This is a genomic window from Acinetobacter sp. YH12254 (genome assembly GCF_013417415.1).
Classification (GTDB): domain Bacteria; phylum Pseudomonadota; class Gammaproteobacteria; order Pseudomonadales; family Moraxellaceae; genus Acinetobacter; species Acinetobacter pseudolwoffii.
Window position 1 is genome coordinate 57,672 of the sequence record NZ_VPEB01000001.1, and the last position, 57,671, is coordinate 115,342.

54 protein-coding genes and 1 riboswitch (2 of these 55 cut by a window edge) are annotated in these 57,671 nt (G+C 45.2%); of the genes, 34 read left to right on the forward strand and 20 right to left on the reverse strand.

Translation table 11 applies throughout. The annotated features are described in order from the left end of the window. The 3 genes in view from FTV29_RS00290 to FTV29_RS00300 are tightly spaced (at most 52 nt apart) and all read right to left on the reverse strand, a layout consistent with a single transcriptional unit that may run on beyond the window. Nucleotides 1-718, reverse strand: the 5' portion of a protein-coding gene (locus FTV29_RS00290) for a DUF445 domain-containing protein (protein WP_180074931.1). It extends 584 nt beyond the left edge of the window; the window shows 718 of its 1,302 coding nt (coding positions 1-718); the start codon lies at nucleotides 716-718; its stop codon lies beyond the left edge, outside the window. An 11-nt stretch (nucleotides 719-729) separates the two neighbouring features. Beyond that, nucleotides 730-1,281, reverse strand: a complete 552-nt coding sequence (locus FTV29_RS00295; protein WP_180074932.1) for a hypothetical protein — start codon at nucleotides 1,279-1,281, stop codon at nucleotides 730-732. Nucleotides 1,282-1,333: 52 nt separating this feature from the next. Beyond that, nucleotides 1,334-1,873 (reverse strand): DUF924 family protein, encoded by a 540-nt coding sequence (locus FTV29_RS00300; protein WP_180001032.1) that lies wholly within the window; start codon nucleotides 1,871-1,873, stop codon nucleotides 1,334-1,336. 211 nt (nucleotides 1,874-2,084) lie between these two features. On the opposite strand from FTV29_RS00300, the gene gshA reads away from it, so the two are divergent. Together gshA and FTV29_RS00310 are read left to right on the forward strand one after the other, a co-directional pair. Continuing rightward, a complete protein-coding gene (gene gshA, locus FTV29_RS00305; protein WP_180074933.1) occupies nucleotides 2,085-3,662 on the forward strand; it encodes a glutamate--cysteine ligase in 1,578 nt (525 codons plus the stop codon). Between the two features lie 18 nt (nucleotides 3,663-3,680). Then, the gene (locus FTV29_RS00310) at nucleotides 3,681-4,208 is read left to right on the forward strand and encodes a disulfide bond formation protein B (protein ID WP_180072386.1); all 528 of its coding nucleotides are present in this window, start codon (nucleotides 3,681-3,683) and stop codon (nucleotides 4,206-4,208) included. 52 nt (nucleotides 4,209-4,260) lie between these two features. On the opposite strand, the gene FTV29_RS00315 is transcribed toward FTV29_RS00310, so the two are convergent. Continuing rightward, on the reverse strand, nucleotides 4,261-5,592 hold the full coding sequence (locus tag FTV29_RS00315; protein WP_180072388.1) for a hypothetical protein: 1,332 nt from the start codon (nucleotides 5,590-5,592) through the stop codon (nucleotides 4,261-4,263). A gap of 246 nt (nucleotides 5,593-5,838) precedes the next feature. Here FTV29_RS00315 and FTV29_RS00320 point away from each other — a divergent pair, with 246 nt between their 5' ends. Both FTV29_RS00320 and parE read left to right on the forward strand, forming a co-directional pair. Further along, nucleotides 5,839-6,432, forward strand: coding sequence for a YqiA/YcfP family alpha/beta fold hydrolase (locus FTV29_RS00320; RefSeq protein WP_180072390.1), 594 nt, complete (start codon nucleotides 5,839-5,841; stop codon nucleotides 6,430-6,432). Nucleotide 6,433: 1 nt separating this feature from the next. Continuing rightward, a complete protein-coding gene (gene parE / locus FTV29_RS00325) occupies nucleotides 6,434-8,314 on the forward strand; it encodes a DNA topoisomerase IV subunit B (protein ID WP_005094965.1) in 1,881 nt (626 codons plus the stop codon). 108 nt (nucleotides 8,315-8,422) lie between these two features. Here parE and FTV29_RS00330 read toward each other — a convergent pair whose 3' ends face one another. From FTV29_RS00330 to FTV29_RS00340, 3 genes are all read right to left on the reverse strand, one after another. Continuing rightward, a complete protein-coding gene (locus tag FTV29_RS00330) occupies nucleotides 8,423-9,151 on the reverse strand; it encodes a hypothetical protein (RefSeq protein WP_100356993.1) in 729 nt (242 codons plus the stop codon). 116 nt (nucleotides 9,152-9,267) lie between these two features. After that, complete coding sequence (locus tag FTV29_RS00335) at nucleotides 9,268-9,795, reverse strand: GNAT family N-acetyltransferase (RefSeq protein WP_180074934.1); 528 nt, start codon at nucleotides 9,793-9,795, stop codon at nucleotides 9,268-9,270. Nucleotides 9,796-9,869: 74 nt separating this feature from the next. Beyond that, a complete protein-coding gene (locus tag FTV29_RS00340) occupies nucleotides 9,870-10,613 on the reverse strand; it encodes an outer membrane protein OmpK (RefSeq protein ID WP_180074935.1) in 744 nt (247 codons plus the stop codon). 1,125 nt (nucleotides 10,614-11,738) lie between these two features. On the opposite strand from FTV29_RS00340, the gene FTV29_RS00345 reads away from it, so the two are divergent. The 4 genes from FTV29_RS00345 to dsbD all read left to right on the forward strand — a co-directional run bounded on the left by FTV29_RS00345 (nucleotide 11,739) and on the right by dsbD (nucleotide 15,417). Then, nucleotides 11,739-12,107, forward strand: a complete 369-nt coding sequence (locus FTV29_RS00345; protein WP_005094974.1) for an HPF/RaiA family ribosome-associated protein — start codon at nucleotides 11,739-11,741, stop codon at nucleotides 12,105-12,107. 128 nt (nucleotides 12,108-12,235) lie between these two features. Beyond that, a complete protein-coding gene (locus tag FTV29_RS00350) occupies nucleotides 12,236-12,778 on the forward strand; it encodes a hypothetical protein (RefSeq protein WP_005094976.1) in 543 nt (180 codons plus the stop codon). A gap of 21 nt (nucleotides 12,779-12,799) precedes the next feature. Further along, nucleotides 12,800-13,555: a transporter gene (locus FTV29_RS00355; RefSeq protein ID WP_180072396.1), complete on the forward strand. Its 756-nt coding sequence runs from the start codon at nucleotides 12,800-12,802 to the stop codon at nucleotides 13,553-13,555. A 17-nt stretch (nucleotides 13,556-13,572) separates the two neighbouring features. Next, a complete protein-coding gene (dsbD, locus tag FTV29_RS00360) occupies nucleotides 13,573-15,417 on the forward strand; it encodes a protein-disulfide reductase DsbD (protein WP_218945087.1) in 1,845 nt (614 codons plus the stop codon). Between the two features lie 31 nt (nucleotides 15,418-15,448). Here dsbD and FTV29_RS00365 read toward each other — a convergent pair whose 3' ends face one another. After that, nucleotides 15,449-16,645, reverse strand: a complete 1,197-nt coding sequence (locus FTV29_RS00365) for a GGDEF domain-containing protein (RefSeq protein ID WP_180072398.1) — start codon at nucleotides 16,643-16,645, stop codon at nucleotides 15,449-15,451. A 262-nt stretch (nucleotides 16,646-16,907) separates the two neighbouring features. On the opposite strand from FTV29_RS00365, the gene FTV29_RS00370 reads away from it, so the two are divergent. Beyond that, nucleotides 16,908-17,477: an FMN-dependent NADH-azoreductase gene (locus FTV29_RS00370; RefSeq protein ID WP_005094985.1), complete on the forward strand. Its 570-nt coding sequence runs from the start codon at nucleotides 16,908-16,910 to the stop codon at nucleotides 17,475-17,477. 62 nt (nucleotides 17,478-17,539) lie between these two features. Here FTV29_RS00370 and FTV29_RS00375 read toward each other — a convergent pair whose 3' ends face one another. Beyond that, complete coding sequence (locus FTV29_RS00375) at nucleotides 17,540-18,451, reverse strand: alpha/beta hydrolase (RefSeq protein ID WP_005173280.1); 912 nt, start codon at nucleotides 18,449-18,451, stop codon at nucleotides 17,540-17,542. Between the two features lie 156 nt (nucleotides 18,452-18,607). Here FTV29_RS00375 and FTV29_RS00380 point away from each other — a divergent pair, with 156 nt between their 5' ends. Next, nucleotides 18,608-19,045, forward strand: a complete 438-nt coding sequence (locus tag FTV29_RS00380) for a DUF2147 domain-containing protein (RefSeq protein WP_005173279.1) — start codon at nucleotides 18,608-18,610, stop codon at nucleotides 19,043-19,045. Nucleotides 19,046-19,115: 70 nt separating this feature from the next. Here the strand turns inward: FTV29_RS00380 and FTV29_RS00385 are convergent, their stop codons facing one another. Both FTV29_RS00385 and FTV29_RS00390 read right to left on the reverse strand, forming a co-directional pair. Beyond that, nucleotides 19,116-19,466, reverse strand: a complete 351-nt coding sequence (locus FTV29_RS00385) for a Spx/MgsR family RNA polymerase-binding regulatory protein (protein WP_034609159.1) — start codon at nucleotides 19,464-19,466, stop codon at nucleotides 19,116-19,118. Between the two features lie 463 nt (nucleotides 19,467-19,929). Next, on the reverse strand, nucleotides 19,930-20,748 hold the full coding sequence (locus tag FTV29_RS00390) for an exodeoxyribonuclease III (RefSeq protein WP_005094995.1): 819 nt from the start codon (nucleotides 20,746-20,748) through the stop codon (nucleotides 19,930-19,932). Between the two features lie 40 nt (nucleotides 20,749-20,788). Between FTV29_RS00390 and pyrE the strand changes: the two genes are divergently transcribed. Continuing rightward, nucleotides 20,789-21,439 (forward strand): orotate phosphoribosyltransferase, encoded by a 651-nt coding sequence (pyrE, locus tag FTV29_RS00395; RefSeq protein ID WP_005094997.1) that lies wholly within the window; start codon nucleotides 20,789-20,791, stop codon nucleotides 21,437-21,439. A 598-nt stretch (nucleotides 21,440-22,037) separates the two neighbouring features. Here the strand turns inward: pyrE and FTV29_RS00400 are convergent. Then, nucleotides 22,038-22,247: a cold-shock protein gene (locus FTV29_RS00400; protein WP_005094999.1), complete on the reverse strand. Its 210-nt coding sequence runs from the start codon at nucleotides 22,245-22,247 to the stop codon at nucleotides 22,038-22,040. 547 nt (nucleotides 22,248-22,794) lie between these two features. On the opposite strand from FTV29_RS00400, the gene FTV29_RS00405 reads away from it, so the two are divergent. Beyond that, nucleotides 22,795-23,121, forward strand: coding sequence for a hypothetical protein (locus FTV29_RS00405; protein WP_005095001.1), 327 nt, complete (start codon nucleotides 22,795-22,797; stop codon nucleotides 23,119-23,121). Nucleotides 23,122-23,270: 149 nt separating this feature from the next. On the opposite strand, the gene FTV29_RS00410 is transcribed toward FTV29_RS00405, so the two are convergent. From FTV29_RS00410 to FTV29_RS00425, 4 genes are all read right to left on the reverse strand, one after another. Next, nucleotides 23,271-24,179, reverse strand: coding sequence for a copper resistance protein B (locus FTV29_RS00410; protein ID WP_180074936.1), 909 nt, complete (start codon nucleotides 24,177-24,179; stop codon nucleotides 23,271-23,273). Then, a complete protein-coding gene (locus FTV29_RS00415; RefSeq protein ID WP_180072402.1) occupies nucleotides 24,166-25,923 on the reverse strand; it encodes a copper resistance system multicopper oxidase in 1,758 nt (585 codons plus the stop codon). Before FTV29_RS00415 ends, FTV29_RS00410 begins: the two co-directional genes overlap by 14 nt. 39 nt (nucleotides 25,924-25,962) lie before the next feature. After that, complete coding sequence (locus tag FTV29_RS00420) at nucleotides 25,963-26,343, reverse strand: hypothetical protein (RefSeq protein WP_257222401.1); 381 nt, start codon at nucleotides 26,341-26,343, stop codon at nucleotides 25,963-25,965. Nucleotides 26,344-26,501: 158 nt separating this feature from the next. After that, complete coding sequence (locus tag FTV29_RS00425; RefSeq protein WP_004281307.1) at nucleotides 26,502-26,702, reverse strand: DUF3565 domain-containing protein; 201 nt, start codon at nucleotides 26,700-26,702, stop codon at nucleotides 26,502-26,504. A gap of 144 nt (nucleotides 26,703-26,846) precedes the next feature. Between FTV29_RS00425 and gshB the strand changes: the two genes are divergently transcribed. Continuing rightward, nucleotides 26,847-27,797: a glutathione synthase gene (gene gshB, locus FTV29_RS00430; protein WP_180072406.1), complete on the forward strand. Its 951-nt coding sequence runs from the start codon at nucleotides 26,847-26,849 to the stop codon at nucleotides 27,795-27,797. A gap of 386 nt (nucleotides 27,798-28,183) precedes the next feature. Here the strand turns inward: gshB and FTV29_RS00435 are convergent, their stop codons facing one another. Beyond that, complete coding sequence (locus tag FTV29_RS00435; protein WP_180072408.1) at nucleotides 28,184-29,383, reverse strand: CynX/NimT family MFS transporter; 1,200 nt, start codon at nucleotides 29,381-29,383, stop codon at nucleotides 28,184-28,186. 420 nt (nucleotides 29,384-29,803) lie between these two features. On the opposite strand from FTV29_RS00435, the gene murG reads away from it, so the two are divergent. The 7 genes from murG (at nucleotide 29,804) to lpxC (ending at nucleotide 37,917) form a co-directional block, all read left to right on the forward strand. Next, the gene (gene murG / locus FTV29_RS00440) at nucleotides 29,804-30,910 is read left to right on the forward strand and encodes an undecaprenyldiphospho-muramoylpentapeptide beta-N-acetylglucosaminyltransferase (RefSeq protein ID WP_180072410.1); all 1,107 of its coding nucleotides are present in this window, start codon (nucleotides 29,804-29,806) and stop codon (nucleotides 30,908-30,910) included. A 3-nt stretch (nucleotides 30,911-30,913) separates the two neighbouring features. After that, nucleotides 30,914-32,362 carry a UDP-N-acetylmuramate--L-alanine ligase gene (gene murC, locus FTV29_RS00445; protein ID WP_100534532.1) on the forward strand — a complete coding sequence of 483 codons (1,449 nt, stop codon included), beginning with the start codon at nucleotides 30,914-30,916 and terminating at the stop codon, nucleotides 32,360-32,362. 57 nt (nucleotides 32,363-32,419) lie between these two features. Then, entirely contained in the window at nucleotides 32,420-33,349 is a 930-nt protein-coding gene (locus tag FTV29_RS00450) for a D-alanine--D-alanine ligase (protein ID WP_159138386.1), read from the forward strand. A 2-nt stretch (nucleotides 33,350-33,351) separates the two neighbouring features. Continuing rightward, nucleotides 33,352-34,206, forward strand: a complete 855-nt coding sequence (locus FTV29_RS00455; protein ID WP_100329511.1) for a cell division protein FtsQ/DivIB — start codon at nucleotides 33,352-33,354, stop codon at nucleotides 34,204-34,206. A 69-nt stretch (nucleotides 34,207-34,275) separates the two neighbouring features. Further along, entirely contained in the window at nucleotides 34,276-35,538 is a 1,263-nt protein-coding gene (gene ftsA, locus FTV29_RS00460; RefSeq protein ID WP_005173256.1) for a cell division protein FtsA, read from the forward strand. A 159-nt stretch (nucleotides 35,539-35,697) separates the two neighbouring features. Beyond that, entirely contained in the window at nucleotides 35,698-36,888 is a 1,191-nt protein-coding gene (gene ftsZ, locus FTV29_RS00465) for a cell division protein FtsZ (protein WP_005095029.1), read from the forward strand. 126 nt (nucleotides 36,889-37,014) lie between these two features. Continuing rightward, on the forward strand, nucleotides 37,015-37,917 hold the full coding sequence (gene lpxC / locus FTV29_RS00470; RefSeq protein WP_005095032.1) for a UDP-3-O-acyl-N-acetylglucosamine deacetylase: 903 nt from the start codon (nucleotides 37,015-37,017) through the stop codon (nucleotides 37,915-37,917). 99 nt (nucleotides 37,918-38,016) lie between these two features. On the opposite strand, the gene FTV29_RS00475 is transcribed toward lpxC, so the two are convergent. Further along, the gene (locus FTV29_RS00475) at nucleotides 38,017-38,457 is read right to left on the reverse strand and encodes a DciA family protein (protein WP_005095034.1); all 441 of its coding nucleotides are present in this window, start codon (nucleotides 38,455-38,457) and stop codon (nucleotides 38,017-38,019) included. Between the two features lie 107 nt (nucleotides 38,458-38,564). Between FTV29_RS00475 and FTV29_RS00480 the strand changes: the two genes are divergently transcribed. The 10 genes from FTV29_RS00480 (at nucleotide 38,565) to recJ (ending at nucleotide 52,158) form a co-directional block, all read left to right on the forward strand. Continuing rightward, nucleotides 38,565-39,248: a M23 family metallopeptidase gene (locus FTV29_RS00480; protein ID WP_005173245.1), complete on the forward strand. Its 684-nt coding sequence runs from the start codon at nucleotides 38,565-38,567 to the stop codon at nucleotides 39,246-39,248. Nucleotides 39,249-39,576: 328 nt separating this feature from the next. After that, nucleotides 39,577-42,279 carry a pyruvate dehydrogenase (acetyl-transferring), homodimeric type gene (gene aceE / locus FTV29_RS00485; RefSeq protein WP_100356978.1) on the forward strand — a complete coding sequence of 901 codons (2,703 nt, stop codon included), beginning with the start codon at nucleotides 39,577-39,579 and terminating at the stop codon, nucleotides 42,277-42,279. Between the two features lie 2 nt (nucleotides 42,280-42,281). Beyond that, nucleotides 42,282-44,294 carry a 2-oxo acid dehydrogenase subunit E2 gene (locus FTV29_RS00490; protein WP_180072412.1) on the forward strand — a complete coding sequence of 671 codons (2,013 nt, stop codon included), beginning with the start codon at nucleotides 42,282-42,284 and terminating at the stop codon, nucleotides 44,292-44,294. Between the two features lie 83 nt (nucleotides 44,295-44,377). Then, a riboswitch (yybP-ykoY riboswitch) is annotated at nucleotides 44,378-44,510 on the forward strand. Between the two features lie 88 nt (nucleotides 44,511-44,598). Beyond that, nucleotides 44,599-45,174, forward strand: a complete 576-nt coding sequence (locus tag FTV29_RS00495; RefSeq protein ID WP_180072414.1) for a TMEM165/GDT1 family protein — start codon at nucleotides 44,599-44,601, stop codon at nucleotides 45,172-45,174. Between the two features lie 184 nt (nucleotides 45,175-45,358). After that, nucleotides 45,359-46,156, forward strand: a complete 798-nt coding sequence (locus FTV29_RS00500; protein ID WP_074383865.1) for an MBL fold metallo-hydrolase — start codon at nucleotides 45,359-45,361, stop codon at nucleotides 46,154-46,156. 96 nt (nucleotides 46,157-46,252) lie between these two features. Next, on the forward strand, nucleotides 46,253-46,618 hold the full coding sequence (locus FTV29_RS00505) for a YkgJ family cysteine cluster protein (protein ID WP_074383866.1): 366 nt from the start codon (nucleotides 46,253-46,255) through the stop codon (nucleotides 46,616-46,618). Between the two features lie 236 nt (nucleotides 46,619-46,854). Continuing rightward, on the forward strand, nucleotides 46,855-48,321 hold the full coding sequence (gene guaB, locus FTV29_RS00510) for an IMP dehydrogenase (RefSeq protein WP_005095051.1): 1,467 nt from the start codon (nucleotides 46,855-46,857) through the stop codon (nucleotides 48,319-48,321). Between the two features lie 122 nt (nucleotides 48,322-48,443). Continuing rightward, complete coding sequence (gene glmM / locus FTV29_RS00515) at nucleotides 48,444-49,775, forward strand: phosphoglucosamine mutase (RefSeq protein ID WP_180074937.1); 1,332 nt, start codon at nucleotides 48,444-48,446, stop codon at nucleotides 49,773-49,775. Nucleotides 49,776-49,786: 11 nt separating this feature from the next. Further along, nucleotides 49,787-50,443: a pyridoxamine 5'-phosphate oxidase gene (gene pdxH, locus FTV29_RS00520; protein WP_005173224.1), complete on the forward strand. Its 657-nt coding sequence runs from the start codon at nucleotides 49,787-49,789 to the stop codon at nucleotides 50,441-50,443. A gap of 14 nt (nucleotides 50,444-50,457) precedes the next feature. After that, a complete protein-coding gene (gene recJ, locus FTV29_RS00525; protein WP_180074978.1) occupies nucleotides 50,458-52,158 on the forward strand; it encodes a single-stranded-DNA-specific exonuclease RecJ in 1,701 nt (566 codons plus the stop codon). Between the two features lie 50 nt (nucleotides 52,159-52,208). Here the strand turns inward: recJ and FTV29_RS00530 are convergent, their stop codons facing one another. Together FTV29_RS00530 and FTV29_RS00535 are read right to left on the reverse strand one after the other, a co-directional pair. Then, nucleotides 52,209-53,045, reverse strand: a complete 837-nt coding sequence (locus tag FTV29_RS00530) for a putative porin (protein ID WP_180074938.1) — start codon at nucleotides 53,043-53,045, stop codon at nucleotides 52,209-52,211. Between the two features lie 171 nt (nucleotides 53,046-53,216). Continuing rightward, the gene (locus tag FTV29_RS00535; RefSeq protein WP_180074939.1) at nucleotides 53,217-53,996 is read right to left on the reverse strand and encodes a putative porin; all 780 of its coding nucleotides are present in this window, start codon (nucleotides 53,994-53,996) and stop codon (nucleotides 53,217-53,219) included. A gap of 504 nt (nucleotides 53,997-54,500) precedes the next feature. Here FTV29_RS00535 and prfB point away from each other — a divergent pair. From prfB to FTV29_RS00555, 4 genes are all read left to right on the forward strand, one after another. Continuing rightward, nucleotides 54,501-55,596, forward strand: a protein-coding gene (gene prfB, locus FTV29_RS00540) for a peptide chain release factor 2 (protein ID WP_100329506.1) whose coding sequence is annotated in 2 segments (ribosomal slippage) — nucleotides 54,501-54,572 and nucleotides 54,574-55,596 — 1,095 coding nt in all. Because the reading frame shifts where the segments join, the coding sequence is not laid out codon by codon here. Between the two features lie 167 nt (nucleotides 55,597-55,763). After that, complete coding sequence (locus FTV29_RS00545; protein ID WP_005173210.1) at nucleotides 55,764-56,063, forward strand: helix-turn-helix transcriptional regulator; 300 nt, start codon at nucleotides 55,764-55,766, stop codon at nucleotides 56,061-56,063. A 20-nt stretch (nucleotides 56,064-56,083) separates the two neighbouring features. Then, a complete protein-coding gene (locus FTV29_RS00550) occupies nucleotides 56,084-57,169 on the forward strand; it encodes an alkene reductase (RefSeq protein ID WP_005173209.1) in 1,086 nt (361 codons plus the stop codon). 79 nt (nucleotides 57,170-57,248) lie between these two features. Then, nucleotides 57,249-57,671: the 5' portion of a 3-deoxy-D-manno-octulosonic acid transferase gene (locus FTV29_RS00555; protein WP_180074940.1), read on the forward strand. 858 nt of this gene lie beyond the right edge of the window; the window shows 423 of its 1,281 coding nt (coding positions 1-423); it begins with the start codon at nucleotides 57,249-57,251; its stop codon lies off the right edge, out of view.

Sequence of the window (57,671 nt, forward strand, 5' to 3'; positions counted from 1 at the left end):
TCCAGCTCGCGCCTTTGGCCAGTTTCCAGACTCCCATTTCCTTGAACAGGTTGCGGGTCAGTTCCCGGGTTTCTTCAGGATGTGAGCTCATCCAGGCATGTACCACGTCTAGGCCGCGTTGCAGTACATCCTGATGAAAATCATTTTCGAGTACGGCGCGCAGCATCTCGCTGGCCAGGGTATTGATCTGGGTGTTCTTGACCCATTGCACGCTATTATTCTGGATAAATCCGGCAATCTGTTCCTGCCCGACAAATTCGAAAACTTTAGGCACGGTTTGCTGAATGACCTGAGTCACTTGCACATTATTTTGCGGATTGGCCAGCCAGCGCCCCGCGGCCAGACTCAGGTCGGTACTGGCCAGACTGCGCTGTACAATTTGCGGAGAGAGAAAATTTTCCTGCACAAAACGGCCCATTGACTCTGCAATACGGGCCTTGTTGCGGGGAATGATTTCGGTATGGTCACGTAAAAATTTCGGGATCGGCAAGCGGCCAAAAGGATTACGGAACAGTACGGTAATCGCATACCAGTCAGCCAGACCACCGACCACACCGGCTTCTGCAGAGAGCATCAGGATATGAATCAGCCAGACATATTCGGGCAGCAGCTTGGCAGCAAGCATGAGTGCCAACCAGATCAGTACCGCGACCACCAGCGCGATGGTCGCAAAACGTTTACTGCGTTGTAAGTTCGGTGAGATACTCTCTGTCTGCATAGATCATCCTGTCAAGAGGGATTGGCCGGTTGCGGTTGCAGCACTGCGCCGGATGGACTTAGACCATATTTAGTCCCAAGTGACTGTAAAATCAAGCGCGCATCGAAAGCATCGCTAGGTGCCTGACCGGCTTTAAAGCATTCAATGGTATAGGCCACCTGAGCAGGATCCAGGGTGACAGTATAAGGACGGTCATAGAACGGGTCTGGCCAGAACCCCGGATAGCGACGGTAATAACCATATGGATAATAGCTCGGTGCCGGATAGACGATCGCCTGACGTGGCGGTTGCTGGGTACGATTACTTGGATCATTCAGCACTCTAAAGAACTGAAAGCCATTTTGCACAGTGGTCTGCGCGGCTTTGAGCAGGGTAATTTCCTCAGCCGTGCCAAAGCTCATATTGGGCCGGGCCTGAAACCCAATCCGATAGGTGTTGTTGTTGAGTGGCGTGGTACTGTATTGACCTAACTGATCAAAGCTTAAAGGCTTTGAGGGTGTCGTTGCACAGCCACTCAGACCCAGTACCGCAATGAGAGCCAGCCCGCAGAGGGTATATTTCATGTTCGATCTCCTGATGCAATGATCCAGTCCAGACAGCGGAGCTTAAAAACTCTTAAAAACTACTGTCTGGCTGGGTCAGGAAAGTTAATTCTTCCGCTGTCGATTCCCGGCCTAAAAGCTGGTTTCGATGCGGATAACGTCCGAAACGGTCAATAATCACTTTATGTCTTAGCTCATAGTCCAACACAGTTGGATTATCCAGCGCTTCAAACAGTTGCAATGCCACTTCATGGATACGTGCTGACTCACTGTGCATAAAGGGCATGTATAAAAAACGGCGGTAGACTGGATCAAGCGCTTGATCGAGTTTTAGCTGGATCATTTCCTGCGCCAGGACCAAAGCCATACCATCTTGAGCAAAAGCACGTGGATCATTGCGATATAAATTACGGGATAACTGATCCAGGATAATGATTTCGGCCACCCGGCCTGCTGGCGCTTCTCGCCAGGTCCATAATTCGCCTTGTGCAGCCTGCCGATGCAAGACGCTAAACTTTTCAGCCAGTAAGGCATCAAAGGCTGCGCTTTTAACAAACCAGTTCGGTTCTGCGGCCGGGGAAAACCAGAAGTCTAAAAAATCTTGATAATTCATATGCTTTATTGTTTGCCTCTGCTCATTTAATTATAAAATCACAAATTTCACATGTCTTATAGGGGAAGTTTGTGTTAAAAAATTGCCAAATTAAAAATCAATAGTTTGCCTGAAAACTAGACAGCCTATCATGTGCCGGCCAGAAATCACGTTATACTGATTAAACTGATGATTTTAATTTAATAGTTTAGCCCCTTTAAGCGAGATTGTAATGAGTCAACCTGAACCGACTTCCCCAAATGTGTTACCGACCTGGGTAGAGTCGTCACTCATCAAAGGCATGCTGCGTGGTATTGAGCGTGAAAGCTTACGTATGCAGAGTGATGGTTTCCTGTCACAGGCAGGGCATCCGCGTGCCTTGGGTTCAGCCTTGACTCATCCACATATCACCACAGACTATTCTGAAGCCTTAATGGAGTTCATTACGCCGCCGCAGGACACGATCAAAAAAGCCTTGGACTATCTCACTGATATTCACGCGATTGTGCATCGTCATCTGGAAAATGAGGAAAAACTCTGGCCGATGTCGATGCCCTGCATGCTGGATAGCCGCGATGAAAGTATTCCGTTGGCGCAGTATGGCAGCTCGAATATCGGCTTATTTAAAACCTTGTATCGTCATGGCTTGGGGGTGCGTTATGGTCGCCGTATGCAGACCATTTCAGGGGTGCATTATAACCTGTCTTTCCCGGATCATCTGTTCGAAGCCTTACAGCAGCAGGAGCAGGATGAAGCACTCAAGGACTTAAGCCTGCAGGATTATCGCAGCCACCGCTATATGGGGCTGATCCGTAACTTTATTCGTCTGACCCCACTGGTGATGTTCCTGGTCGGTGCCAGTCCGGCAGTCTGCCAGTGCTTTATGACCGGTCGTGATCATCATCTATTGCCCTTGGTAAAAGGCACCCTGTATACCCCTTATGCGACAGCATTGCGTATGGGACGATTTGGCTACCAGAACTCAGCCCAGAAACAGCTCGGCATTCACTATAATAACTTGCAAGACTATCTAGAAGGACTGCAAAAAGCAGTCAAAACGCCGTATAAACCCTTTAGTCGTCTTGGACTGAATGCAGCAGATGGCCAGCCGACTCAGATCAATGATCATGTGCTGCAAATCGAAAATGAATATTATAGTCTGGTACGTCCGAAGCAGGTGCCACAAGAGGGTGAAACCCCATCTCAAGCCCTGGAAAATCGCGGGATTGCCTATGTCGAGCTGCGGGCAGTCGATGTCAATCCATATAGCCCGATTGGCATCAATGAAGACACCGCCGGCTTCCTGGAAGTGGTGGCCTTGTATTGTTTATTGCAGGACAGTCCAGCACTTTTCGGTGAGGAGCAGGAGATCATTGAGCAGAATCAGACCGAAGTGGTAAATCGTGGCCGTGCGCCGAATGCTGCAATTCTGGCAGATGGTCAATGCTATCCGATTGAAGACTGGTGTGCCATGCATCTGCAACGCATGCAACCTCTGGCCGAGCTGCTCAATCAGACCTATGCAACCGATCTGTATAGCAATGCCATGAAGATGATGCAGATCCGGGTCGATGAAGTTGATGCGACTTTATCTGCCCTGGTGGTGGGCGATACACGCACTCAAGGCAGTATGTGGCACTTTGGCCAGCATCTCGCTCAGCAACATAGCAGTGTTTATGAAGCACATCAGCTTAGCCCGGAAACACTGGCTTATTTTGAAAAAATGTCACAAAAGTCATTGCAGCAACAACAGCAACTCGAGCAAGATAGCAGCGTCAGTTTTGCTGATTATTTAGCCCAATATCGATAAAAAATAAGAGGATTCACCATGCAATGGGGTTATCGCTTCGTGAGTGGTATGTTATTTTTGGCTGCTGTCATTGGAATGGCATTTGCCTTATATCTTGAGCATGTACAGGGCCTGGCGCCTTGTCCACTCTGTGTGTTTCAGCGTGTGGGATTAATTGGACTGGGGATCATCTCACTCATCGCATGTCTGCATAACCCTAAATCCAATATCATGAAGCGGCTCTATGCCTTGCTAGGTTCGCTGAGTATTTTATGGTCTGTGGGCGTTGCTGCCCGGCATGTCTGGTTACAGAATCTGCCACCGGATCAGGTGCCGAGCTGTGGTCCTGGCCTGGAATACTGGCTGGAAACCTTGCCAATGCAGTCAGTGTTGCAACAGGTACTCAATGGTTCTGGCGAGTGTGCCACCATTGACTGGACTTTCTTGGGGCAATCTTTGCCGGTCTGGTCTCTGATCTTCTTTAGTATTTTATTGCTGGTCAGTCTATGGCAACTGCTGCGTAAATATAAAACCGCACCTGTAAGACGACTGAGAGACAAATATTAATCAAGTTGCTATTAAAAGGCCCGCAATTGCGGGCTTTTTAATGTACTGAAAGTTAAGTCAGGGCAATACCTTCCAGACTGTCCAGATCCGTCATATATTCACGAATCTGGTCAAAGGCTGCATCTTCCAGACTTGGATAGAACCAGCGTGCCACCTGTTCCGCCACCAGCGGATGATATTGAATTTCAAAATGGTTCAGGCCATAGAAAATCGCCTTGTGTGCATCCGGCACTTTGAGCTGGAAACGCGGATTGGGATGCTCGCCCAGAGCACTCTTGATACTGACCAGATAGTCGCCAATCACATGCAAGGTCTTGTTCTTACGGTTTTCAAATTCGATCGTACCCGCAACCAGATAGGTATCGATATGCGAGGGAATCGGGGCCGGTTTACGGTTATCGTCCATGAAGCCGATCCGAAGCGGATTATGTTCCCAGTCATCATCACGGACGCTGCCATGGCGTAAATCCAGAATCCCGTTACTGCGAATATTGACCAGATGGCCAATCAGCCGGATCAGCGGGAAATGTCCAAGTTTGTCCTGCAAGCTAAAACCAAACCGTTCCAGTACTGCACCATGATGCGGTGAACCCAGACAAACCAGATTCTCTACCATATTGACCCAGTCATACACATTCTGCTTACCATAAAACAGCGCACTACGCGAGACCAGACCGCCCATGCTATGCCCGATCAGGTCAATACTGGTAATTCTCGGATTACGAGTGACCAGATCCTGCAAGGTATTGGCCAGGCTGCGACCATTGGCAGAAATCCGCCGTCCGGTGTTGTAGTTTAGATACAGCATGGTATTGCGGTCGCGCTGTGCCAGTAATTTTTCCCCGATTCCTTCATATTTGCGATTTGACCAGTCGAGATGGTTCATACATAAGCCATGCACGAATAGGGTAATCCGCCCGCTTAACTCGCCATTTTGCAATGAACCATAGTGGTCATAGATCACCATCGGCAGCGCCAAAGGGTTTTGATATTTCAGCAGATAATCCCCAATAATGCCATTTAAGGCACTGACCAGAAAATGCAAGGAAGGCGTCAGCGGCTTATTATGCAGTTTGGGAAAACGTTCAATAATCTGGCGTAGACCGGGTGCAATCAGGGTATTGCCATAATGAAACAGCATGTCATAGGACATTTGATAGAGCCGGGCAATCGATGGAATATTCTGAATTTTTTGTGAATTATTCTCACTTAAACCAAAAATACTCATTAAAATTTCACGCTGAATACTCTTGATCAGTTCCTGAATAACGTCGTTAAAGCGCGTCGTCACCAGCTGCGCCAGACCTTCCAGTACATCGGCCTGACTCGGTGGGGTTCGGTCCCAGCGACAATAGGTTTCATGTAACGGTGTCAAACTTGGCATCTGATGCTGTCCTTTCAATGAGCCGCATGATTTGTCATCTTTCTTTTTAAAGAACTTCGCGGTATAAATTCTTTTTCTTGTCGAGTTTCCAGATATTGAGGCCTTTATTCTAAAATAGCGAGAATTACAGAATACTTCTGGCTTTTTTGTCAGACAATTTAAGTAATTAACGGGTCTGATAATGTAGTGTACTTCACATTTTTTAAATTAAATTTTGATGATGAATGGGTTTTTTGTTGGTAGTTCATGAATATTATTTATTTGCATGGCTTTAAAAGTAATGCCCACTCGATCAAGGGGACATTGCTGCAACACTACTGTGCAAAATACTCCGGGGTTCAGGTGCATTTGCCTGATTTAAATATGTCGCCACTGGCTGCGATTCAGCAGCTTTCCGAGCGGATTCAGTCAATGCAAGATGTGGCGCTAGTGGGCAGCAGTCTCGGCGGATTCTATGCGACATATCTGGTCGCACAGCATGCTGTGCCTGCTATACTGATTAATCCGGCAATGCGACCATGGCAACTGTTTCGTGAACTGTTTGACGAGCAACTGCCTTTGCAGGTGCATCCGAACTGGTGTCTGGATGATGCAGATCTTCGACAACTGCAACAATTGGCCCTGCCAGTTGCACAAGATGCAGACAAAATACTGGTTCTACTGCAACAAGGCGATGAAGTTTTGGATTATCGTGAAGCACATCGTTATTATAGTGCTGCGCGTCCCCCTGCAATGCTGATGACCGAAGCGAATGGCAGTCACGGGATGGATGATTTTGCGGAGAAAATTCCGCTGCTCTTACAGTTTTTGTTGGACTGCATAAAAAAGGAAACCGAATAACGTGTCTCAATATACGGCTCAATCTCTTGAAGTTTTATCTGGTCTGGATCCGGTACGTCGTCGTCCGGGCATGTATACCGATACCTCTCGTCCGAACCATCTGGCGCAGGAAGTGATTGATAATGCTGTCGATGAGGCCTTAGCCGGACATGCCAACAAGATTACCGTCACGGTCTGTAAAGATGGTTCATTATCTGTCGAAGATAACGGTCGTGGTATGCCAGTCGATATTCATCCCGAATATGGTCAAAGTGGTATTGAAATCATCATGACCAAACTGCATGCCGGTGGTAAGTTCAGCACCGATAACTACCAGTTTTCCGGTGGTTTGCATGGCGTGGGGATTTCAGTCGTCAATGCGCTTTCGACCCGTGTAGAAGTTGAAGTTCAGCGTCAGGGCAACCTGTATAAAATGGCCTTTGAAAATGGTGAGCCGGTTGCACCCCTCGAAGTGCTGGCAGGCAAGGCACCTAAACGCGCCTCGGGAACTACGGTACATTTCTGGCCTGAAACCAAATACTTCGATTCACCCAAATTTGCCTTAAAAGCTTTAAAGCATAATCTCAAAGCCAAAGCGGTTTTGGCTGCGGGCTTACAGATCAATTATGTTGACCAGATCAATGACGAAAAGATCAGCTGGCAGTTTGAAAATGGTCTGGTCGACTATTTGATGGATGAGCTTGAGGATCGTGAAATCATTCCTGCACCGGCTTTTGTTGCAACAGGTGACGCTGAGCGTGCTAGTGCCGAGTTTGCGATTTGCTGGAATGTAGAAGGCGGCGATAGCATTCAGGAGTCCTATGTCAACCTGATTCCGACCGCGCAGGGCGGTACCCATGTCAATGGTTTACGTTCAGGCGTGACCGATGCCATGCGTGAATTCTGTGAGCTGCGTAATCTGTTGCCGCGTAATATGAAACTCTCTGCGGAAGATGTCTGGGATGGTGTCAACTATATTCTGTCGCTGAAATTCCAGGAGCCGCAGTTCTCGGGACAAACCAAAGAGCGTCTGTCGAGTCGTGAAGCCTCAGGTACGGTGCAAAATATTGCCAAAGATGCATTTGCACTCTGGCTAAACCAGAATTCTGATATCGCGATGCAACTGGCTGAAATGGCCATTTCTAAAGCGGGTCGCCGTTTAAAAGCCGCGAAAAAAGTAGAACGTAAAAAAATTGTGGCCGGTCCAACCTTGCCGGGTAAATTATCCGACTGTGTTGGACATGATCTGGATCAGTCGGAACTGTTTATTGTGGAAGGCGATTCTGCGGGTGGTTCTGCCAAACAGGCGCGTGATAAAAACTTCCAGGCGATCATGCCCATTCGCGGTAAAATTCTAAACACTTGGGAAGTCTCTTCGGATGAAGTTTTGGCATCGCAAGAAGTACATAACATCGCGATTGCGATCGGGGTCGATCCGGGTTCAGATGACCTGTCAGAACTACGTTATGGCAAAATCTGTATTCTGGCCGATGCCGATTCCGACGGTCTGCATATTGCAACTTTGCTCTGTGCCCTGTTCGTCAAGCATTTCCCAACCTTGGTGGAAGAAGGGCATTTATTCGTTGCCATGCCGCCCTTGTATCGGATTGATGACAACAAAGACGTGCACTATGCCCTGGATGATGACGAGCTCAATGGTATTTTGAAAAAATGCAAAAGCAAAAATCCGCAAATTACCCGATTCAAAGGTCTGGGCGAGATGAATGCCAGCCAGTTACGTGAAACGACCTTAGATCCAAATACACGCCGTTTGGTGCAGCTGGATTTGGATGATAGTCATTTTACCGCAGGTTTACTGGATAAGTTACTTGCGAAAAAACGTGCCAGTGACCGTAAGGAATGGTTAGAGCAAAAAGGCAATCTGGCAGATATTATTGTGTAATAGCACTCTTTTTTAGATCAAGAGCCCGCAACTGCGGGCTTTTTGCTGGCTTGAATCTAAGCCCTATTTTTTCGATCTGAGTGCTGATATTTTTATATCTGAAACCGATTAATTCTCTACTTTTAAGAAAACTCCTGCCGCTGAAACATTATGCCCAAAGCCACAACCTGAATCACCACTATTTTGCTTAAGCACTGCACGACTTCCGAGTTTGGCATCAAAGCCGAAAGAGATATCGATTTTGCAGTCTTCAGAGCGATATTGTGCCTGTGTTTTATTCAGTGGCATCGTGGTATTAAATCCACCTAGATTTGGTCCATAAATCAAACTGCGTAAGCCCATATAGAGACCTTCATATTCGATCGCATAATGTTGCTGCTGTTTGACAATTTTCAGCGTACTCCAGGCACCAAAACCGGCATGCTGTACATAAGTACCTGCAAGTTGAGTGTCCTTTTTAGGTGGAGGAAGCTGTTTTAAATTAAACTGACTACTTTTAGCATCGGGGTAAACGGAGAACCAGGCACGTGCCCATTGAGGCTTGCCAAGTTTGCTATAGCTTAAACCCACATTATTAAATGCTGTTGTAATGGCTTGTTCAGAGAAAGAGGTTTTAGCTTCATCCCGGTTCATTTCACAAAAAGATGACCAGGCAGCTTGTTGCTTAAATTGTGCTATGGCCTGTTGATAGTGTTTTTGATCATAGAATTTTTTGCCATTATTGGCGTAGCTCTTCACTTTGCTGCAGCTTGTACGAAGTTCTTTTTCAAAATCTGAATCGGCAAAAGTTAGTGTACTTAAAGTTAAAATACCAATACAACATAGAGATTTATACATTGTTTTACTCTGGACGGCTTTGATCTGAATAAAACATAGCCAGCTTTGGAAGTAAATAGAGTGTCTGTTTCGATACCAGTTTAATAAAAGAGAAGCCGGTCTAAATAACAGGAGATTTAAAGAGCCGTTACTTCGGCCTGCTCCAAATTCAGTTGTAATAGCACCAGATCGCGCCATTGACCAAACTTTTGTCCAACTTGCGGCATATAAGCACTTTGCACAAAGCCCAGTTTTTCATGCAGGCGAATCGACGAGATATTTTCTGAATCAATCGCTGCGACCATGATATGCAATTGCTGTGCTTGAGCCTCTTCAATTAAATGCTTTAATAAGCTAGAACCCAGACCTTGTCCTGCATAATCCGGATTTAGAAAAACTGAATGTTCTACCGTGTGTTGAAAGCCTTGAATACTACGAAACTGGTCATAGCAGGCATAGCCAGCAACACGCTGATCTCGTCTATCTTCAACCACAAAAACCGGGAAATTTTGATTCTTCAACTGCTTAAACCAGATTTTGAAATAGTTCAAATCAAAGGCTGTTCTGTTCCAGGTCGCAGTGCCATGTAGCACTTCTTGATTATAAATCTCGAGGATGGTTTCAAGATCATGCTCGGTGGCATGTCGAATTTGAAAATGATGCATATTTTTGTTCTAGTTTGGCTTGAATAAGGGATGAAAAAAGCAGAACCGAAGTTCTGCCTTTGATCATACCTCAATTAGAAGTGATACTTCACCAGTGCACTAACATCATGTTGGTCGATATTTGTACCGAACTTGTTATTCCAGACCGAATGCTCGATACCTAGATAAAGTTTAGTCTCGGGAGAAATGTGTTTACCCACATTCCATTTATATTGACTGGTCCAGTTGAGTTCACTTTTATGATCGGGACCTTCAGCAGTTGACCAATCTAGGAAAGCATCTGCCAGGAACTCTTCACTGCCAATTTTAAATGGTACCGCATAAGTGATGGTCATTTGATAATCATCTTTTTGCAGATCATTGTCGGCTTTATAGAAGTTGATGGTTGCATAGTTGGTATAAGGGATCGCTAAATTAAAACCAACACCATATAGGTAGTTGTTAAAATCACTACCCTTGGCACTGTTGCCTTCCCAAGTCGTTGCAATCAATATGTCTGTGATAGGGCCTAGTTCAAGTTTCTGGCCAGTTACCGCGCCAAGGCTTAAACGTGGTGCAACTTCAAAATAGGTTTCGTTACCATTTGGATCATTGTTGGTACGATCCGCGAAGGCAAAGAAATCGCCATATTTAAAACCGGCTGCATATTCAGCAGTAACTGTGCTTTGCTCAATTTTTTCATCTTGAGTTGGAAATGGTACTTTATAGTTTTCACCATAAAGGCCGGTCAGGCTAAAGTCTTGCCAGATTGGTTTTGCCTGGGTAAATGTTGCAGTGGTAGCCAATGCACAAAGTGCCGCGAGTTGTGTCAATTTCATTTAAATCTCTCCCCCAAGAAAGCAGAGTAAGCATACAGATTAATGCGTAAAAATAAAGTTAAAATTGATCGTTGACCTAAATATCTCCAAGTCTTCAGCATGAGGAAATATTTGATCTCATCGATAGACATTTCCGAAAATAAGAGATGAGTTTTTAAGTCATTATTATTAAAAAAAATTTAAATCAGGCAGTATAAAAACCAAGAAAGCTTTATTGAAATAATAAAGCTGAAACTCTCTTTAATCGAATTTAAATCTCACTGTTTTTTAAGTGTTTTGAGTTTGCAAGATTGCCATCTCATCATTCATCAAAAAGAGAAAGCACAATAGCAATGTATTTTTAGGGCGAATATTTTGCTAAAAAGCATGAAAATGTTTGGCTCGATGAAGCTATTTGGCCGGTATTTAAGCGACTATAGCTGCCAGAATCTTTAAATTCCTGTTCATTTTGTGTAATAAATTCAAGCTTTAATCAAAGTTTTTTGTTTATTTATTAAACTGTTTGGCTTGTGGAGAAATCATCCTGACCGGTCGTTTCCTGCATACAAAAAGCCATAAGAACATTGTGTTTAGGGGAAGATATAAGAATTTTTGAAAATCTTTAAGAAGAGTAGAAAACAATCACCAGCCTAGCAGAGGGAAGGATCATTGTAAGGCTTGTCACGCTTATATTTCCCAGAAAATCTACTTGATTATTGCTTCTGAGATTTTCAGATAAACTCTTCAGATTTTGCCATTATTTCAGCTCATGAATAGAGTGGTTTGGATGTTATTTGTACTTTTTTATAAGAATATTTCGCTATTAATTTTTGATGAAATCATATGAATGATAATGTAATTGAGAGAGGTCAATAACCCTATTTTAAGCTGAGTAAACAGTTGTCACAATCCATTATTCTTTTGCTAAAAAGCCAAAATAGGACTTGCATATTTTCAAGATAGGGCTGATATTCGAGATATAAGGACACGGTTCTGCAGACTCAAAAATGTGTTCATCATTCAAAGTGGAGGGTGTAATTCCAATCATTTGAAGAAGTGAAATGCGATGCGAAACAGCAAGCTACAAACGTGCCAAGATAAAAATTTTTGCACTCAAAAAGTTACAAAGATTGAGGATGGTAATTTATGAATATTGAACTTCGTACAGATAAACACATTCAGAATAGCGAGCGTTTAATTGATTATGTACGTGAAGAATTAAATCAAGAATTCCAGCGCCATAGTGAGCGTATTACTCATTTTTCAGTCCATCTCAGTGATGAAAATGGCGCCAAAGGCGGTGATGATGATATTCGCTGCATGATAGAAGCGCGTCCTGCAGGGTTAAAACCCGTGGTCGTCAATCATCGCGCTCACAATGTGGATACTGCCATTCGTGGTGCGATTGACCGGCTAAAACGCAGTCTGGAACATGTGATTGAGAAAAAAGACAATGTTCGTCCTGGTGCCTTAGCACTGGCAGATACAGATACTGCAGCAGAGATTGACGAGTAATGCTGACCGATTTTAAAAAGCCCTGCGGGGCTTTTTTTGTATGAAATAAAAATATAATAGTGAGAAGCGCAACAAAGCCGCACGTTATTCGGCATAATAGTCGAAAACGAATGAAAGTGAGCTCCATCATGTTAACTGCGCAACAACAGCTTTTTGTGCAAGCACTCGAAGAATTAAATCTGGATCAGGTAAAGCAGCTTTTGGCAGATGGACTCAATCCAAATTTTATTGATCATGACAAAGGCCCGGTAATTTCGGTCTGGTCAGATGGTTTATTTAAATGGTGGGAAGAGGTATGCGAGTTATATGAAGCCGGCACCCCACTTTCAGCTGAAGAAAAACAGGCAAGATTGGCTGTACATTTACAAATTCTGGAAGAATTGATCCAGGCCAAAGTGAATTTGCATCTCTGGGATGCAGAAGAAATTTATGGCCCATTATGGGATGCTGCAAGTGCCGCATGTGCACCTGCCGTGCAGCGTTTACTCGATGAAAAAGTTGATCCAAATAGCAAAGATGAAGATGGCATGACCATTTTATCTTCGATCAGTGACCTGTTCTTCGATTGTGATTTTGATGAAATTAACTGGTCAGAAGCCTTGGATGAAGAAAAACAGACGCTAGAACTCCTGCGTAGTCATGGCGCAAAAATGAGCAAAGAACTGGGTTAAATTTTAATAAAGAGCACCAAGATGACAATATTAAAAACTTTGGGTTTAATTGCACTGACTGGTTGCAGTGCATCACTTTTCGCAGCAGATTTTGAATTTGATCGACCAGGTGAAGGTCTGAGTACAGGCATTACCCCGGTCGGAAATGTTGCCTGGGAGCAAGGTTTGCCCACAGCCCGCTACAGCAAGTCGGGCGAGCAAACGGTAACGACACTGAATGCAGATATGTTGTTACGTACCGGACTTAGTGATGGTCTGGAGTTGCGTCTGGGCTGGGAAGGCCCTGTCTGGTCACAAGTCAAATCCAACGGCCAGACGAATGAAAATGATGGTCTGGGCGATGTCAGTATTGGTCTGAAAAAAGCCATTGATCTGGATGATGACAAACTGAGTCTGGCCTTGCTGGCCGAAGCAGTCATTGCGACAGGCAATGCCGGTTTCAGTAATGAAGAAGATATTTACAGCCTGGGTTCTGTCGTATCGTACCAATATAATGACTTGGTCAGTACCGCATTGACTATGCGTTATGAATGGCAGGACAGCAATTGGGCCATAGCTGCGATTCCATCGATCGGCTACCAGATCACCGATCGCTGGTCAGGCTATTCGGAACTGATTTACCGTAAAGCTGAAAGCATCGATAATGAATACGCGCTTGGCACTGGGGTAATGTATGCACTTAATGACCGGGTTCAGCTGGATGCCAGTGTGGGAGTTGATCTGGACGGTGCAGAGCGAAGCTACTTTTCAGGTTTAGGCGTATCCTTCTTATTCTAGGACACTCCAGTTTCGTGATGATCAGAAACCCGCAATTCCAGAGCTGGGGCAAAATACTTGCCCCGGTCATCTTGGGAAGCTTCGTGTTTAGCAGTCCAGCTCAGGCCGAAACAGCGCTCTTGTCTGCCGAGCAGGCTTTTCCTGTTCATGTGATTTCTACCAGTCAGCAACAGGCTGAACTGAGCTGGCAGATTCCGGATAACTATTATCTGTATCAGCATAAAATTGAAGTGCGGCAGGGCAATCAGCCTGTATTGCTTGAATTACCGCCTGCTAAAGATCTGTATGATGACAACTATGGGCATACCCAGGTGTATTATCAGCAGTTAAGGTTTCAGATTCCGACGCAGGCCAACCAGTCCTATCAGGTGAGCTGGCAGGGCTGTGCCAAAGACCGAATCTGTTATCCGCCGCAAAGTATTCAGTTCAAGACAGATCTGTCAGGTCTGGTGCAATTTGAAGCTGCCGGCCCAGGAAGCAAGCGCTTACTTGATCTAAACGGGTCATCACTGCAACAAAATACCCTGTTTAATACAGCGGCTTCCTCAGAATCTACAGCAGATGCATTTTCTGCAACCTCTAGCGGGCAACCCGCAGTCGGTGCGGCACAAGACCAAAAATGGTCAGCTCAATTGCTTGAACGCTCTTTGGGTTATGGACTGTTACTGTTCTTTGGCTTAGGAATCTTGCTGGCTTTTACCCCATGTTCCTTGCCGATGCTGCCGATCCTGACCTCGCTGATTGTACGGGACAGCAAAGGTGTCAAAGCCTGGATGATCGCCCTGACTTTTGTCAGCAGTATGGCCGCGGTCTATGCGGTGCTGGGTTTAATTGCGTCTTCGGCCGGCCTGAATTTCCAGCGTTGGTTGCAGCAACCCGGTACCCTGATTGCGTTTAGTGTGTTGTTTGTCCTGTTTGCCCTGAATCTGTTTGGACTGTTTGAAATCAAACTGCCACAACGTCTGGTTCAGCGTCTGGATCGGGCTCAGGCCATGCAGCAGGGTGGTAGTTTGGTCAGTGCTGGAGTCATGGGCATGATCTCGGCGCTGCTGGTCGGGCCATGCATGACCGCACCGTTGGCGGGTGCACTCTTGTTTATTTCCCAGACCCAAAGCCAGTGGCAGGGTGCCTTGCTGCTGTTTACCCTCGGTTTTGGCATGGGCACACCTTTACTGTTGGCCAGTATTTTGGGTGCACGGGTACTACCTAAAGCCGGGCACTGGATGAATCAGATCAAAGTGCTCTTTGCCTTTATCATGCTGGCGCTGGCACTGTATTTTATTCGCCCACTGATTTCAGAAGCGACTTTACAGTGGTTATCCTTAGGCTTGGGCATGGTCTTTGTGACCTATGTACTGTTCCGGATTTTCTGGCATCGTACCAGTCTGAGGTGGTTGTATATCCTGTGTCTGGTGATAGCGCTGCCTTATATCAGCTATAGTCAATATCAGCATAGTCAGCGGTTTTTTGTTGAGCAGTCCAGTACAGAAGCCCAGTGGCATGTGGCACGCAGCGCAGCAGAATTTCAGCAGATTTTGAATATAGCACCGCAAGGGCAAAAGATCGTGATTGATGTCTATGCCGACTGGTGTGTCGCTTGTCAGCCGATTGAACATCGTATTTTAAAATCTGCACAGGTACAGCAGGCTCTGGCATCTTATTTCCTGATCAAGCTGGATTTAAGCCAATACAATGCCTCGCATCAAATGCTGTTAAATCAATGGGAAATTCTGGGACCACCAACCTATTTATTTCTGAATGAGCAGCAGCAGGAAATTCGCGGTTTACGTTTGACCGGTGCTTTTAGCGAAGCAGAATTGCTGGCCCAGCTGCAACGTCTGGCTCAAAGCTCAACTCCATAATATTCATAATCATCGAAAAAGCTGAACCCGTTTAAGAAACCTGCATCTGTGCAGTCACCGGTTCAGCATAGGCTTTGACCCGATTACGTCCACCGGCTTTGGCCTGATAAAGCGCCTGATCGGCCTGACTGAGTAGCTGTTGTGGGCGTAACTCGGCTTTGGAAATAGCAATTCCGAAACTGGCAGTCACCGGAATCGGCTCACCTTCATCACTCATCATCTGTAATTGCTGAATCGCGCTGCGGCAGCGTTCTGCTACTTGTTTGGCTTTTTCCAGACTGGTATTTTTCAGCACCAAAATGAACTCTTCACCGCCAAAGCGGCCCACTACATCACTTTCGCGTAACTGTTGGCTTAATACAGCACTGACTTCAACCAAGGTTTCATCGCCCTTATGATGACCATACAGATCATTAATTTTCTTAAAGTGATCCAGATCTAAGAGAACCAGGGCGTAATGGGGTACAGCCGTAGCATTGAGCTGATCCAGACATTGATTGATACTGCGCCGGTTAAACAGGTTGGTGAGCGGATCAATCTGACTGAGCTGCTTGATGAGTTCTTCACGATGACGCCATTGGCTGAGTAAAATTTCAAATAACACCATGCATACAGCTAAAATTGGGACAATGAAATACAGCATTGAAAACAGCCAGAAAGCATTATAAAAATGCTTGTCCTGAATGTTGAATAAAGGAGAATAAGGCAATTGCTGACTGAAGCTCAAATAAGCGCAACCGCCTAAAAAGAGCGAGGCTGGAATCAGCATGCTATAAACCAGCCTGCGATGAAACAGCACCAGTCCCACCATAATTAAACAGACATAGGATGTGGTGGCCACAGGACTGATCACCCCCACGACATAGGCATCACGGCACAGCGAAATCACAAAAGTACCGACTGCCAGATAGGGCAAATAACGTTCCACCAGAGGATTGCCCTGAAATTTATAACAGGGATAAATCAGTGCGGCTAAAATCAGTAAAAAACTGCCGTTCAGCACGACTTGTGAATGAACCCGTTCAATCTGTACATATTGCCAATACTCAGGATTGAATAAAACAAAGAGATCCCAGCCGAGCCAGGTCAGATGTACACCGCATCCCAAAGTCAGCATCAGGATGCATTTCTTCAGGATACGCCAGTTCATCACGACTTCATCTTCGACCAGATATTTCGTGATTCTGTGTTTGATTATTTTTTGTAATACAGGCGATATTCGCTTCATGTTGTCGGTCTGACTTAAATTATTATGGCAACTTTTTAAGATTTATTGACTATTTATAGCTTTATTTACATAAGATAACATAAGTTTTAACGCTTGATAAACCACAATATTTAAGGCGTCTGCAAAATAGGAATTTCTAATATTAAAGCTGGTTTTGTTCTAAATTCAGAATGATGTGTTTTATCTGTGCTAATTATTTCATGCAACCTAAGCCTTAAAATGGCTGCATTAGTTAGATAGCCCCATAGATGAGAGCGAAGCCATGAAAGTTTTACAGATTGATTCCAGTATTTTAGGCGATGCCTCTATTTCGCGTCAGCTGACTCAGGCGTTGGTGAGTCAGTTACAACAAAAACATGCTCAGGCCATCGAGCTTGAATATCTCGATCTTGCTGCACAGCCGATTCCACATCTCACGGCTGAAATTTTAATGGGTCAGAATGCAGAACAGACTGCATTAGGCGAAGACATCCTGCAGCAGTATTTACAGGCAGATATCGTGGTGATTGGCGCGGCCATGTATAACTTCGGTTTGCCATCGACCTTAAAAGCCTGGATTGACCGGATCTGTGTGGCGGGACGTACGTTTAAATATACCGAACAGGGCCCTGTCGGTCTGGCTGGCAATAAAAAAGTATATATTGCCAGCAGCCGTGGCGGAGTTTATGGGGAGCAAAGTCCTGCCGATTTTCAGGAAGCTTTTTTGAAAACCGTGTTTAACTTTACCGGCGTAACCGATATTGAAGTGATTCGTGCGGAAGGCGTGAACATGGGCGAAACGATCAAGGCACAAGCCTTAGAGACGGCATTGCAGCAGGTTCAAGCCATCTAAATATCCAAAAACAACTCAAAAGGTCAGCCTATGCTGGCCTTTTTTATATGGGTGAACAGTGATTAATCTCGATCCAGACGGTGCGCGAAGGCTGCCAGATCGCTCAGCGCCTGTTGGGCTTCCTCAAACCAGGCACTGAACATCTGAAAGTTATGCCACATGCCGGTATACAGTTTAAATTCCACATCGACACCCGCCTGTTCGGCTTTTTCCTTAAAACGACTGGCATCATCCAGTAGAATTTCCTTGGAACCGACCTGAATATGAGTTGGGGGCAAGCCGCTTAAATCGGCGAAAAAGGGCGAAACTTCCGGATCACCCCGATCGATGGCACGCGGGACATAATATTCAATGCCAGTTTCAACTGTTTCCAGAGACAGCAGGGCATCATGTTTCTGGTTATAGCGCAACGATTCACTGGTCAGGGTCAAATCCAGCAAAGGAGACAACAGAATCAAACCACTCACTTGTGGGAGGTTTTCTTTTTGTAATTTGAGCGCCAAGGCCAGCGCCAGATTGGCCCCACAAGAATCACCGGACAGGATGATATCTTTGGCCTGAACGCCTTGATCGAGCAATAAGTTATACACATCAAACAAGGCTTCCAAGGCCTCTGGATAGGCAGATTCCGGTGACAGCGGATAATCTACATGCAGTACCTGCATCTGGGTTCGAGCCGCAATTTGAGTCATAAAGGCACGATGGGTATTTAAAGAGCCTAAATAAAATGCCCCGCCATGAATATGAAAAATCAGCTGAGTCGACTCTTGCTGCGGCTTAATTTCCTCTGCGCGCAGACCCGCCAGACGTAGCGAACGAATTTGTACGGTTTTGTCTTGTGGAAAGAGTTTGCACATCTGCTCCAGTGCAATGCGCATTGAACTCGGTGGAAGATTGAATCTGCTCGGGGCACGAATGACTGTCTTTAAGATGCTTTCTGTAATTAATTGTTTTGTTAACGGGCTTATCTTCATTTTCCTTCCATCTTTTTGTGCTTTTATTGATCATGTAGATTATTTACCAACCATATTTACAAGGTTACACTAAATAGTCACAGCTAAAAATTGAAAAATTGTTGTGACTTTTTAATACTACAGAGGTCTATTTTCAGACTAAGGAAATGAAGAAAAATGAAAAAAATAGCGCTTATGTTAGGACTACTAGGCTTATCTGTACTGGCAAATGCCGCAGATCCTTTAAATGGCACGGTTTGGAAAACCATTGATGATAAAACCAAGCAGCCTAAGGCCATGGTTAAATTTACTGAACAAAAGAACGGTACGTTGTCAGCAAGTATTCAATCTGTGTTAACACCAGGTGAAGAAAATGCCTGTACCAAGTGTGAAGGTCCGTACAAGAACAAGTCACTCAAAGGCTTGACCATTGTGAAAGGTCTTAAGAATTCAGGTGGTACCAGCTATGACAGTGGTTCAATTCTGGATCCGCAATCTGGTAAAACTTACAAACTGAAAGGCCAACTGGCAGATGGTGGCAAGAAACTTGAGCTTCGTGGCTTTATTGGTGTGGCAGCATTAGGCCGTAACCAGACTTGGGTTCGTGCAAACTAATCCAGTTCGATAGAAAGATAAAAGCCTGACTGCTGTCAGGCTTTTTTGTATGAATTATTTAGGATAATAATTAATTACTTAGGGTGCGATAAGCCGCGTCATCAAAACCGGCAATAAAACCTGTGGGCGTGGCCAAGATCGGACGTTTAATTAAACTGGTATGAGTGCTTAATGCGGCAATTAAAGCATCTTCACTGGACAGCGCCGTTTGCTGCTGTTCTTCAGTCAGTTTGCGCCATGTGGTTCCTTTTTTATTTAATACCACATCCTGACCCAGCGCATTCAGCCAGACTTTAATGGTATCAGCATCGATGCCCTGTTTCTTATAGTCATGAAATTCATAGCTCAACCCCAGCTCAGTCAGTAGGTCAAAAGCTTTTTTCATCGAATTGCAGTTTTTAATCCCGTAAATTTTTAACATATTCGCCATCTAACACATCTTAAATCATGGCCTAGCTTAACCAAATTCGCAGCAGTCGACCATGCAAAATAGAATGATTAGAAAACAATTTAAAATAGGGAGGCAGAATCGTCATCAAAATGACATCAATGCGCTTTAAAATGATTAACCAGAAAAACAACAATAAAAAAAATAATAATTTTAGGCAGTGGAAATAGAAAACCCGCATTTAATCATCCTGATCATGCGGGTCTCAATTCAACGTCCATTGTCACATCCATGAAAAACAAGCTAAATGTTTTAGTTTGTTTTATTTTCTTCCTACGGCGTCCTGTCCTTATGTTGTCATCCTGACATGTCCCTGTGCCGTGAGGCTATAATGCTCTGTTATGACATCGAGATAAACCCAAAAAATACGTCATGTCATGTAAGCAATAAGCCTTAATTGAGTGAACAGGTGTGCACTCAATTGATAGGTATCTTTTTATAGTTTGTAGTCGATGATCACTGGGGCATGATCGCTAAACCATTGTTCCTTATACACCCAGGCATTGACGGTACGCTCTTTCCAGTCTGGTGAGCAGGCCTGATAATCAATCCGCCAACCGACGTTCTTGGCTCGGGCTTGTCCGCGGTTTGACCACCAGGAATACAGTTCAGCTTCTTTGCGTACTTCGCGGAACGTATCGACATAACCGAGTTCATCATAGATATGATCTAGCCAGGCGCGCTCATGTGGTAAACAGCCGGAAGCTTTCTGGTTGCCGGACCAGTTTTTAATATCAATCCGTTTATGCACGATGTTGTAATCACCGCAGACAATCACCGATTTATTTTCATCGCGCCATTGTTTCAGGATTTTGGCATATTCTTCCAGAAAGTGATCTTTACGCGCTTGTGCTTCATCGCCTGATGAGCCGGAAGGTAGATACAATGAACAGATATGGGCCGTTTGCTCCAAACCTAAATCAAATTCGGCTGCAATAAAACGGCCTTGCGAATCTGCCAGTTCAAAGCCCAGACCATCGGTTAAAGAGACGAAGGGCAGGCGGCTATAAATCGCGGTACCGGCATAACCTGGACGTTCGGCAGGGAATAGATGAGTATACCAGCCTTCCGGTTTAAATTTATCGGTCCACTGCACATGGGTGATCCGGCTTTCCTGCATACAGATCACATCGGCATCCGACTGTTCCATCCATTCCAATAGGCCTTTGCTCACCGATGAGCGTAAACCGTTGACATTAATTGAAACGACACGAAGAATTTTTTGATCACCTGGATAGCTACTCTTTGGTATCATGCGCAAGTCTTACCTTAATTAATGGATTTAGGAGCACCTCATGCCAACGCCAGCTCAGTTTAACCCGCAAGCTTTTATCGAACTCGCATTATCACGCGGTGTGCTTAAATTTGGTGAGTTTACTTTAAAATCGGGACGTGTGAGTCCCTATTTTTTTAATGCGGGTCTGCTGAATGATGGTGAAGCCTTGACATTGCTGGCTTCTGGCTATGCAGCAAAATTAACGGCATGTGACCATGTGGAAGTGGTTTTTGGTCCTGCATATAAAGGTATTCCTTTTGTGGCAGCGACCGCTGTGGCGCTATCACAAAATCATGGGGTGAGTGTGCCTTGGGGTTTTAACCGCAAAGAAGCCAAAGATCATGGCGAGGGTGGCGTACTAGTCGGTGCTTCTGTAGCAGGTAAAAAAGTCTGGATCATTGATGACGTGATCACGGCAGGAACAGCGATTCGTGAAGTCGTGACAATCTTGAAAAATGCCGGTGCACAAATCGCAGGTGTTTTGGTTGCACTTGACCGTCAGGAAAAAGGTCAGGGTGATTTATCAGCCATTCAGGAAGTGCAGCAAGAGCTCGAGATTCCTGTACATGCCTTAATTACCATGAAAGATTTGATGGACTATCTGGAAACCAAGGGCGATCAAGAAGCTTTAGCTAAAATGGAAGATTATCGAGTTAAATACGGGATCTAAGCGGTGATCCTTATCGTAAAGGAAGCTACAGCTTCCTTTTTTGTTTTAAAGTTCAATTGATGTAGAAATTAAGCATGCAAATACAGGGTGAATACTTAAAAAACTAAGTCAAAGTGCTGTAATTCAAAGATTTTTAATATTAAAGACTTTCAGTCTTGATGTAGATGAATACAGTTTAAAATACTGGAAATTGACAATAATATTCAGTGATTCTGTACGCATTTGCTTACATGAGTTCAAGCCGTTTGCGTCTATACGCAGCTTTGCTGCATTGCCTATAATGAATTCATCAGGAACAGGATGTTCCATAAAAGAATAACAAGAGATAAATACAAGGAAAGTAAGGTAAGACAGGAGTCATACCCAGCGAACCAACACGAAAAACCCCCGGCAGGATGCTGGGGGTTTTTCATTTTTAGCGATTCATGCAGGCCCAGATGTAACAGGCTTAGACGCGGGGAGAATAAATAAGATGATTTACTGGTTTAAATGACTGGAATAGGTTTAGAGAGTATCACCAACCGATCACTTTTGAAGATTGTTAATCTTTAGAGCCAAAAAAAGCACCTTAAGGTGCTTTTTTTATTGCTGGGCTAAATTATAGCGCAACGATATTGATCGCGTTCGGGCCTTTTTGACCTTCAACTACGCTGAAAGAAACGCGTTGGCCTTCAAACAATGTTTTGAAGCCAGAACTGCTAATTTCTTTAAAATGAGCAAAAACGTCAGGACCTGATTCTTGTTGAATAAAACCAAAACCTTTAGTTTCGTTAAACCATTTCACTGTACCGGTAACTGTAGTAGACATAATATAACCTATCAAATTTTTAATAATTTTAGCCATTGAAATGACTATGGATAACTTTGAAAAACAACAAGAATTGAAATAAAGATCTGAAAAAACTGAGGATTATAAAATAACACTGCGGTACTTAAAGAAGTTTAACTAAACAACACTTTTTTCTAGTTGAGTACAGCATAACCTAAATCAGCAAATATTCAAGTTTTTTATATTTATTATTTATTTTTCTTATAAATATAAGTGGATCTTTCTTTTTAAATATGTGTTGATCAATTTTTTTAGTATGACTGACTGTATGAAAGATTTACTCAAGCAAAACAACAAACATACATTCTGCTTACGTTACTTTATGTTAATCAAACTGAACCAGTACGCGGCAAGATTTTTCTAAGTGAGTGTATTTTATAACATTGGGTAAATTTGCAGCTGGCTTGTTTAAGATAGTTCTGGTCATTGTTCAGCTATTCAAAGACCCCTATATTAAAAACACATGGAAAAATTAACTATAAGAATTTCTTAATTTTAATTTAAAACCAGAATAAGAGTGAGTCTCATGGATTACTGGAATTGTGTTTTATTAATTTCCATTATTGCAGTTGTAGGCCTAACGATTATTATCCTGCTAGTCGGCTGTAAAATCTGGAAAAACCTGATCGTCACTTTACTGATTTCGACCATAATGAGTTTTTTGATTATCTATGCCATCAACTTTATCTTTGGAAAGAGTCTGCATTTCCTTTGGGGTCACCGGGAAGTCGGGAATCTTGACTTTATGCTTGAAATTGGGCTGATGAGTCTGGTGATTGGTGGGGTAATCACCTTTATGATTATGTTAGGCACCTTGATTGCCAAAAGTAATGATAAACAGAGTGAGGAATAGAAACAGAGAGCAGGCAGTAGCAATGCTTTCTCTGGACAATACACAGCCTCCTTCTCTTGAGTCAATTTAATAACAGCCGACGAAGTATGAATGGGTTTTTCATACTTCGTCGTGGTCTTACCTTTTATCTTAAAAATGATAATCCGTCCTTAAAACATCATTTTAAGTCCTAAAGCATAGATCCAGCCCTGGTCAGAGCCGGATGCCTGCTGCCAGGCAGTCTGTTTGTTTCCTTTGCTATATTCATAGCCAACCTGCAGATAAGGCATGACTTTTTTACTGATCTCATAACGGGTTTCCAATCCTAATGTCGCATGACTCAGACCAGATTTTTTCGCATTCGCAGCTTGATCATTGAAAATGAGATCCAGTTCAATAAAGGGCTGCATAATCAGTTTCTGAGTCAGCAACAGGTCACGTTCTGTTTCCAGTTTGAATCCGACAAAATCATCTTCACCGACATAGAGATAGGCATCGGTTTCAAAAAAATAAGGGGCCAGGCCATGCAGTCCAAGCACTGCATCGAAAAGTTCATTTTGTAGGGAAGCTGTATGCTGGCTTATATTTTCCTGACGGTAGCGCAAACCGGTTTGTACATCCCAGAAATCGGAAATATTACGGCTATACAGGATTTTGGCCGCATAGTCAGCCTGACTCGATTCAGATTTATCTGCCTGCAGCTTGAGAAAAACCTTGTTTTCATCAGTACCAATTCTGGCTTCATTCTCCGATTTAAAAGCGCCATTTCCAGCTGAATTGATTTGCCATTTCTGGTCCAGAATGACTTGGCTATAAATCTGTGCACCATGTTCTTTCCGATGGTCATGCTCCGCAGTAGCGCCAACAGGTTTTTCGTGCCCTACAGATTCTTGATCAGATAAAGATCGAGCTTGTTGGGTATGTGAGCGTAGATCCGGCACTGCAATAGGAGCGCTGTGATGTACTGCGGTTTTGCCAGGATGATGATGATCCTGATGATCCGCTGCCAATATACCGAAACTCGCCATGAGCAGTGCACTGCTTAATACCGATTTTAAAAAGAGCTTAGTGATGTGCATGGCTTTCTCCTTGATCCACTGCTGGCTTTGACGGCATTTGTTGCGGCGAAGCATGAGAAGCTTGATCGTCATTCACATGTGCCACAATCAGCTTATTCATCATGCCGGCACTCATGTGATAGAGCAGATGGCAGTGAATCGCCCATTCTCCCAGTTCATCTGCCGTTAATAAGGTTGTGAGCGTTTTTCCAGGTGGCACAATCACGGTGTGTTTATTTGGCATCTGTGCAGTAGATTGACCATTTTCTAGCTGCATAAACATGCCATGTAAATGCATCGGATGCGCCATCATGCTGTCATTGATAAATTTCAAACGGATCCGTTCGCCATATTGCACCTGCAATGGTTCGGCATCACTGAATTTTTTACCATTGATGGTCCAGATATAACGTTCCATGGTTCCACCCAGACGAATCACCAGTTCACGTTCTGCGACTCGGGTATCGTTTTGTGGCGTCAGGGCTTTGAGGTCTTGATATTGCAATGCTTTATGCCCTGCAGGCGTAGACATATTGGCCCAACCCTCAACCGGTGGATGAGACGGATTTGTCTTGGGTATAGCACTGTGACCTGCGTGCTGGGCATGCTCATCATGTTTAGGCGTATCTGTTGCAGATTGCGTGGTCTGACTGCTGTGTGCGGTATGAGACATGTCATGCTGTTCGCCATGTCCCATATCTTCCATGGTCAATAAGGCACGTGGACGTGGCGTCGGTAATTGAATCGGATGCATCGCTGGATCAGCCTCATTGTGCAAGCTGCCAATGGCAAAGCCTGAACGGTCGATCGATTCGGCTTCAATCTGGTAATGAGGTGCAGTTGGTTCCACAATCACATCATACGTTTCAGCAGTCCCGATACGGAACTCATCTACAGCGACCGGCTGTACAGCTTGTCCATCGGCGCTGACCACGGTCATTTTAAGCTGGGGAATACGTACATCGAAAAACGACATGGCCGAGGCATTAATGAATCGCAGACGAACCTTTTCATTCGGTTTAAATTGGCCGCTCCAGTTCTGTTGCGGGGTTTTGCCATTGATCAGAAAGGTATAACCGCTGACATCAGACAGGTCGGTTTTCAACATGCGCATCTGGTTCCACATTTTGCGATCTGACCAGGTGGCCTTGAGGCCGTCATGTTTTACCTGCTGGAGTACATCGCCCACGGTTTCACGCTGATTCTGATAATATTCGGCCGATTTTTTTAAATTATTCTGAATCTGCTGGCTGCCCTGTTCATGAAAATCCGACAGCATCACTACATAATCCCGCTCGGTTTTTTCATGCTCAGGCACCGGTGTTTGCGCTTTGGGATAAATCACCAAGGCACCATATAAACCGTCCTGTTCCTGGCCTTTGGAATGCGCATGATACCAATAGGTACCGTTTTGACGAACCTTGAAACGATAAGTAAAAGACTGCTTCGGTTTGATACCCTGAAAACCATTAAATCCAGGGACACCATCCATTAGGCCGGGCAGGAGCAGGCCATGCCAGTGCAGCGAGGTATCTTGATTCTTCAGGTTATTTTGCACATGAATCACCGCATCATCACCTTCTTCGAATTCCAGCAAGGGGGCAGGGAATTTTCCGTTTACGGTAATCCGTTTGACCGTCTTTCCGGTGAGATTGAGCGGACTTTCATCAATAACCAGATGATATTCTTTAACAGCTGCAAAAACTGCAGACGATGACATCAGGCAAATGCCCAGACATAGGCATTGGGGAATTTTAATTAACATCACTTAATCCTTAATTAATAAAAAATTGAATATTCAGGATTAAGTTTTGGGTGGGCGCAGGATTTCCTGCCAATAACCGGCAAGGTGTTTGGCATGATAAGTTGGGAGGAGGGTTCTTTCTAGAGAATGATGGTCGAATACTGTCAGTTCAGGAACGGAAATTTGCAAGCCGCTCATCTGGCTTTGACAGGCCATCGTACTGCAATCCAGACAGTCTTGTGAGTGCTGTGGCATATCCGGAAAACAGTCAGCCTGTGTCAGGTCTTGATCTGAGTTATACGCAGATTCATGCATAGCATGAGAGATGGAGGCTTTTACCATGTCCAGACAATGGCTGCTCATCTGTTCAGACGACATGACCAAATGCATGGTTGTTGCAGAAGCAACAGACACACTGCTCCAGCCTATGGCAAAAACCATAAGCATCACCAACCAGATCTGTTTGACGAGCCGTGTGAGCAAAGTCCACCCTGAAAAAACGCTGCATGTTTGAGCAATAAAAGCATAAACGCAGTGACTGCAATTAGCAAATCCTGTGCGAGATTATTTTTAGTCAGCTACATCACACTTTTATAGGTTCAGGTTTCAGTTTCGCACTTTTCACATTTTTTACAGTCCAGCAGCATGCCAAGCTTTTCTTTGCGACCTTGCTCGGTCATCACCCAGGGCCGATTTTGCCACGGCGGGGTATGCCGTACATGCTGGCCATGTCCGCAGGCCAGCTCTGCAACCCAATGCTGTTCTTCATCCAAATGAAAACCGATAATTGCCTGTTGCATGGCAAACCTCCTTTTGAGCTCAATCTGCCTCAGTACTTATCTAAAAATCTATACAGAACAAGTCATGCAAAATCACCATAAACAAAAGAATCCACACAAGCTATACTCCTTGCTAAGTCATTTTTTGAAAAAGAGCAGAGACACATGCGCGTACTTGTTGTGATGGATCCCATCGAAAATGTAAACCTGAAGAAAGACTCGACCATGGCCATGCTTTGGGCAGCAGCACGCCGTGGGCATGAGCTTGGTTATGCATTACAACAAGATTTATATATTGAGCAGGGCAAAGCTTTTGGTTTGATAGCGCCGCTACAGGTGTTTGAAGACTATGATCACTATTATGAACTCGGTGAAAAAAAGAAAGAATCCATCGCTGCTTATGATGTGGTGTTGATGCGTAAAGATCCACCTTTTGATATGAATTTTGTCTACACCACTTATATTCTGGAGCAGGCAGAACGCGAAGGTGCATGGATTATTAACAAGCCACAAAGCCTGCGTGACTGTAATGAAAAACTGTTTGCGACCCAGTTCCCGCATCTGCAAGTTCCGACACTGGTGACTTCGCAGCAAAGCCTGATTCGTGAGTTTCTCAAAGAACAGGTCGATGTGATTGTGAAACCGCTAGATGGCATGGGGGGTACTGGAATTTTCCGCCTGTATCAGGATGGCATCAATATTGGTTCAACCATTGAAATGCTGACCAATAACGGTACCCAGCCGATTATGGCACAGCGTTATATTCCTGAAATTGTCGAAGGTGATAAACGTATCCTGATGATTAATGGCGAGCCAGTACCATATTGCTTGGCCCGTATTCCACAAAATGGTGAAGTGCGCGGCAATCTGGCGGCAGGCGGTCTGGGAGAAGCACGTCCACTGACTGAAAATGACCGCGCCATTGCGGCAAAAGTAGGCCCTTATCTTAGAGAAAAAGGTCTGATTTTTGTAGGACTGGATGTGATTGGTAATTATGTCACTGAAATTAATGTAACCAGCCCAACCTGTATTCGTGAAATTGATGACCAGTTTGGAACCTCAATTGCCGATGATCTGTTTGCTGTATTAGAGGCAGGCCGTTCGCAGCAGGTTTAAACCAGACAGAAAAAGAGCCTCATCTGAGGTAATGCTGATCAGTTAAGGAGTTTAGAAGTAGACTCTTTAACTTTTTAGTCGTTCACGACGGAGTCTTAACTTTATAAATCAAATGCTTGAAAATAATTTGTTACTTTGGTTTCGCCCAAATGAGAAGCGAAGCTTCGCAAGGAAGGCATCTTGCGGAGCAACACTCCTCACCGCAAAACTCGGCAGCCACCATCGACTAGTAAATTTGTCGCAGAAACAATCATTTTTAAATCTAGTCCTGCCTCAAACAGTTGCGGATGACTTTTCTACTTGTCAAATATGATCATGAATTTAAAAAAGAAAATGCTAGTCAATTTCTTAACTGACTGGCATTACTCATCTGAGGCTTTTTTTTATTAAGCATATCGCTTAAATAAAAGCAGCGTCATCAATATCCCTAAGATAGAAAGACAGGCTGTGACTGTCGCGATATGGGCCCATTGTTGTGTCGTGGATACCAGTGCCGCACTCAGAGGAGGTACAAAGAATTGCGCACAGGCTGAAACCTGTAAAACCAGACCGACACTGGCGGCTGCGGCATTGGCACGCGGTGCATAGCGCAGGGTAATCGCAAAGATCGTGGTCGGAATCATTCCGCCAATGAGTGAAAACAGTACGGCACTCACAAACTGTAATTCAAATGACAGCCAAGAGCTTGCCGCAAAAGTCAGCAAGCTGCTGCACAGCATGGCGATAAATCCTGTGCTTAACAGGGTTTTGGGTTTCCAGCCACCTTGCAGCAACATACCTGCGCCAAAGGTACCGCCTAAATTAGCAAGCACCACCATCGAGACCAGAGCCCCTGCGACTTTTAAGTCAATCCCATGTTCGACATACAGGGTAGGCAAGAATCCAGTCACGGTTATCCACTGACTGGTATAACAGGCAAAAATAATGGCCAAACACAAAATCGGTGGGTGAGTCAGGGTCACTTTAATAATTTGCCAGAAGGAGGTATTTTCTGTGCCGGCTTGCGGGTGATTCGGCTGTACCGGTGTGACCGCTTCAAGATATAAATACCGTTTAATCATCACTGCAATGAGCAGACAGAGACTCCCTAAAATGGCCCAAATGCTTTGCCAGCTCAGGTATTCAAGCAGCATGGGAATGGTAAAAACAGCAAGACTGACACCAACCCCCATATAGGAACTCCAGAGTCCCATTTTAAAATTGAGTGTTTCAGCTCGGCTGATACGTTTGAGAATGGCGGGGGCACATAAGGAGATGGTTAAAAATCCGATCCCTTCAGTAAAACGGAAGAAATACAACGCCGCGACATGCTGAATCCAGAGGCCTGCCATACTGCTGAGGCCTAAAATGATCAACGCCAAGATCAGGCAGCGTTTTAAACCGACTTTTTCTGACAATGCACCAATACACAACGCAAACAGCATCCCCGCGCCTTGAACCAGAGACAGGGAAAAACCGGCTTGCGTAAAGCTGAGACCTAAATCCTGTTGTAAAATGGGAAGAACCGCAGAAAGTTTCCCGACATGAATAGCCGCCAAATAGCCGGCCAAAATAATCCATAGGTCACGAATTGATATTTTTGACATTTATAATGATTTAATCCATTCAATCAATGCGCTGATACAGCTAAAAAAAGTATATAGCGATATGGATAACATAAAATTTTATTAAGATTTATATGATTTAGGCATAAGTTAATAGAGCAATTAAACTGGCGAATGAATAGAAATTGTTGAGAAAATCCTGGAAAACAAATAGATCTAACAAATACAGTGAGGGAAAGATTAAATGAAAGAGGGTTAAAATTGTGTTTATATGTCACTTAAGTCTAAGGAAAAATGCCTGCCTGATAACAAAACTAGTTTAAACTTTAAAATCGTATGAAAAAAACAATTAATGCCTTGTTGAAATAAAGTAAATAAACTTTCAAGGCCCTACAATTGTGATTACAATTGACCACTTAAATCAGATTTCCTGTTCCCTTTTTTAAATTGAAGAATTAGACCGTGACCGACGCTCAGCAAAAACAGCCTAAACATGTCATGATGATGGCCGCAGGTACGGGTGGACATGTGTTTCCAGCGTTAGCCGTTGCAAAAAACTTACAACAACAAGGGATTGAAGTGTCTTGGCTGGCTACGCCTGCAGGCATGGAAAATCGTTTATTAAAAAATCAGAATATTCCTGTTTATCAAATTGATATTCAGGGTGTGCGTGGTAATGGTTTTGTACGTAAGGTCTTGGCCCCTTTTAAAATCATGAAAGCGACTTTTAGTGCCATGAAATACATGAAGCAGCTAAAAGTCGATGCCGTAGCCGGCTTTGGTGGTTATGTGGCAGGGCCGGGTGGTCTGGCTGCGCGTATTCTAGGCATTCCGGTGCTGGTTCATGAGCAGAATGCGGTGGCCGGTTTTACCAATAGCCAATTGTCGCGTGTTGCCAAGACGGTGTGTCAGGCGTTTCCGGACACCTTTCCCGCACAGGATAAAATTGTGACCACGGGCAATCCGGTGCGCCAAGAAATTAGTGACATTTTAAATCCGTCCTGGCGTTATCAGGAGCGTGAAAAAGCAGGATTACCCTTACGCATTTTAATCGTAGGTGGATCTTTGGGAGCGCAGGCCTTAAATGAACGGGTGCCTGAAGCCTTAAAACAGTTCAATGTGCCTTTAAATGTCTATCATCAGTGTGGTCAAAACCATGCTGAGGCGACGCGTGCACGTTATGCCAATGCTCCGGCAAATCTGCACGTCGAAGTCCAGCCGTTTATTGAAGATATGGCCAAAGCCTATAGTGATGCCGATGTGGTGATCTGTCGTGCTGGCGCATTGACCGTGACTGAAATTGCGACGGCAGGTGTGGCTGCAATTTTTGTACCGCTTCCAAGTGCGGTGGATGATCACCAGACTGCCAATGCCGGCTTTCTGGCCAAGATTAATGCGGCAAAGATTTGCCCACAGGTCAGCATGACCCCGGAAAGTTTAAAAACCTTATTAGAGCCGATGCTGAATCGCCAGCTATTAATGGAAATGGCGGTAAAAGCACGTCGACAGGCTCAACCCGATGCGACTCAACATGTGGTCCGTTTAATTCAAGAATTATCATTCGAGTAAACTATGTCTCCAGTAACCCCAGCTGAACAAGCGAAAAAATTAATTAAAGTGCCGGAAATGCGCCGTATCAAACACATTCATTTTGTGGGCATTGGCGGTGCAGGCATGTGTGGTATTGCCGAAGTATTGAAAAATCAGGGCTATAAAGTTTCCGGTTCAGATATCAAGGCATCCAATACCACGGCGCAGCTGGAAGAAAATGGGATCAAGGTTTATATCGGGCACACTGCAAATAATATTAAAGGGGCCAATGTGATCGTGGTGTCTACTGCGATTGACAAGGAAAACCCGGAAATTAAAACCGCGATTGAAAGTCGTATTCCTGTGGTTCGCCGTGCAGAAATGCTGGGTGAGCTGATGCGTTACCGTCATGGTATTGCGGTTGCCGGTACTCATGGCAAAACCACGACCACCAGTCTGCTTACCTGTATGCTGGCAGAAGAAAACATGGATCCAACCTATGTGATCGGCGGTTTGCTGAACCGTACCGGTATGAATGCTGCTCTGGGTGCCAGCCGTTATATCGTGGCAGAAGCCGATGAATCGGATGCCTCTTTCCTGCACTTGGAACCTATGGCTGCTGTAGTGACCAATATCGATGCCGACCATATGGATACCTATGGCGGTAGCTTCGATGTGCTGAAAGATACTTTTATCCAGTTCCTGCAAAAACTGCCATTTTATGGCCTGGCCGTGGTCTGTGGTGATGATGCCAATATTCGTGAAATCATGCCACGAATTGCACGTCCAGTGCTGACCTACGGTTTTAATGAAGACAATGACATTCGCGCGATAGATGTCGATCAGGACGGCATGCAAACGCACTTTACCGTATTGCGTAAAGAGCGTGAGCCATTACGTGTAACCGTGAATCAGCCAGGTTTGCATAATGTCCTGAATGCCTTGGCTGCGATTGGTGTTGCGACCGATGAAGGCGTGTCTGATGCTTCTATTTGCCGTGCACTGGAAGGTTTCAGTGGGGTAGGCCGTCGCTTCGAAGTTCAGGGCGAATTTGAAATTGAGGGTGGTAATGTAAAACTGGTGGATGATTATGGTCATCATCCAAAAGAAGTCGAAGCCACCATTAAAGCCGCGCGTCAGAGTCATCCGGATCGTCGCCTGGTGATGATGTTCCAGCCACACCGTTATAGCCGTACCCGTGACTGTTTTGATGATTTTGTGGAAGTACTTTCTACTGTAGACCAGTTATTGTTATTGGATGTTTATCCTGCCGGTGAAAAACCGATTGTAGGGGCGGACAGCCGTACTTTAGCCCGCAGCATTCGTTTACGTGGCGAAGTTGAGCCAATTCTGGTCGATGCGGTGGACGGTAATCTGAATCAGATCATGAGAAAAGTATTGCAAGCAAATGACTTGTTATTAACCCAGGGCGCAGGTAATGTTGGAGCAATCTCAGTCGAACTTGCGCAAAATCACTTATATATAAAATAGTCATCTTGCATGACTGAATTGAATTGACCAGATTGAAAAAAGTTTAAGGATATAAACGTGTCAAATGCTTCAAAATTCGGAAAAGTTGCCGTGTTGCTTGGTGGTAAATCTGCAGAGCGTGAGGTTTCTCTAGACAGTGGTACGGCGGTACTTGAGGCATTAGTGCGTTCAGGGGTCAATGCGGAAGCTTTTGACCCGCAGCAACGTAGTGTCACAGAACTGGTAAATTATGACCGTGCTTTCATTGTATTGCATGGTCGTGGTGGTGAAGACGGTCAGATTCAGGGTGTACTGGAATGGCTAAATGTGCCCTATACCGGTACAGGGGTACAAGGCTCTGCAATCGGCATGGACAAGGTCAAGACCAAGCAGGTCTGGCAGGGTTCGGAATTGCCGACAGCGCCTTACCGTATTGTTACCAAAGATTCCGATGCGGCTGATATCGTCAATTCTTTAGGCCTGCCTTTGATTATCAAACCGGTACATGAAGGTTCCAGTATCGGCATGAGCAAGGTCGAAAAAATTGAAGACTTTGCAGAAGCAATTGCCAAGGCAACTGAACATGATGCCGTGGTGATGGCAGAACAATGGATTACCGGCCGTGAATTCACCATTGTGGTTTTAAATGGTCAGGCGCTGCCTGTGATTCGTCTTGAACCACCTCAAGATGTTGCTTTCTATGATTATGAAGCCAAATATAACCGTAATGATGTGCAATATGGCATTCCATGTGGTTTGACCGAAGCTGAAGAGCAACAGTTAAAAGCCCTGAGTCTGCGTGCATTTCAGGCAGTCGGTGCCAGCGGTTGGGGCCGGATTGATGCCATGCAGGATGAACAGGGCAACTTCTGGCTGCTGGAAGTGAATACCGTACCGGGCATGACTAGTCATTCTTTGGTGCCAAAAGCGGCAGCTGCAGTCGATTATAGTTTTGATGACCTGTGTGTTGCGATTCTGGAACAGACCCTGACCGGGTCGGCACACTAAATATGGCTCAACTTCCTGTTTCCATGCGCCGTAAACGTGCTGCGATTACCTCAATTCACGACAAGCCGCCGACACGCAAAGAAAAGCTGTCCAATTTTGGTGGCTGGTTATTGTTGTGTATTGCGGTGCTGGTGCTGGCCTTTGGAATATTGGGCTTATATAAAGTCATGACCAATACCGAAGTGGCAGAGCTGGGCGTGTTAGGTACGCGCTCGGCTGCTGAACAGCGTCAGGTCATGCAATATGTGTCACCGGTTGTGACCGAAAACTATTTTACTTCGGATCTGGAAGCGATCCGCGATCGTACCCTGGAGCTGTCCTGGGTGGATCGGGTGGTGGTTTCCCGAGCCTGGCCAAATGGCATTCGGGTACGGATCATGCCACATCATGCGATTGCACGTTGGGGCACAGGACGTTTATTGAGTGACAGTGGTGTCATTTTCACCGAAGTCACACCCAAGAATTATGAGGCATTACCGTTACTACATGGGCCAGCGAGCCATGCAGAAACCATGATGCGTCGTTATAATGAAATTAATCAGTTATTTTTGCCACAAGGCATTCGTCTAAAAGAACTCTATCTCACCGAGCGAATGACCTGGTTTATGCAGTTTGATTCGGGTTTAAGAATAATTGTTGATAAAGATCAGACCATGAGCAAATTACAGCGCTTGAGCCATCTGTCTCAAAGCGACTTAAAGCCGGTCTGGTCTAAAATTTCGGCCATCGACCTGCGTTATCGCAATGGATTGTCGATACAGTGGAAAAATTCAATTCCGCCTAAAATTGTAAATGGGCATTTTATTGTAACCATTGATGACACGGGCGTTGAGAATAATGTAACAGTAAAGCCATAATGATCGGCTTTAAAAAATAGAGGCATTCAAGCCATAAATCTAACAAACATGTAATGGTAGTAGTGAATAATGAGTGAAGCTGTTCCCTCGGTTGTGGCGATTGACATTGGGACACACAAAGTTTCAGTTTTGATTGGCAAGGTACACGCGCCAGACAATATCCAAGTGATTGGTATGGCTACCGCTCGTAACCGAGGCATGAGTAAAGGGAAAATTGTCAGTCTCGATAAAGTTATTACCGCAATTAAAAATGCCGTCCAAGAAGCAGAAGATATGGCGGAGTGTCGGGTGCATTCTGCTTGGGTTTCTATTCCAAGTGCCGAATTAAAAAGCTTTTATGCTTCAGGTCGAACCTCGATCGACAATAGCGAACATGCGATTACCACCAGCGAAGTGGTTCGTGCACTGGAGTTGGCCAAAGCCAGTCATTTGACTTCAGACCATTATCTGGTCAGTGCTGTGCCTTTGGGCTTCGAGCTGGATGACTCATCAGAGTGGGTGCTGAATCCGATTCGGATGTCTGCACATAGCATGACTGGTCATTATCATCTGATGATGCTGCCGATTAGCACCATGCAAAATATTGACCGTGCCCTCAAGGGCGCCAATATTGGTGTGGAGAAAATGGTGGTCTCAAGTCTGGCAACTGCTGAGGCCAGTCTGCTCAAAGATGAAAAAGAATATGGCGTCTGTCTGGTCGATATCGGTGCCGGCACCACCAATGTGGCGGTGTATGTGGATGGTCGTCTGGCCTTAACCCATACCTTCCAGCGTGGTGGCGAGCATGTGACCCGTGATATTGCGGCGGTGTTACAGACCACGACCGAAGAAGCTGAACGCCTGAAACTGCTGTATGGCTGTGTAGACCTGAAAGTGGTTAAGCCTGACCATATGATTCAGTTCCAGGGGATTGATGGGCCACAAACCATCAGCCGGATTGAGCTGACCGAAATTATCATGGCGCGTTATGACGAGATTCTTGGATTGGTGCGTGATGAACTGGTGAAAAATGGCGCGATCCAGGGCTTGTATCATGGTGTGGTCCTGACCGGTGATGCCAGTCATATTGAAGGTATGGTGAGCTTTGTACGCCGTACCTTGGGTGTGTCAGCTCATTTGGGTAATCCACCAACGCAGGTGTATGCCGATGAACAGCATCAGGCAGCGCTACGCCGTTCGCAATATAGTACGGTCGCGGGTTTGCTGATGTTTAGTCAGAGTGATACTCAAGACACGATTGTAGAACAGGATGATGTAGAGCGATTATCGTTAACTCAGCGCGTCAAGCGGGCTTGGTCTGGCTTTAATGACACCTTGAAATCAATCTTTTAAGTCGATTTTTATTGTGAATATTGTTGAGAAGATGTAGTTAATCGGGCTTGTACTTGACAAGTTAACGCATGAGCAGCATTCTTAAAAACAATTTTATTAAGATTAAGGCAGTGTACGGGCTTAGTGACTGCCAATTATGAATTAGGAATTTTATAGGTCATGGCCTCATTTGAATTTTTCGAAGACGATCATAGCGATAGCAATGGTCAAGCCCGTTTCACTGTGTTTGGTGTAGGCGGTGCGGGTGGTAATGCTGTACAACACATGTTGCAGTCTGATATCCAGGGCGTAAAGTTTGTTTGTGCCAATACGGACAAGCAGGCACTCGATCGCATGGAAGCCGAATTTAAAATTCAGCTGGGTGAGCAAAGTACCCGTGGTCTGGGTGCAGGTGCCAATCCGCAAGTGGGTCAGACTGCCGCAGAAGAAAGCCGTGAACTGATCCGCCAGCAGCTTGAAGGGACCGATATGGTCTTTGTCACTGCGGGTATGGGCGGTGGTACCGGAACGGGTGCTGCGCCAGTGGTTGCTGAAATTGCCAAAGAAATGGGTATCCTGACGGTTGGTGTGGTGACGACGCCATTCAACTTTGAGGGCAAGCGCCGTTTACAATCTGCGGAAAAAGGCATTGAAGCGCTTGAGCAGCATGTCGACTCATTGATTATCATTCCAAATCAGCGTTTATTGAAAGTCTTCCGTGATATTTCAATGAAAGATGCCTATAAAAAAGCGGATGATGTGCTACTGAATGCGGTACGCAGTATTTTTGATCTTGTGGTACGTCCGGGTCATATTAACCTTGACTTCGCCGATTTGAAAACAGCGATGAGTACTCGTGGTTATGCCATGATGGGTGTTGGTTTAGGCCGTGGTGAAAACCGTGCCCGTCAGGCTGCTGAACAGGCTATTCGTAGCCCATTACTCGATAACGTAACCATCATGAATGCCAAAGGTATTCTGATTAACGTAACGGGTGGCGATGATGTCACTTTCGGTGAAATTGAAGAAATCACCGATGTTGTTAACCAGATTGTCGATTTGGATGAAGGTCAGGTGTTCTACGGTACGGTATTTGATCCGGATGCACGTGATGAAATCAGTGTGACCGTGATTGCAACGGGTTTAACCCGTCATGCAGCGGATTCAGTTGAACCGACCAAACGTACCAATGTACAGGCAACGCGCCCAGCAGCAGCCTCACAGGCTGTGGTAGAAGATGATGATGTACCAGCGATTCAGCGCCAACAGCATGAAACCGCTACGCCAGCGAATGCTGCAGCATCAGTTTCAAGCCCGCGTCCAACGCCAATGAGTATTCAGGATTATCTTAAGAATCAACAGCGTAAATAACATGTAACATCATGTGTTTACCATGATTACACAGGAAAGGTGGCTTTTAAGCCACCTTTTTGTTTTTTATCAATGGCCAAATATGCTAACGTATAGCGGTTTTATTGATGAACAGATGAAAGAAGCATGTTGAAACAACGTACCCTGAAACGTATCGTGAAAGCGAGCGGAATCGGTCTTCACAGTGGGCAAAAAGTCATGATTAACTTTGTGCCGCACCATGCCGATGGGGGAATTGTGTTTCGTCGTATTGACCTGAATCCGCCGGTCGACATTCCTGCCGATGCGATGCTGATTCAGGAAGCTTTCATGTGCTCGAATCTGGTTCAGGAAAATGCCAAAGTCGGTACGATTGAACATGTCATGAGTGCGATTGCCGGTTTAGGAATTGATAACCTGATTATCGAAGTCTCTGCCTCGGAAGTGCCGATTATGGATGGCAGTGCAGGCCCGTTTATCTATTTGCTCATGCAAGGTGGTCTGCAAGAACTGGATGCTGCGAAAAAATTCGTCAAGATTATTAAACCGGTTGAAGCACTGATTGATGATAAGCGTGCCATTTTTAGTCCGCACCATGGCTTCCAGCTGAATTTCACCATTGATTTTGATCATCCTGCTTTTAAAAAAGAACATCAGTCCGCCAGTATCGATTTCTCGACTGAAACTTTTGTTTATGAAGTTAGTGAAGCGCGTACCTTTGGTTTTATGAAAGATCTGGATTATCTCAAAGCCAATAATCTGGCACTGGGAGCCAGTTTGGAGAATGCCATTGGTGTGGATGAAACCGGAGTGGTGAATGAAGAGGGTCTAAGATTCTCTGATGAATTTGTACGCCATAAAATTTTGGATGCAGTCGGGGATTTGTATCTGCTTGGACATCAGATCATTGCCAAATTTGATGGTTATAAATCTGGACATGCTTTGAATAATCAGCTGTTGCGCAATGTGAAAAGTGATCCAAGCTGCTATGAAATTGTAACATTTGATGACGAGGCCAATTGTCCAATCATGTATGTGAATGTGACATAAGTCATTGTGTTTGTGTCTTTATGTTTTAGTTATTGCGCCAATAGTGTGACATGTGTCGCATAATACTGCTTTTCTAATTTATTACATTTGATTGCTATGTTACTTTTTATTGCTTGCCAAACGTAGCAAAGCTTGGCTAAGCTTAGGGTCGCTTATAAAGTCAGCAGCACCACGAAGTAATTCCTGTGTTTCTGCATTTAAGGCTCTTTCAGGTGTTGCTGCAACAGGTTGCGTTTGTGAAGGATTCCGCAAACAAACTTGAAGTTTTGTAAGATCTGTTAATTCATTTATTTGAGAGAGTTGTGAAATGTATTGCTTTTGAAGATAGGCCAATTGACTGATCATGGCCTGGTTTTCACCGGTAATCGTTAACACACCATTTTGATAGCACACAACTTGCCAGCGTTCCGGTTGGGGCAATAGCGGTTGTACGAGTTTCGTAAGTTTCTGCCAGGCAGCAACTTGTGATGAGAGAAACGAAAAGTTTCCTGTTTTTATCTGTTTTCTGGTTTGTTGAAAAACGTTGACAGGTTCCGACATACATAATTCCTACATGTTTATGTCTTAATCTTATGCGCTTCTTTTAGTGGATATCAAGGATAGAGATCTTCAAGGAACTCGATTAAAGCAGTTTAGAGAGGTTTTTTATGCATATGCGACGTATTTTGTTGGCATTTTCTTTATCAGTTTCAGCTGCTTCGGTAGCGTTTGCAGATTTAGTCAATCTAAATCAAGAAAATGGTTCAACAGATCGTATCGAGCAATTGACGCGTACTCTGGCACAGGGTGCATATACTCATCCAGATGATATCGATATTCCAGCGCAAACCAAATTGAATGTCCAGCTACGTGAAAAGCCAGTTGAGCTTAACAATCGCACGCTGGCACAGAAGTATGCAAATACCTCATCTAATCGAGCTGCTGCAAATAGTGCTTATTCCTGGCTGATCGCTCATCCCTTACCCAATTCTCGCGTAAGTTCAAATTACGGTGGTCGTACCATGGGTGGCCGTGCTGAAAATCACTCAGGTCTTGATCTTGCAGCGCCAAGTGGTACACCAATTTATGCCACAGGCCCAGGTATTGTAACCAAATCAGGTTGGGGTACGGGTTATGGTCAATATGTTGAAATCAATCATGGCAATGGCTATTTAACACGTTATGCTCATGCTTCACGTCTTATTGCACGTGTGGGAGAACAGGTACAGGCAGGTGATCATATTGCCAACGTTGGCTGTACTGGCCGCTGTACCGGTCCACACTTGCATTATGAAGTTGTAAAAGACGGTCAACGTAAAAACCCATCTACTTATTTGGCTATGTTACCTTAAGTATAGACCTGAATTTCTATTAGGCTCTTTATACATAAGCATCTCTCCAATAAGCATTTCAAAGCGATTAAGCTAAGGCTCTTCAACCCACATTGAAGGGTTCTTCAGATAATCGCTTTTAAGTCTGATATTATCACCAACTATTATAATGAATGTATAATAAATCTCCTATATTGACTATTTTTTGTTATGTTGTGTAATTAAACGTCACCAATCATTTAGTTCCTAAATAGTACTGCCAAATCGCATTCAGCCAGAGCCATACCTGCTGAGGTCTCAAATATGGTACATATAAGACATTAAATTAGGCTTTTAGGAACTGTAGATTATGGCGTTTTATGGCGATACAGACGCGCAAGAAACCCAAGAATGGCAAGATGCATTTGACTCTGTTTTGCAACACATGGGTACCGAGCGTGCAGCATTTTTATTAGAAAAACTTTATCAACGCGCAATTGCAAAGCATGTTCCTATTCAGCGTTTAAATACTCCCTACTTAAATACGATTTCGGTTGAAGAACAACCGGCAATGCCGGGCGACCAGGATATGGAACGCCGGATTCGTGCGCTGGTTCGCTGGAATGCCTTGGCAATGGTATTGCGCGCAAATAAAACCGGTGATGACCTCGGTGGTCACTTGGCCAGCTTTGCCTCTTCCGCAACTTTATATGATGTCGGTTTTAACCATTTTTTCCGTGCCAACAGTGACAGCTTTGGCGGCGACATGATCTATTATCAAGGTCACTGTGCCCCCGGTATTTACGCGCGTTCGTTTTTAGAAGGCCGTTTGACTGAAGATCATCTGAATAATTTCCGTCGTGAAGTCGGTGGCAAAGGTTTGCCATCTTATCCGCATCCTTATTTGATGCCGGATTATTGGCAGTTCCCAACGGTATCGATGGGTTTGGGCCCAATCATGTCGATTTATCAGGCGCATATTCAAAAGTACCTGATGAACCGTGGCCTGATCAAAGAAGAAGATCGTAAGGTCTGGGCTTATTTGGGCGATGGCGAGATGGACGAGCCAGAAAGCCTCGGTGCAATCTCGCTGGCAGGTCGTGAAAAACTCGACAACCTGATCTGGGTGGTGAACTGTAACTTGCAACGTCTGGATGGTCCGGTACGTGGTAATGGCAAGATCATTCAGGAACTTGAGTCACTATTCCGCGGCGCAGGCTGGCGTGTGATTAAAGTGGTGTGGGGCCGTCATTGGGACCCATTACTGGATAAAGATAAATCTGGCGCACTCAAAGCGGTGATGGAAGAAGCGGTTGATGGTGATTTCCAGCGTTACCAGGTCAAAGGTGGGGCCTATGCACGTGAAAAGTTCTTCGGTAAATACCCAGAAGCCAAAGAGCTGGTCAAGGATTTAAGCGATGAAGATATTGATAATCTGAACCGCGGTGGCCACGACCCGTACAAAGTTTTTGCTGCCTATGCTGAAGCTTGTACTGCCAAAGGTCAACCGACCGTGATTCTGGCGAAAACCGTCAAAGGTTATGGCTTGTCAGAAGAAATCGAAGCAGTCAACAAAACACACCAAATCAAGAAGATGCAAATCAACTCTTTGAAATACGTGCGTGACCGCTTCAACCTGCCATTTACCGATGAGCAATTGGAAGAAGTACCATTCTATCGTCCAAGCGAAAATTCACCTGAGCTGAAATACATGAAAGCACGTCGTGAAGCATTGGGTGGTTATCTGCCTGCACGTCGGAAGGAAAGCGAGCAACTGGCGATTCCTGAACTTTCGGTATTTGATTCGGTCTTGGCGGGTTCAAATGGTAAAGAACAGTCGACCACGATGGTGATGGTACGTTTAATCTCTGCGCTTCTTAAAGAGAAAGCAATTAAAGACCGTGTTGTTCCGATTGTGCCAGATGAAGCACGTACTTTTGGTTTGGAGGGCATGTTCCGCCAGCTCGGTATCTATGCTGCGCATGGTCAGAAATATACGCCTGAAGACCAAGAACAGTTGATGCATTATCGTGAAGCCAAAGACGGACACATGTTGCAAGAAGGAATTAACGAAGCCGGCGCCATGAGTGCCTGGGCCGCGTTAGGCACCAGTTATTCAACCAATAACCTGCCAATGATCCCGATGTACATGTACTACTCGATGTTCGGTTTCCAGCGTATCGGTGATATTGCATGGGCAGCAGGCGATGCACAGGCACAAGGTTTCTTGCTCGGTGCGACTGCGGGTCGTACTACACTAAACGGCGAAGGCTTGCAGCATCAGGATGGTCATTCCCATATTCTGGCCAATACCATTCCAAACTGTGTCTCTTATGACCCATGTTTTGGTTATGAACTGGCAGTGATCGTGCATGACGGTTTACAACGTATGTATGTGAATCAGGAACGTGTGTTCTATTACCTGACCGTGATGAACGAAAACTACGAGCATCCGGAAATGCCAAAAGGTGTTGAAGAAGGCATCAAGCGTGGTATGTACTTACTGGAAGAAGATGAAAAAGCCACGGTTCAGTTACTGGGCTCGGGTGTGATCCTGCGTGAAGTGATCAAGGCAGCGAAGATTCTGCGTGAGGAATACCAGATCCACTCAAATGTCTACAGTGTCACCAGCTTCAATGAACTGGCACGTGATGGTATGGCATGTGAAGAATACAACCGCCTGCATCCACTGGCTGAGGATGTGAAAGAAGCATGGATATCGAAACAGCTACGCGGTACCGAAGGTATTGTGGTGTCTGCAACTGATCATATGCGTGCCTATAGCGAACAGATTCGTGCCTATCTTCCAGATGGCCGCCCATTTGTGGCACTCGGTACCGATGGTTATGGCCGTTCAGATACACGTGGTAATTTACGTAGCTACTTCGGTGTCGATGCTGCCCATATTGTGGTGGCAACTCTGAAAAAACTGGCAGATGAAGGTGAAGTTGATCCGCGCCTGGTGAAAGACGCGATCTCGACGTTTGAGCTGGATACCGATCGTCCGGTGGCTTGGGCACCGCAAGACACCCCATCTGTACATGCTGTTGCTGACTACAAAGAGGAGAACTAAGCATGCAAATTACGACTCCCGATATTGGTGTAGATCAGGCAACCGTGGCCGAAATTCTGGTCAAAGTCGGTGATACGATTGCGATTGATGACAGCATCGTGTTGCTTGAATCCGATAAAGCCTCTGTTGAAGTGCCCAGCACTTCAGCAGGGGTGGTGAAAAGCATTCTGGTCAGTCAGGGTGATGAAGTGACTGAAGGCGCGGTACTGATTGAACTGCAAGCTGAAGATGGCAGTACGGATGTGGTCGAGCCACAGCAAGCAGATGCCTCACAAAAAACCTCAGAAAATACACCTACGTCTTTGCCTGATCAGGAAATCATGCAAGAACTGGCATCACATCAGCCAAAAGTTTCTGCTGCGCCTGAGGCTCAAGCAAGTTCACAAGTGGTCGATGTTCAAGTCCCCGATATTGGTGTAGAGAAAGCCACTGTCGGTGAAATTCTGGTCTCTGTCGGTGATGAAATCGAGGTGGATCAAAGCATCGTGGTGGTGGAATCGGACAAGGCGACTGTTGAAGTGCCAAGTACGGTTGCAGGTACGGTGGAATCCATCGACATTAAAGAAGGCGACACGATTAAAGAAGGTGTGGTGATTCTAAAAGTGAAAACTTCAGGATCGACCCCGACTGTTGCAGCAGAAGCGCCAAAAGCTGAAGCTGCGCCAGTTCAAGATGCTAAAGCGGAGCCAGTGGCTCAAGCTGCAGCAGCACCTGCGGGTGATGTTGAAGTGATGGTGCCTGATCTGGGTGTAGACAAAGCAGCTGTGGCTGAAATTCTGGTTTCTGTCGGTGATACGGTTGAAAAAGACCAGAGCATCATCGTGGTGGAATCAGACAAAGCCACGGTTGAAGTGCCAAGCACAACTGCTGGGGTGATCAAGGCGATTCATGTTGAGCTGGGACAAAATGTCTCTGAAGGCATTGCACTGATGACAATTCAAGCTGAAGCGCAAGCAGAGGCTGCACCTGTTGCGGCTAAAGCGGAAGCACCGAAAGCAGCTGTTGCACCAGTAGAGACCACCAAAGCAGCACCTGCGGCATCTTCTACTCCAGCGGTGGCGACCTCTGACAATGCCGACAAGCTGACCAAAGAGCAGAATGTCGCCAACTCGAAAGTTTATGCCGGCCCTGCTGTACGTAAACTGGCACGTGAACTGGGCGTAGTATTGTCAGAAGTTCAGGCTTCAGGTTCCAATGCTCGGGTGATGAAAGAAGATCTGAAGGCATATGTCAAAGCGCGCCTGACTACGCCACAGGCAGCTCCTGTAGCCGCTGCTGCTCAAGCCGCAGGTCTACCAAAATTGCCAGACTTTAGTGCTTTTGGTGGTGTGGAAGAAAAAGCCTTGACGCGTTTGCAACAAGTGTCTATTCCGCAGTTGTCGCTGAATAATTTCATTCCGCAAGTGACCCAGTTTGATGCAGCCGATATTACTGAACTAGAAGCGTGGCGTAATGAGCTGAAAGGCAACTTCAAGAAAGAAGGCCTGAGCCTGACCATTATGGCCTTCATCATCAAAGCAGTTGCGCACTTGTTAAAAGAAGAGCGCGAGTTTGCTGGTCACTTGGCCGATGATGGCAAGTCAGTATTGCTACGTAACGAGATCCATATGGGGATCGCGGTGGCAACGCCAGATGGTTTAACGGTTCCGGTATTGCGTCATCCCGATCAGAAGTCGATTAAACAGATTGCCACTGAGCTGGGAAGCTTGGGTCAAAAAGCGCGTGACAAGAAACTGTCACCAAAAGACCTGCAAGGGGCGAACTTTACCATTACCAGCCTGGGCTCAATTGGTGGTACGGCATTTACGCCACTGGTGAACTGGCCGCAAGTGGCAATTCTGGGAATTTCACCTGCCACCATGCAACCGGTCTGGAATGGTGAAGGTTTTGATCCACGCTTGATGCTACCATTGTCTTTGTCATACGATCACCGTGTGATTAATGGTGCAGATGCTGCGCGTTTCACCAACAAGCTGACCCAGCTGCTCAAAGATATCCGTACTTTATTGATTTAATCTGATCAGATTATTTCAATCATAGACCCTGCTTCGGCGGGGTTTATTTTTGCCACATTGAAAAATAATGGATTTGATTCTATACTTGGTGCACTTCATTGGGGAGTAGCCGCCTTTTGCGCAAAGCAGAAGGGTGATGGTCAACATATTTGTCCTGAACCGGACATGGTCATCATAGCAAAAAACCAAATGAGCTTCTCGAAGCTTTCTTTTGTTGGCAAGACCTTTGATTTACCACTCTGCAGATTTTGGCTAGCAGGAGCGGTGAGTCATTGGGATTGGATGCTAGCCAGAGAAAGACCTCATGTATGAATTCTTACTGTCGACCGCAATTGTGGCACTGGCTGAAATGGGTGACAAAACGCAACTGCTGGCTTTGCTGCTTGCCGCACGTTTTCGCAAACCCGTTCCTATTTTAGTTGCTATTTTATTGGCGACGCTGATTAACCATGGCCTTTCTGCGGTATTGGGACAATGGATCACCACGGTGATTGGGCCGGAAGTGTTGCTGTGGATTGTGTCGATTGGTTTTATTGCGATGGCGGCCTGGATGCTGATTCCGGATGAACTCGGAGATGAAAATGCCAGTATCAATAAATGGCAAAAATTCGGGGTATTTGCTGCGACCTTCATTTTGTTCTTTCTGGCAGAAATTGGCGATAAAACCCAGATTGCCACAGTCGCGCTGGCAGCACGTTTCGATAGTATACTCTGGGTAATGCTCGGTACCACTTTGGGGATGATGCTGGCCAATGCACCTGCGGTATTTCTAGGAGATAAACTGGCGAACAGGCTGCCGATCAGCCTGATTCATAAAATTGGCGCGGCCATTTTCCTGGTGATTGGTGTCGCCACTCTGCTTCAATATTATTTATTTTAAAAATACAGTAATAATTGCATGAATCCTGAGCTAAAAACTCAGGATTTTTTATGCCTAAAATAAGCTTAAAACTTTGATAAGTAGTGTGATATGGCCAGTTTTATTGATTGTAAGTTCAACTAAATACTTATATGTTATATGGGTATAAAACAGCACTTTTAAATTTAAATCGGGGAATATATACATGGTTTTTGAACGCACCACATCGCAGGTCCTGTTTGATAACGGGACACATAAATGCATCAGTTTTACCAGTCTGGTCAAAGGTGAAGGCGTTCAGGCAAACCAGTTTTTAATCATTGATAACGAGCGGGCGGCGGTACTCGATCCGGGTGGTGATCTCACCTATGTTCCACTGACCATGGAACTGAATAAATACACCCGGTTGACCAATCTGGATTATGTCATGGCCTCGCATCAGGATCCTGACATCATTACTTCGATGCCACGCTGGCTGGTATATACCGATGCCAAAGTGGTGGCTTCCAAGCTCTGGGCGCGTTTTTTGCCACATTTAAACTCGGCCTTTATGAGTGACCGGATGAAAGGCAACTGGCTGGATCGGCTGGTCGAGCTCCCGGATCACGGCCAGATCATTCCCCTGGGCAATGCCAATATCGTGGCGGTGCCAGCGCATTTTCTGCATTCGGTGGGCAATTTCCAGTTTTATGATCCGATTGCCAAGATCCTGTTTTCGGGAGATATGGGTGCATCGATGGTCGATGATGCTGCCAAACCATTGGAAAACTTTGCGGCGCATATCCCAAAAATGAAAAGCTTTCATCAGCGTTATATGTGCAATAACAAGGTGATTCGTCTTTGGGTGAACATGGTGCGGGGCATGGATATCGAGATGATTGTGCCGCAGCATGGCACGCCTTTTATGGGTAAAGAGCAGATCACCCAGTTTCTGGATTGGATTGAAACGCTGCAATGTGGCACCGACCTGATGGACGAAACTGTTTTTACCTGTCCTGAATAGTTCACAGAAAAATAAAATTTTTCTTGTGTAGAAAAACAACATTTTTTATATTTCTTCTCCAAAAAACTTTTTTTTGATCATGAGAACTTATAAGAAATGTTATCTCAAGTTCCAACACCAGATGCATGTTTAAGCTGCGGGGCGTGCTGCGCCTATTTCAGGGTTTCGTTTTACTGGGCTGAAGGGATTCATATGCCTGAGCATTATACGGAACCTGTAACAGCAGTTTATTCATGTATGGCTGGAACCAATCAAAAAAATCCACGCTGTATTGCACTGGATGGCACCATTGGCCAGCAGGTCAGTTGCGGTATGTACGAGCTGCGCAGTTCATCCTGCAAAGAAGTACAGATCGCCGATGATCAATGCAATAAAGCCCGTTTGGCACATAATATGTTGCCTTTTATTCAGATTGAAAATGATGAAGCTGACAATGATGACAGTTTTGAATACGTCAGCTAAATCGACCCAAAGCAGAGTTTAGGCTCTGCTTTTTAGCTTTTCAAAGTATCGGGATTGAGTTCAAGCATCAGACTACTGTGGTCAGTTCTTTTCTGATGTCGTAGTTCTCAAATTGATTCACTGGAAAAAATCCAGCCCTCAAAACTATTTTAATGCAAAAATAATTTTGCAATTGCAATGAAATTTAAGTCGATATTTGTTTATAATAGTGCACGGAAATTACCAGTGAGACTGTTATGTTGACCATCGTTCAAGACGCGTTAACCTTCGATGATGTCCTATTACTCCCTGCCTATTCTACTGTTCTCCCAAAAGATGTCTCTCTAAAGACACGCCTGACCCGTGGCATTAACCTGAATATTCCTCTTGTGTCTGCAGCGATGGATACGGTGACTGAGTCCCGTATGGCAATTGCAATGGCGCAAAACGGTGGTATCGGTATTTTGCACAAGAACATGGATATCGCTGTTCAGGCTGCAGAAGTGCGCCGTGTGAAAAAATTCGAAGCGGGTATGGTCAAAGACCCGATTACAGTTACTCCTGAAACCACAGTACGTGAATTGATTGCTTTGACTCAAGCCAACAATATCAGTGGTGTACCAGTGGTGAAAGATGGCAAAGTGGTCGGTATTGTCACCGGTCGCGATACACGCTTTGAAACCAATCTTGAGCAGCCAGTCAGCAACATCATGACTGGTCAGGATCGTCTGGTAACAGTTCGCGAAGGCGAATCGAAAGAAAATATCCAAGCCTTATTACAGCAGCACCGTATTGAAAAAGTATTGGTGGTGAATGATCAGCAAGAGCTGAAAGGCTTGATTACGGTGACAGATTTCCGTAAAGCTGAACTTTATCCAAACAGCTGTAAAGATGATTTAGGTCGTCTACGTGTCGGTGCTGCAGTCGGTACCGGTGCAGAAACTCCAAGCCGTGTTGAAGCGCTGGTTGAAGCCGGTGTCGATGCGATTGTTGTCGATACAGCACATGGTCATTCTGCGGGTGTGATCGAGCGGGTACGTTGGGTGAAAGCCAACTATCCACAAGTTCAGGTGATTGGCGGTAACATCGCAACTGGCGATGCTGCATTGGCCTTACTTGATGCAGGTGCGGATGCGGTTAAAGTCGGGATTGGTCCGGGTTCAATCTGTACCACACGTATTGTGGCCGGTATTGGTATGCCGCAAATTTCTGCAATCGATTCTGTGGCCAATGCGCTGAAAGATCAGATTCCGTTGATCGCGGATGGTGGTATCCGTTTCTCTGGCGATATGGCCAAAGCGATTGGTGCGGGTGCAAGTACCATTATGGTTGGTTCATTGATGGCCGGTACTGAAGAAGCACCGGGCGAAGTTGAATTCTTCCAAGGCCGTTACTACAAAGCCTACCGCGGTATGGGTTCGTTGGGTGCCATGGCGGGTGCAACCGGTTCGGCTGACCGTTACTTCCAGGACTCTAAAGCCGGTGCCGAGAAACTGGTTCCTGAAGGCATTGAAGGTCGCGTACCGTACAAAGGTCCAATGGGCAATATCGTGCATCAGATGATGGGCGGCCTACGTTCTTCGATGGGTTATACCGGTTCTGCCGTGATTGAAGACCTGCGTCAAAATGCCAAGTTTGTGAAAATCACTTCTGCCGGTATGTCGGAATCACATGTGCATGATGTGACCATTACCAAAGAAGCACCCAACTATCGCGTGGGTTAATCTCCTGTGATTTAAAATTTTTAAAAGCCGTCATGCAAATGACGGCTTTTTTATTTTGGTGTAAAGTGTGGCACAGGGAAAAAATGGGTGAGATCAATCATCCGCTAAGAAGTGAGATAAAGATGAGTTATTTTGGTACGGATGGTATTCGTGGAAAGTTTGGCGAATTGCCGATTACCCCTGAGTTTGCCCTGAAATTGGGGTTTGCAGCCGGTAAGGTTTTAAAGCGTCATAGTAAAAAAGCCAAGCCCTTGGTGGTTTTGGGTAAAGATACCCGTTTGTCTGGCTATATTCTGGAAGCCGCCTTGCAGGCAGGTTTAAATGCGGCTGGTGTCTATGTTCATCTTTTAGGCCCATTACCAACACCGGCGATTGCCCATTTGACCCGTGCCTTGCATGCCAGCCTGGGAATTGTAATTTCTGCTTCGCATAATCCGTATTTCGATAACGGTATTAAGTTTTTCTCGGCGGAAGGCAAGAAATTACCGGATGCCTTGCAAGAAGAAATCAATCAGGAACTCGAACAAGATTTCATCATTGAAGATACCGCGAGCCTGGGTAAAAGTATCCGGGTCAAAGATGCCAATGGTCGCTATATTGAATTCTGTAAATCGACTTTCCCCTATCATCTGGACTTGAATGAACTCACCATTGTGGTGGATTGTGCCAATGGTGCAGCCTATAACGTGGGGCCTGCCGTGTTCCGTGAACTGGGTGCCAAAGTCATTGCAATTCATGATGAACCGACAGGTTTGAATATTAATGATAATTGCGGTTCCACCCATCCTGAAAGCTTGCAACAGGCAGTACTTGAGCATAAAGCGGATCTGGGCGTTGCGTTTGATGGCGATGCCGACCGTGTAGTTCTGGTGGATAAGTCTGGAAAGCTGATTGATGGCGATCATATTCTGTATATTCTTGCCACGCAAAGCTCGAAAAAGCCGGCAGGTATCGTCGGCACCTTAATGAGTAATATGGCACTGGAACTGGCACTGGAAAAAGCGCAAGTGCCATTATTACGTGCCAAAGTCGGCGACCGTTATGTGTTGCAAGGTCTGGAAGAAAATGGCTGGACGATTGGTGGCGAGCCTTCTGGGCACATTCTGACTCTGGACAAGAGCACCACAGGCGATGCGATCATTGCCGCCTTGCAAGTGTTGACAGTCATGGTTGAACAGAAGAAAGCCCTGCATGAGCTGGTGGCTGATTTTCAACTGTTGCCAAATGTCCTGGTCAATGTGCGTTTAGATGCCATGTTTGATCCTTATTCAGTACCGGCCTTGGCCGCTGAATTTGAAAAAGCCGAACAGCAGCTTAAAGGGCGTGGCCGCTTGTTGATTCGTAAATCAGGCACTGAACCGGTGATTCGTGTCATGGTGGAAGGCGAAGATTTAAGTGAAGTGACTGCACTGGCAAATTCATTAGCTGATGCTGTACGTGCCAATGCCGCTTAGAGGAAGAAAGAATGAGTGATCTGATCAAAGATCTGAGTGAGCTACGCCTGAATTATCAGAAAGGCGAGCTGCAAGAACAGCAGGTCAACCCGAATCCGCATATGCAGTTCTTGCAATGGTTTAACCATGCACTAGAAGCGAAGCTGCATGAACCCTATGCCATGTCATTGGCAACGGCGGATGCTCAAGGTCGTCCGCATGTGCGTACCGTATTACTGCGCGGGGCGACTGAAGCCGGCTATGACTTCTATACCAATTATGACAGCCAAAAAGGTTTGGATCTGGCCGAAAATCCGTATGCTGAATTATTGTTCTATTGGCAGGATCAGGAACGTCAGATTCGGGTGAGTGGTAAAGTCATCAAGATTTCTGAACAGGAGTCGACTGATTACTATCATAAACGCCCACGTGACAGCCAGATTGCTGCGCATATCAGCACCCCGCAAAGTGGGGTAATTGCCAGCCGTGAAGAGCTGCAACAGCGTTTCTGGGATTTGCATAATCAGGTGGCGAATCAGCAACAGCTGGATAAACCGGAGTTTTGGGGCGGTTATCGTCTCGAACCCGATTATTATGAATTCTGGCAGGGCCGTCCGAACCGTCTGCATGATCGTTTAAGCTATGAGAAAATTGACGGTGCATGGCAATTGCAACGCTTGATGCCTTGATTATGCCAAAAATCATGCCAAAACTTGACATCAAACAGCGCCCCTTTCTGACCCGTCCTGAAAATTTTCAGGGTGTTCCAGCGTTTGTGGCTGAAATTCTGGCCCGTCGCGGGGTGGAGTCCGAGCAGGAACTTGAGCTTAAACTCAAGCATCTGCTGGCACCGACCATGAAAGGCCTGACGGATGCGATTCAGTTGATCGATCAGGCAATTGATCGTGGCCAGAAAATCGTGATTGTCGGCGATTACGATGCCGATGGTGCAACCAGTACTGCACTCATGGTGCTGGCTCTACGTGATATGGGCGCCAAGGTCGAGTATCTGGTACCAGACCGTTTTAAGTATGGCTATGGTCTGACTGCTGCCATTGCCGATCTGGCTTTCGTCAATTTCACGCCTGATCTGCTGATTACCGTGGACAATGGTATTTCCAGCCATGCAGGAGTGAAACAGGCGCAAGATCATGGTATGCAGGTGATTATTACCGATCATCACCTGACCACCAAGCCGACACCTGAAGCCGAAGCGGTGGTCAATCCGAATCAGCTGGGTTGTGATTTCCCCAGCAAAGCCTTGGCCGGGGTCGGGGTGGCGTTTTATGTGCTGGCCAATCTGTCGACCCATCGCAAAAAACTTGGAAAATCGACCACTCAAATTATTCATTATCTTGATCTGGTGGCACTCGGTACTTATGCCGATGTCGCCAGTCTGGACTATAACAACCGGATTCTGGTCGATGCGGGCCTGAAACGGATTCAGCAAGGGCAGTGCCGCGCAGGGATCAGTGCGCTACTGGATATTGCAAAACGTGATCCGGCAGGTCTAAAAGCGCAAGATCTCGGTTTTGTCTTAGGGCCGCGAATTAATGCAGCCGGACGGATGGAAACCATGGACATCGGGATCGAGTGTCTATTGGCGCCGGATCTGGCAAACGCCTATCCACTGGCCGAACAGTTGAATCAACTGAATGTTGAACGCCGTCAGGTCGAAGCTAAAATCAAGCAGGACGCTTTAAACGAACTTGAGAAAATCCAGCTGGACGAAACTGAATTGCCGGCTGCATTAATCATGTTTGAACAGCATTGGCATCAAGGTGTCATTGGTATTGTGGCGGGGCGTTTAAAAGAGCAATTTCATCGTCCGAGTATTGTCTTTGCGGCAGATGAAGATGGAATACATATCAAGGGTTCAGCGCGTTCGATTGACGGGATTCATATCCGTGATGCGATTGAACAGGTGGCGGAGCAATATCCACATTTAGTCAGTCATTTTGGCGGGCATGCAGCGGCAGCGGGTTTAACCCTGAAAAAAGAAAATTTTGCTGAATTTAAGCAGGTCTTTGAAGCACTGATTGCTACGATGGACGCGGATTTATTCACTGCGACTTTATGGACGGATGGGGAGCTATCCGCTTCGGCTTTCCAGATCGAAACAGTCGATATCCTGCAACATTTAAGTCCGTGGGGGCAAAAATTCCCTCCACCTATTTTTGAAGGGATCTTCAAGATTATGGACTATCGTTGGCTCAAAGATGTACATCTTAAATTACGCGTGGCGTTGGAAAATGGGCAGGTGATTGATGCGATCGCCTTCAATGCAGCCGATAAATATGACTTTGATCCGATGAAAGATACGCGCTTGGTGTATGAGCTGGATAAAAATGTCTTTAATGGCAATGTCAGCCTGCAAATGCGGATTATCCATTTAGAACAATAGGCCATAAAAAACCGCTCAAGTGAGCGGTTTTTTGCTTTTAATCGGAGAGATTAGAAGCGGAATGTACCATTGATACCAAAAGAGTCAGCACCATCAGTAGTCGTGTAGTTCAGACCAGCAGCAATCGCTGGAGTAAAGAATTTTTGTGCACGTACTGAGAATACAGTGTCAAAATCATCTAAAGTTGCATCATTCACTGATACACCCACACTTAAAGTTGGGTCAACATAAAGATCAGCAGCTACGCCATATGCTGTTTCATCACCGAAAGCAGTGGATGCTTCAAAGTTAGCATAGTGATTGCCAACTAAAGTTACATATTTTGCACGTAGAGTAAGAGCAGTATCATCTGCTAATGCAGAAGCAGAGCTAAAAGTATTGATAAAGCCTTTCTTGCCTGCTTGATGAGCATCAATATTTTCTTTTGAAACACCAGCAGCTAAAAGCAAGCCATTGATAGGTAAGTAACCAGCTTCAATAGCATAACCTGTATTGTCATCAGATGCTGTACCGAACTCATCTTCTACAGTAACTTCTGCACGATTAATGCTACCTGAAACATAGAATTGAGAATTTGGAATAAAGAATTCACCATTGATACCTACAGTATCAATTTCAAGTTCAGCTCCTTCATCTTCAGTACTTGCATTGGTGTAAGCTAAACCAATGTTACTTGCTTTGCCTAAGAAAGCTGCTTCAGCAAGAGGTGCATTTTTAACTTGAACTCCGTTTAAATAATATTTTCCACCAATAGAAAAAGTATCTACATCGTCACCAAAGCCATCAATATCTGTATTCTCATATCCAGCATTGATTTCCGCTTGGTAAGCATGTGCAGTTCCTAGGCCAGCAATAAGTGCTGTAGCAAGAGCAAGTTTTTTAAGCATTCAAATTTCTCTCTTTGTTATAAAAATATGACTGTTTGATGAACAGTTGTAACAAATTGTACAGTTTATATCCGCCCCGTCAATGTGCAAAAACTACCTAAATGCTTTTTATACGTGCAAAAAGCCCATCCGAGGATGGGCTTTCTAAGATTGACTTAGTTTTTGTAGGGATTAGAAGCGGTATTTCGCTGCTACACCAAACGAATTGTAGTCATTGTTGAACTGTTCACCAAAGCCGACACGGCCTTCCAGACTCACTTGCTGGTTAATGAACTTACGTGCATTGATACCGAATTCGCTTTTGTCGGTAATATCATTGTTGTGATAATCCGCACCGACACTCAAGGTTTTGTCGATGAAATAATCTGCTGCCAGATTGTATTCATCTAGATCACCAAACGCTGCACCTGCTTCCAAGTTGATATCTTTACCGTTGCTTAAGGTGGTCACATATTTGGCACGTAATGTTGGATCTACGCCATCATCGTTGTCGTTATCCCAACCTTTCACACCCGCCGCAATCAATAGGCCTGGCGCTGGTAAATAACCGACTTCAGCTGCATAAGTGGTTAAATCATTATCTAGATCATCATTGTCTTGCAGATCATGACCATTGACGTTACCGCTGAGGTAGAAGTCAGAATTTGGTACGAAATACTCTGCACCTACACCATAACGATGCGCTTCACCGTCACCAATTTCATTATATTGATATTGGGCACTTACGTTACTGGCACGATCAAGGAAGGCTGCTTCAGCGAGTGGTGCATTACGTGTTTGAACTGGATTGAAGTAATATGTACCATCCACACCGAAAGAACCACTCGTTCCACCGTTGTCAGGATCAACCACTCCTGCTGATGCACCAATTTCTGCCTGGTAAGCATGTGCAGCTGTACCGGTCATCGCTATCGCTGAAAGTAGTGCCGAAGCAATCGCTAATTTTTTCATGGTTACTACCCCTCAAATCGTGAGTTAAAAACATTACACTTTTTGTTACAACTTTCAGTCTAGAGCAATTTCAAAGATCGTCAATCAAAGGAAAGTTACAGCAATGTGAATAGCGTAATCTTATGTAATCTTTTCTAAATAAGTAACTGAATAATAAAATTAAATTTATAATGTAGTGTTTTATTAAAACTGTGTAGATATTGTGGAATGTATTGAATTTGCTGATTTTTTATTCAATTTGGTAGGTTTTTTTAGACGATAAAATTAAGTGAAAAAGTATATTTTGATAATGAATGCGAGACGTGAAATCCGATCAAGCTTCAGATCAAAACGACATTTAATAACCGATTCAATTGTCAAAAATTTTCTGACGAAAACATAACTCTAAATTGGGATGACATTCGAGCTTTGGACTGGATCCATCACACTGAAATAGCAGAAATAGACTGTGCTATAATATGGGGCTAAATAATTTGTGCCTAATTTTGATTGAGAGTAATTCACGTGGAAATTAATCCGTATCTAAACCAATTAAAAGACTTAAACGAACGTGGTCAAACACTACGGGGGTATCTTTGACTACGATCTGAAAAAAGAGCGTTTAGAAGAAGTCCTGCGTGAATTAGAAGATCCCACCATCTGGAATGACCAGAGTCGTGCCCAGGCCATGGCCAAAGAAAAAGGCGAACTTGAGAACGTATTAAATGTGCTGGATGGTTTGACCACACAGCTTGAAGATGCGCAGGCCTTGCTTGATCTGGCAGTGGAAGCGGATGATGAAGGCTTACTGGAAGATGTACAGGCTGAACTGACTACAGCTGAAGAAGAACTGGCTAAACTTGAATTCCGTCGTATGTTCAACAATCCGATGGATCCTAATCCTTGTTATTTAGAAATTCAGGCCGGTTCGGGTGGTACTGAAGCGCAGGACTGGGCATCCATGCTCATGCGGATGTACCTGCGCTGGATTGAACGTCATGGCTTTAAAGCAGAAATCATGGAAGAATCGGACGGCGATGTCGCAGGGCTTAAATCAGCGACGATTCGTGTAGACGGTGAATATGCCTATGGCTGGTTACGTACCGAGTCAGGCGTACATCGTTTAGTGCGTAAATCGCCATTTGACTCGGGCAACCGTCGTCATACCTCATTCTCGGCTGTGTTTGTTTCGCCTGAAGTCGATGACAATATTGAGATCGAAATTAATCCGGCAGATGTGCGTACCGATACCTATCGTGCATCGGGTGCCGGTGGTCAGCATATTAACAAAACGGATTCTGCGGTTCGTTTAACGCATGCACCGACCGGGATTGTAGTGGCCTGTCAGAACCAGCGTTCACAGCATGCCAACCGCGACCATGCTTGGAAGCAGTTACGCGCCAAACTTTATGAACGTGAAATGCAAATTCGTAATGATGCTGCAAAAGCGCTGGAAGATACCAAGTCTGATATCGGCTGGGGAAGCCAGATTCGTTCATACGTTCTGGATGATTCACGTATTAAAGACTTACGTACCAGTGTCGAAAGTTCCAATACCGGCGCGGTTCTGGATGGCGATCTGGATAAATTTATCGAAGCAAGCTTGAAACAGGGCTTGTAAGAAATCGTTTAAGCTTGTAAGAAATCGTTTAAATAGCTGGCGTAACCAAGTTAGTACAGACTGTGACTCTTATATCTAAATTTATCGATATATAAATCGATAAAATGCGATATAATCGGTTTAGATGCTGAAACAAGTTTTGTTACGCCACAGATTGTGATGTACCTATGGATCTTGATCTAATTTTTAAAGCCTTAGCCAATCCGATACGTCGGCAGATTCTGGAATGGTTGAAATCGCCAGAACAATATCTGTCTGTGGAAGAGTGTGGCGGCTTTCAACGCGGGGTCTGTGCAGGGCAGATTGAAAAGTTAGGACAAGTCTCTCAGTCCACCATGTCCAATCATTTGTCTGTCTTGCAGCAGGCCGGTTTAATCACCGCGACCAAGCACGGACAATGGTCTTATTTCTCGCGTAATGAAGCTTTGATTCAGCAATATATCGACTATATGCAACAACACCTTTAATCCAACAGGTGGGAGTACCGATGGCTGAATTAAATTCTCCTTTAACGCTTGGCGCGTTAGAACTTAAAAACCGTGTCATCATGGCGCCGCTTACGCGTAGTCGTGCAACTGACGACCGCGTACCAACGCCAATGATGGCCGAATATTATGCACAACGTGCAAGTGCCGGTTTAATCATTTCTGAAGCCACGGTGATTTCTGAAGAAGCCAATGGTTACCGTAATACTCCTGGTCTCTTTACTGATGCGCAGGTAGCAGGCTGGCAGCAGGTGACTCAAGCGGTACATGACCAAGGTGGCCTGATTGTGGCGCAGCTGTGGCATGTGGGTCGTGTGTCTGATCCAGAACTGTTAAATGGTGAAACGCCAGTATCGGCGAGCAGTGTACAACAGGCCGGTCATGTCAGTTTATTACGTCCAAAACGTCCTTATGTGTTGCCGCGCGCGCTGGAAATTTCTGAAATTCATGCGATTACCGAACAATATAAACAGGCGGCAATTTGCGCCAAAGCTGCCGGTTTTGATGGAGTTGAACTGCATGCCGCCAATGGTTATCTGATTGACCAGTTCCTGCAAACCAAGACCAACCAGCGTGAAGATGAATACGGTGGTTCAGTCGAAAACCGTGCCCGTTTCCTGCTGGAAGTCATGGATGCACTGATTGATGTCTGGGGTGCAGGCCGTGTCGGAATTCATTTGGCACCGCGTGGCGATGAACACGATATGGGCGACAATGATCCACGTGAAACCTTTGGTTATGTGATGGAACAGTTGGGCAAGCGCCAGATCGCGTTCTTCTTTACCCGTGAATATCTGGCGGAAGACAGTATCTCGGAGTATATGAAACAGCGTTCAAACGGCGTGCCGTATATGGCCAATATGCGTTTAAGTCGTGACGATGCGATTGAATTGCTGGCTTCAGGCAAAGCAGATGCGGTAGCTTTTGGTAAGGCTTATATTGCCAATCCGGATTTATACGAGCGCCTACTCGAAGATGCACCGCTAAATGAACTAAAGCTGGAAAATATGATCGGAACCAATGTCGCAGAAGGCTATATTGATTATCCGACATTGGCTGAAGCAGACGCTTTAACTACTGTAGAATAATCTAAAAATGAGCCACATCGATTAACATGTCGATGTGGCTCTGTTATATTTTGTCGATTGAATCTGTTTCGAGGCGCATTTGGCTACTCCATTTTGGTATAACGCAGCGTTAGCTCTGATTAAACCCTTATATCAATCGCGTATTCGTAAACGTGCGACCGATCCTGAACAATTACAACAAGAACTGACAGAACGTTTCGGCCCATTTCAGCCGCCCAAAAATCTGCATGCCATCTGGTTTCATGTGGTCTCGGTCGGTGAGACCAATGCTGCCCAGCCTCTCATCGAACATTATTTAAAATCGGGTCATCCGGTGCTGGTCACCAATACCACCAAAACCGGTCAGGCACGGGCCAAATCACTTTTTTTAAAAGCACCTTATCTGGATTTATTTCAAGCGGTCTATTTACCTGCTGATCAGAAAGTACTGATCCGTGATTTTTATCAGCAGTATCAGCCAAAACTGTTATTGCTGATGGAAACCGAGCTTTGGCCGAATCTG

Excerpts from the sequence above, each read along its gene's own strand:
- FTV29_RS00295 (WP_180074932.1), bottom strand. The coding sequence starts at position 1,281 with ATGAAATATACCCTCTGCGGGCTGGCTCTCATTGCGGTACTGGGTCTG.
- FTV29_RS00300 (WP_180001032.1), bottom strand. The coding sequence starts at position 1,873 with ATGAATTATCAAGATTTTTTAGACTTCTGGTTTTCCCCGGCCGCAGAA.
- gshA (WP_180074933.1), top strand. The coding sequence starts at position 2,085 with ATGAGTCAACCTGAACCGACTTCCCCAAATGTGTTACCGACCTGGGTA.
- FTV29_RS00310 (WP_180072386.1), top strand. The coding sequence starts at position 3,681 with ATGCAATGGGGTTATCGCTTCGTGAGTGGTATGTTATTTTTGGCTGCT.
- FTV29_RS00315 (WP_180072388.1), bottom strand. The coding sequence starts at position 5,592 with ATGCCAAGTTTGACACCGTTACATGAAACCTATTGTCGCTGGGACCGA.
- FTV29_RS00320 (WP_180072390.1), top strand. The coding sequence starts at position 5,839 with ATGAATATTATTTATTTGCATGGCTTTAAAAGTAATGCCCACTCGATC.
- FTV29_RS00330 (WP_100356993.1), bottom strand. The coding sequence starts at position 9,151 with ATGTATAAATCTCTATGTTGTATTGGTATTTTAACTTTAAGTACACTA.
- FTV29_RS00335 (WP_180074934.1), bottom strand. The coding sequence starts at position 9,795 with ATGCATCATTTTCAAATTCGACATGCCACCGAGCATGATCTTGAAACC.
- FTV29_RS00340 (WP_180074935.1), bottom strand. The coding sequence starts at position 10,613 with ATGAAATTGACACAACTCGCGGCACTTTGTGCATTGGCTACCACTGCA.
- FTV29_RS00345 (WP_005094974.1), top strand. The coding sequence starts at position 11,739 with ATGAATATTGAACTTCGTACAGATAAACACATTCAGAATAGCGAGCGT.
- FTV29_RS00350 (WP_005094976.1), top strand. The coding sequence starts at position 12,236 with ATGTTAACTGCGCAACAACAGCTTTTTGTGCAAGCACTCGAAGAATTA.
- FTV29_RS00355 (WP_180072396.1), top strand. The coding sequence starts at position 12,800 with ATGACAATATTAAAAACTTTGGGTTTAATTGCACTGACTGGTTGCAGT.
- dsbD (WP_218945087.1), top strand. The coding sequence starts at position 13,573 with ATGATCAGAAACCCGCAATTCCAGAGCTGGGGCAAAATACTTGCCCCG.
- FTV29_RS00365 (WP_180072398.1), bottom strand. The coding sequence starts at position 16,645 with ATGAAGCGAATATCGCCTGTATTACAAAAAATAATCAAACACAGAATC.
- FTV29_RS00370 (WP_005094985.1), top strand. The coding sequence starts at position 16,908 with ATGAAAGTTTTACAGATTGATTCCAGTATTTTAGGCGATGCCTCTATT.
- FTV29_RS00375 (WP_005173280.1), bottom strand. The coding sequence starts at position 18,451 with ATGAAGATAAGCCCGTTAACAAAACAATTAATTACAGAAAGCATCTTA.
- FTV29_RS00380 (WP_005173279.1), top strand. The coding sequence starts at position 18,608 with ATGAAAAAAATAGCGCTTATGTTAGGACTACTAGGCTTATCTGTACTG.
- FTV29_RS00385 (WP_034609159.1), bottom strand. The coding sequence starts at position 19,466 with ATGTTAAAAATTTACGGGATTAAAAACTGCAATTCGATGAAAAAAGCT.
- FTV29_RS00390 (WP_005094995.1), bottom strand. The coding sequence starts at position 20,748 with ATGATACCAAAGAGTAGCTATCCAGGTGATCAAAAAATTCTTCGTGTC.
- pyrE (WP_005094997.1), top strand. The coding sequence starts at position 20,789 with ATGCCAACGCCAGCTCAGTTTAACCCGCAAGCTTTTATCGAACTCGCA.
- FTV29_RS00400 (WP_005094999.1), bottom strand. The coding sequence starts at position 22,247 with ATGTCTACTACAGTTACCGGTACAGTGAAATGGTTTAACGAAACTAAA.
- FTV29_RS00405 (WP_005095001.1), top strand. The coding sequence starts at position 22,795 with ATGGATTACTGGAATTGTGTTTTATTAATTTCCATTATTGCAGTTGTA.
- FTV29_RS00410 (WP_180074936.1), bottom strand. The coding sequence starts at position 24,179 with ATGCACATCACTAAGCTCTTTTTAAAATCGGTATTAAGCAGTGCACTG.
- FTV29_RS00415 (WP_180072402.1), bottom strand. The coding sequence starts at position 25,923 with ATGTTAATTAAAATTCCCCAATGCCTATGTCTGGGCATTTGCCTGATG.
- FTV29_RS00420 (WP_257222401.1), bottom strand. The coding sequence starts at position 26,343 with ATGGTTTTTGCCATAGGCTGGAGCAGTGTGTCTGTTGCTTCTGCAACA.
- FTV29_RS00425 (WP_004281307.1), bottom strand. The coding sequence starts at position 26,702 with ATGCAACAGGCAATTATCGGTTTTCATTTGGATGAAGAACAGCATTGG.
- gshB (WP_180072406.1), top strand. The coding sequence starts at position 26,847 with ATGCGCGTACTTGTTGTGATGGATCCCATCGAAAATGTAAACCTGAAG.
- FTV29_RS00435 (WP_180072408.1), bottom strand. The coding sequence starts at position 29,383 with ATGTCAAAAATATCAATTCGTGACCTATGGATTATTTTGGCCGGCTAT.
- murC (WP_100534532.1), top strand. The coding sequence starts at position 30,914 with ATGTCTCCAGTAACCCCAGCTGAACAAGCGAAAAAATTAATTAAAGTG.
- FTV29_RS00455 (WP_100329511.1), top strand. The coding sequence starts at position 33,352 with ATGGCTCAACTTCCTGTTTCCATGCGCCGTAAACGTGCTGCGATTACC.
- ftsA (WP_005173256.1), top strand. The coding sequence starts at position 34,276 with ATGAGTGAAGCTGTTCCCTCGGTTGTGGCGATTGACATTGGGACACAC.
- ftsZ (WP_005095029.1), top strand. The coding sequence starts at position 35,698 with ATGGCCTCATTTGAATTTTTCGAAGACGATCATAGCGATAGCAATGGT.
- lpxC (WP_005095032.1), top strand. The coding sequence starts at position 37,015 with ATGTTGAAACAACGTACCCTGAAACGTATCGTGAAAGCGAGCGGAATC.
- FTV29_RS00475 (WP_005095034.1), bottom strand. The coding sequence starts at position 38,457 with ATGTCGGAACCTGTCAACGTTTTTCAACAAACCAGAAAACAGATAAAA.
- FTV29_RS00480 (WP_005173245.1), top strand. The coding sequence starts at position 38,565 with ATGCATATGCGACGTATTTTGTTGGCATTTTCTTTATCAGTTTCAGCT.
- aceE (WP_100356978.1), top strand. The coding sequence starts at position 39,577 with ATGGCGTTTTATGGCGATACAGACGCGCAAGAAACCCAAGAATGGCAA.
- FTV29_RS00490 (WP_180072412.1), top strand. The coding sequence starts at position 42,282 with ATGCAAATTACGACTCCCGATATTGGTGTAGATCAGGCAACCGTGGCC.
- FTV29_RS00495 (WP_180072414.1), top strand. The coding sequence starts at position 44,599 with ATGTATGAATTCTTACTGTCGACCGCAATTGTGGCACTGGCTGAAATG.
- FTV29_RS00500 (WP_074383865.1), top strand. The coding sequence starts at position 45,359 with ATGGTTTTTGAACGCACCACATCGCAGGTCCTGTTTGATAACGGGACA.
- FTV29_RS00505 (WP_074383866.1), top strand. The coding sequence starts at position 46,253 with ATGTTATCTCAAGTTCCAACACCAGATGCATGTTTAAGCTGCGGGGCG.
- guaB (WP_005095051.1), top strand. The coding sequence starts at position 46,855 with ATGTTGACCATCGTTCAAGACGCGTTAACCTTCGATGATGTCCTATTA.
- glmM (WP_180074937.1), top strand. The coding sequence starts at position 48,444 with ATGAGTTATTTTGGTACGGATGGTATTCGTGGAAAGTTTGGCGAATTG.
- pdxH (WP_005173224.1), top strand. The coding sequence starts at position 49,787 with ATGAGTGATCTGATCAAAGATCTGAGTGAGCTACGCCTGAATTATCAG.
- recJ (WP_180074978.1), top strand. The coding sequence starts at position 50,458 with ATGCCAAAACTTGACATCAAACAGCGCCCCTTTCTGACCCGTCCTGAA.
- FTV29_RS00530 (WP_180074938.1), bottom strand. The coding sequence starts at position 53,045 with ATGCTTAAAAAACTTGCTCTTGCTACAGCACTTATTGCTGGCCTAGGA.
- FTV29_RS00535 (WP_180074939.1), bottom strand. The coding sequence starts at position 53,996 with ATGAAAAAATTAGCGATTGCTTCGGCACTACTTTCAGCGATAGCGATG.
- FTV29_RS00545 (WP_005173210.1), top strand. The coding sequence starts at position 55,764 with ATGGATCTTGATCTAATTTTTAAAGCCTTAGCCAATCCGATACGTCGG.
- FTV29_RS00550 (WP_005173209.1), top strand. The coding sequence starts at position 56,084 with ATGGCTGAATTAAATTCTCCTTTAACGCTTGGCGCGTTAGAACTTAAA.